Annotated in this window: 32 protein-coding genes, 1 tRNA gene and 1 pseudogene; 28 read left to right on the forward strand and 6 right to left on the reverse strand. The window is 37.2% G+C overall.

The window, feature by feature from the left end; genetic code table 11:
• The 8 genes and pseudogenes from EA412_05865 to EA412_05900 form a co-directional block, all read left to right on the forward strand.
• The coding region (locus EA412_05865; protein TVR79683.1) for a hypothetical protein at positions 1–191 on the forward strand (191 nt) is incomplete at its 5' end.
• A 1,082-nt stretch (positions 192–1,273) separates the two neighbouring features.
• Entirely contained in the window at positions 1,274–1,852 is a 579-nt protein-coding gene (locus EA412_05870; protein ID TVR79684.1) for a DUF3347 domain-containing protein, read from the forward strand.
• Between the two features lie 365 nt (positions 1,853–2,217).
• Positions 2,218–2,640: a GxxExxY protein gene (locus EA412_05875; protein TVR79714.1), complete on the forward strand. Its 423-nt coding sequence runs from the start codon at positions 2,218–2,220 to the stop codon at positions 2,638–2,640.
• A gap of 37 nt (positions 2,641–2,677) precedes the next feature.
• Entirely contained in the window at positions 2,678–6,478 is a 3,801-nt protein-coding gene (locus tag EA412_05880) for a cation transporter (protein ID TVR79685.1), read from the forward strand.
• Positions 6,479–6,555: 77 nt separating this feature from the next.
• Positions 6,556–7,815 (forward strand): TolC family protein, encoded by a 1,260-nt coding sequence (locus EA412_05885; protein TVR79686.1) that lies wholly within the window; start codon positions 6,556–6,558, stop codon positions 7,813–7,815.
• Between the two features lie 123 nt (positions 7,816–7,938).
• Entirely contained in the window at positions 7,939–9,723 is a 1,785-nt protein-coding gene (locus EA412_05890; GenBank protein ID TVR79687.1) for an efflux RND transporter periplasmic adaptor subunit, read from the forward strand.
• A gap of 14 nt (positions 9,724–9,737) precedes the next feature.
• Positions 9,738–11,747: pseudogene (locus EA412_05895) on the forward strand (copper-translocating P-type ATPase).
• A gap of 353 nt (positions 11,748–12,100) precedes the next feature.
• A complete protein-coding gene (locus EA412_05900) occupies positions 12,101–13,411 on the forward strand; it encodes a xylene monooxygenase (protein TVR79688.1) in 1,311 nt (436 codons plus the stop codon).
• Between the two features lie 195 nt (positions 13,412–13,606).
• Here EA412_05900 and EA412_05905 read toward each other — a convergent pair whose 3' ends face one another.
• From EA412_05905 to EA412_05920, 4 genes are all read right to left on the reverse strand, one after another.
• Positions 13,607–14,218: a riboflavin synthase gene (locus EA412_05905; protein TVR79689.1), complete on the reverse strand. Its 612-nt coding sequence runs from the start codon at positions 14,216–14,218 to the stop codon at positions 13,607–13,609.
• A 27-nt stretch (positions 14,219–14,245) separates the two neighbouring features.
• Positions 14,246–16,978 (reverse strand): gliding motility-associated C-terminal domain-containing protein, encoded by a 2,733-nt coding sequence (locus EA412_05910; GenBank protein ID TVR79690.1) that lies wholly within the window; start codon positions 16,976–16,978, stop codon positions 14,246–14,248.
• A 111-nt stretch (positions 16,979–17,089) separates the two neighbouring features.
• Positions 17,090–17,524 (reverse strand): DUF2141 domain-containing protein, encoded by a 435-nt coding sequence (locus tag EA412_05915; GenBank protein TVR79691.1) that lies wholly within the window; start codon positions 17,522–17,524, stop codon positions 17,090–17,092.
• Between the two features lie 6 nt (positions 17,525–17,530).
• The gene (locus EA412_05920) at positions 17,531–20,164 is read right to left on the reverse strand and encodes a valine--tRNA ligase (GenBank protein TVR79692.1); all 2,634 of its coding nucleotides are present in this window, start codon (positions 20,162–20,164) and stop codon (positions 17,531–17,533) included.
• A gap of 593 nt (positions 20,165–20,757) precedes the next feature.
• Here EA412_05920 and EA412_05925 point away from each other — a divergent pair.
• The 18 genes from EA412_05925 to EA412_06010 all read left to right on the forward strand — a co-directional run bounded on the left by EA412_05925 (position 20,758) and on the right by EA412_06010 (position 39,622).
• Positions 20,758–21,678, forward strand: a complete 921-nt coding sequence (locus tag EA412_05925) for a cation transporter (GenBank protein TVR79693.1) — start codon at positions 20,758–20,760, stop codon at positions 21,676–21,678.
• Between the two features lie 194 nt (positions 21,679–21,872).
• Positions 21,873–24,029 (forward strand): hypothetical protein, encoded by a 2,157-nt coding sequence (locus EA412_05930; protein ID TVR79694.1) that lies wholly within the window; start codon positions 21,873–21,875, stop codon positions 24,027–24,029.
• Between the two features lie 71 nt (positions 24,030–24,100).
• Positions 24,101–25,282 carry a pyridoxal phosphate-dependent aminotransferase family protein gene (locus tag EA412_05935; GenBank protein TVR79695.1) on the forward strand — a complete coding sequence of 394 codons (1,182 nt, stop codon included), beginning with the start codon at positions 24,101–24,103 and terminating at the stop codon, positions 25,280–25,282.
• A complete protein-coding gene (locus EA412_05940; GenBank protein ID TVR79696.1) occupies positions 25,263–26,276 on the forward strand; it encodes a glycosyltransferase family 2 protein in 1,014 nt (337 codons plus the stop codon). Before EA412_05935 ends, EA412_05940 begins: the two co-directional genes overlap by 20 nt.
• An 18-nt stretch (positions 26,277–26,294) precedes the next feature.
• Positions 26,295–27,311 (forward strand): zinc-binding dehydrogenase, encoded by a 1,017-nt coding sequence (locus EA412_05945; protein TVR79697.1) that lies wholly within the window; start codon positions 26,295–26,297, stop codon positions 27,309–27,311.
• 13 nt (positions 27,312–27,324) lie between these two features.
• Positions 27,325–28,224 (forward strand): bile acid:sodium symporter family protein, encoded by a 900-nt coding sequence (locus tag EA412_05950; protein ID TVR79698.1) that lies wholly within the window; start codon positions 27,325–27,327, stop codon positions 28,222–28,224.
• 109 nt (positions 28,225–28,333) lie between these two features.
• Positions 28,334–29,380, forward strand: a complete 1,047-nt coding sequence (locus EA412_05955) for a hypothetical protein (protein TVR79699.1) — start codon at positions 28,334–28,336, stop codon at positions 29,378–29,380.
• Positions 29,377–30,669, forward strand: coding sequence for an NAD(P)/FAD-dependent oxidoreductase (locus tag EA412_05960; GenBank protein ID TVR79700.1), 1,293 nt, complete (start codon positions 29,377–29,379; stop codon positions 30,667–30,669). The genes EA412_05955 and EA412_05960 overlap by 4 nt, the downstream gene beginning before the upstream one ends.
• On the forward strand, positions 30,647–31,015 hold the full coding sequence (locus EA412_05965) for an RNA-binding S4 domain-containing protein (protein ID TVR79701.1): 369 nt from the start codon (positions 30,647–30,649) through the stop codon (positions 31,013–31,015). The genes EA412_05960 and EA412_05965 overlap by 23 nt, the downstream gene beginning before the upstream one ends.
• 41 nt (positions 31,016–31,056) lie before the next feature.
• Entirely contained in the window at positions 31,057–32,229 is a 1,173-nt protein-coding gene (gene alr, locus EA412_05970; protein ID TVR79702.1) for an alanine racemase, read from the forward strand.
• Between the two features lie 109 nt (positions 32,230–32,338).
• Positions 32,339–33,883: a glutamate--tRNA ligase gene (locus EA412_05975; protein TVR79703.1), complete on the forward strand. Its 1,545-nt coding sequence runs from the start codon at positions 32,339–32,341 to the stop codon at positions 33,881–33,883.
• Positions 33,884–33,895: 12 nt separating this feature from the next.
• Entirely contained in the window at positions 33,896–34,123 is a 228-nt protein-coding gene (locus EA412_05980; protein ID TVR79704.1) for a hypothetical protein, read from the forward strand.
• A 37-nt stretch (positions 34,124–34,160) separates the two neighbouring features.
• Positions 34,161–34,568, forward strand: coding sequence for a cobalamin B12-binding domain-containing protein (locus EA412_05985; protein TVR79705.1), 408 nt, complete (start codon positions 34,161–34,163; stop codon positions 34,566–34,568).
• Positions 34,568–35,350, forward strand: coding sequence for an enoyl-CoA hydratase (locus tag EA412_05990; GenBank protein ID TVR79706.1), 783 nt, complete (start codon positions 34,568–34,570; stop codon positions 35,348–35,350). The genes EA412_05985 and EA412_05990 overlap by 1 nt, the downstream gene beginning before the upstream one ends.
• Positions 35,351–35,401: 51 nt before the next feature.
• Positions 35,402–36,799 carry a class II fumarate hydratase gene (fumC, locus tag EA412_05995; GenBank protein ID TVR79707.1) on the forward strand — a complete coding sequence of 466 codons (1,398 nt, stop codon included), beginning with the start codon at positions 35,402–35,404 and terminating at the stop codon, positions 36,797–36,799.
• 46 nt (positions 36,800–36,845) lie between these two features.
• Positions 36,846–36,921: transfer RNA gene (locus tag EA412_06000), tRNA-Met, on the forward strand.
• 371 nt (positions 36,922–37,292) lie between these two features.
• Positions 37,293–39,035, forward strand: a complete 1,743-nt coding sequence (locus EA412_06005) for a hypothetical protein (protein TVR79708.1) — start codon at positions 37,293–37,295, stop codon at positions 39,033–39,035.
• A gap of 50 nt (positions 39,036–39,085) precedes the next feature.
• Positions 39,086–39,622, forward strand: coding sequence for a T9SS C-terminal target domain-containing protein (locus EA412_06010; protein TVR79709.1), 537 nt, complete (start codon positions 39,086–39,088; stop codon positions 39,620–39,622).
• 96 nt (positions 39,623–39,718) lie between these two features.
• Here EA412_06010 and EA412_06015 read toward each other — a convergent pair whose 3' ends face one another.
• Entirely contained in the window at positions 39,719–40,120 is a 402-nt protein-coding gene (locus EA412_06015; GenBank protein ID TVR79710.1) for a hypothetical protein, read from the reverse strand.
• Between the two features lie 137 nt (positions 40,121–40,257).
• Here EA412_06015 and EA412_06020 point away from each other — a divergent pair, with 137 nt between their 5' ends.
• Positions 40,258–41,265, forward strand: coding sequence for a hypothetical protein (locus EA412_06020; GenBank protein TVR79711.1), 1,008 nt, complete (start codon positions 40,258–40,260; stop codon positions 41,263–41,265).
• A 9-nt stretch (positions 41,266–41,274) separates the two neighbouring features.
• Positions 41,275–42,441, forward strand: coding sequence for a PQQ-dependent sugar dehydrogenase (locus EA412_06025; protein TVR79712.1), 1,167 nt, complete (start codon positions 41,275–41,277; stop codon positions 42,439–42,441).
• Between the two features lie 256 nt (positions 42,442–42,697).
• Here the strand turns inward: EA412_06025 and EA412_06030 are convergent.
• Positions 42,698–43,033 (reverse strand): hypothetical protein (locus EA412_06030; protein TVR79713.1); only part of this gene is annotated, 336 nt, incomplete at its 5' end.

A 43,033-nucleotide genomic window follows, 5' to 3' on the forward strand; every position in this document is an offset into this window, starting at 1 on the left:
TTGAATTTTTGGAATTTGGCCTTCTTGGGTTTTGGTCTCTTGAGGCTTTTATCCTGCCTACTGCCTACTTTCCTTCTTGGGTCATGCGGAACTATCTAATTATACCTTTCCAAGCAACCTTTCTAATTTTAGAGATGGAATATAGATTATTATATGATTTAACTTTTAATTATAGAATGAAAAGTTGTTAATTTTTTTCATTTTGACGATAGTCAACTTATGGTAAGAGCAATTATTATTTATAATTTAAAACATTGCATAAAAAAATAATACATTATCTGTTTTTTTGACTAAAAGTCAATATATGAAAGGGTTTGGTAGCTTTTGTAATAAAAGCTCAAGTAAGATATGGATGCAAAATTTAAAAAAATACTCATCATTTTATTTTACCTTTAACTAATATTATTACGTAAGTATTTCATTAATAAGAGCTTATTGCATATTTCTAAAACATAAAAAATTGAATCATGAAGAAAATTATTTATTTTCTATTATCACCCTGTTTGTTTTGCTGACCGAATCACTAAATGCTAATGTTTGGCGGGTTAATAACATCCCGGATTTCGATGCAGACTTTTCTGCCGTTACTACAGCAATTGCTGCTGCTTCTCCCGGAGATCCCCTCTAAATAGAGGGTTCGTAAATTAGTTATGGTTCTATTACCATTAATAAAAGTTTAGTGTTGATTGGCCCCGGGTTTTTCTGGGTCAAAACGATTCTACCCAGGCAAATCTAAATTCTGCCAGATTTGATAATATAACAATTAGTGCTACAAATGTTACAGTTAAAGGACTTTATATCACTCAAAATGCTAGCACTCCTTCTTTAACAATTGCTGCCAATAACACAATTGTTAACAGATGTTATATTCAAAACACTCACAACTCAACTTTATCTTCAACAAATGCAAATGCTGTGAGAATAAATTCAGGAATTACAGGATTTGTTCTGAGCAGAAATATCCTTAGAACAAGTGCAACTCACACTTCTACTACATATTTATTATACTTATTGGGGAATAATAATGGTATTGTTATTTATAACATTTTTTTAGCCCATGGAGATTTGCCTTGTTGCATGCTCACGTTCAAATCACTGACGGATTTGGCAGGGCTGCGGCTTTGCCACCACACCCCCCCCAATCCCCGAATTATATAAACTAATATAGAAATTGTATAAACTTTTGCTTACAGCTATAGGTAACTTTGTCGTTGAGCAAGCAGATGTTTGATGTTAAGCAGCCTGCATTTTTTTTAACAAAATCAATTTTAAAATGAAAAATTTAATTTTACCAATCGTACTCCTTTTTGGAGCATCAACACTTTTTTCCTGTGGAGGCTCACATGAACACGACTCGGAAGGAAATCATACGCATGAACATCTTGACGAAAATACAGAAGTGAATCATACAGAAGGTCATGCATCTCATGCAGAAATGGGACAAACCTTAAAACACTATTTCGACCTGAAAGACGGTTTGGTACGGTCAGATGCAGCAGAAGCCAAAGCAGGGGCAAATGCATTAAAGGCGCATCTTGCAGTTACAGAAATTACTGTCAAGGGGCACGAATCGCATATCAGGGGAATTGTCAGTGAAATCGGTGAACATTTAGAGCAAATCTCGCTTACTGAAGATTTGGAGGTACAGAGAAAACATTTTGAAACGGTTTCAGATCAACTCTATGCTTTAATTCAAGTTACGGGAACATCCGGAAAAACTGTTTATCGCCAATACTGCCCGATGGCTTTTGATGACAAAGGTGCTTACTGGCTTTCGGCTGAAGAAGAAATAAGAAATCCCTATTTCGGTGATGCAATGCTGACATGCGGTAGTGTGGAAGAAAAAATGTAAAGGGGGTTAGCAAATATTCTATAAACTCAAAAATGAAAATTATTGAACCACATAGAACACATAGAAAGTCACAATAGAAATTTCTATGTGAAACCTATATGAACTATGTGCCTATGTGGTAAAAAAACACTAATGGAATTAACTAAAAAATACATTGATGACTTGACCTGTAGGGTAATTGGTTTTGCTATTAAAAGCCCTTCAAGGAAGCATAAACAGAACTTTGTATATTTGAAAGCACTTCAATAACTCAAAAATGAAAATTATTGAACCACATAGATACATAGAACACATAGAAAGCCACAATAGAAATTTCTATGTGAAACCTATGTGAACTATGTGCCTATGTGGTAAAAAAAACACTAATGGAATTAACTAAAAAATACATTGATGACTTGACCTATAGAGTGATTGGTTGTGCTATTGAAGTTCATAAACAGTTAGGTCCCGGTCTTTTAGAAAGCGTTTACGAAAAATGTTTTATAAGAGAGTTAGCTTTACAAGGGTTAAGGTATAAACAACAATTATGGGTACCACTGGAGTACAAAGGATTAGAATTGGATACGGAATTAAGATTAGATGTACTTGTAGAAGATGTTTTATGTGTTGAATTAAAATCAATGGACGGTTTATTACCAATACATGATGCTATTTTATTAACTTATATGCGAATGCTACAGAAACCTAAAGGCGTATTGATAAATTTTAATTGTGTTAATATATTTAAGGAAGGACAAAAAACTTTGGTTAATGAAATATATGCTGCATTACCTAATGAAAAAAACTAATCACCCAAAAAATTACAAGCCATTTTAAAAATGCGTTATGCTCGATAAGATTATACGGTACTTTCTTGAAAACCGTTTAGTTGCTTTCCTGTTAACACTGATTTTTGTTGTTTGGGGAATTGCTACGGCACCATTTGCGTGGGACATAGACTGGCTTCCGCGGGACCCGGTACCGGTAGATGCTATACCAAACTACGGTGAAACACAACAGATCGTGTTTACAGAATGGCCGGGACGTTCACCACAGGATATTGAAGATCAAATCACTTATCCGCTTAGCACTTACCTGCTTGGTGTTCCCGGTGTCAAAACCATCCGCAGCACGACGATGTTTGGGTTCTCCAGTATTTTCATTATTCTGGAAGACGACATAGATTTTTACTGGAGCAGGGCAAGGATACTCGAAAAACTCAATGCCTTGCCTGACGGGCTTTTACCACAAGGTGTACAGCCCGCATTAGGCCCGGATGCTACGGCTTTGGGCCAGATTTTCTGGTACACCATTGAAGGCCGCGACCCGGATGGCAATCCAACCGGTGGATGGGACTTGCATGAATTAAGAACAATACAGGATTTTCATGTAAAATTTGCTTTGGCGACAGCAGAAGGCGTAGCTGAAGTTGCATCTATCGGCGGGCATGTAAAAGAGTACCAGATAGATATCAATCCGGCTGCCATGCGCGGGTATGACATCAGTTTGCGTGAAATCGCCAATAGTGTCCGCAACAGCAATCTGGATGTAGGTGCCCGTACCATTGAACTAAACAGGATAGAGTATTTTGTCAGGGGATTGGGCTATATCAAAAGCCTTGAAGATATTGAAGAATCTGTAGTTGCCGTGAGGGATAATGTGCCGGTGCATGTGCGTGATATTGCAAAGGTAACAATCGGGCCGGCTCAAAGGCGTGGGGCATTAGGCAAGGGCGGAGCGGAAGTTGTTGGCGGTGTAGTTACTGTCAGGCATGGTGAAAATCCGATGCAGGTAATAGAAAATGTAAAAGCCGAACTCCCCGGAATAGAACAGGGCCTGCCTTCGCGTACACTCGAGGACGGAACAGTGTCACAACTAAAAATTATCCCTTTCTACGACCGGACCGAATTAATTCAGGAAACCATAGGTACGCTGGAACATGCCATTTCCCTGCAAATCCTGATTACGATTATTGTGATTATCATCATGCTGCTCAACCTGAAAGCATCTTTGTTTATTTCAGGCTTATTGCCAATGGCAGTGCTGATGTGTTTTATTATGATGAAATATGCCGGTGTGGATGCCAATATCGTGGCACTTTCCGGTATTGCAATTGCCATTGGGACGATAGTGGATATGGGGATTATCATGTCAGAAAACATGGTTTTGCATTTAAAAGAAGCCCGTAAAAAGGAACCCAAACTGGAAGTAATTCACAGGGCATGTGTGGAGGTGGCTCCGGCAATTTTGACTGCCGTTATGACTACCATCGTCAGCTTTCTCCCGGTATTTACCCTTCAGGCAGCAGAAGGAAAACTCTTTTCCCCATTGGCATATACAAAAACCTTTGCATTGATAGCTGCCATATTTTTTACTATCGTTGTCATTCCCGCGGCTGCTTATGTGCTTTTTTCCGTAAAAATCAATTTCAAATGGATACGCGTTGCTGCCAATGTTTTACTGCTTATCGCAGGCATACTGGTAGCTGTTTTGTACTTCCCGCTGGCAGGTATTGTACTGCTGTTATTTGGCGTAAATAACCTGCTTGATGAGTTTACTGATGTTTTCAGTTCTGATGTGCATTCATACATCACAATTGCCATTTCTGTAATTTTTATCACTTTAATATTGGCAGAAAGCTGGCTGCCACTTGGCCCTGCACGTTCTTTGCTGATGAATACCATTTTTGTATTCCTGATTATTGGCTTTGTGTTGGGATTCTTTTTAATTTTTATTCGTTTTTACCGGGCGATATTAAAATGGTGCCTGGCAAACAAAGGATTATTCCTGCTTTTACCGGCTTTTTCCATCTTGCTTGGTGTTACAATTTGGTTGGGATTTGGAAATGTTTTTGGCTTTGTAGCAAATAGTTTTGATAAAACCGGAATGAACATTCGTACAACAAAAGTATGGCATAATTTGTATTCGACTTTTCCCGGTATTGATAAAGAATTCATGCCCCGGCTGGATGAAGGTTCTTTTTTACTCATGCCCATTCTGATGCCGCATGCCGGAATAGAGGAGAGTCTGGAAACGCTTAAATATCTGGACAAGGCAGTGCAGTCTATTCCGGAGGTTGAACTTGTTGTCGGAAAAATCGGACGTGCGGAATCGGCATTAGACCCGGCACCGGTTACCATGTTTGAAAATGTGATTAATTATAAAAGTGAATACAAACTGGATGACAGGGGCAGGCGGGTGCGTTTTGCTACGGACAATGAGGGCGAATTTATTCGTGATGAAAACGGGAATCTCGTTCCGGACAGCAGGGGCAGCTACTACCGGCAATGGCGGGATCATATCCGGTCTCCACGCGATATTTGGGATGAAATAGCTGCTGTTGCACGTTATCCCGGCCTCACTACTGCTTCCATGTTGCAGCCTATAGAAACCAGACTGGTGATGCTGCAAACCGGTACACGAGCTTCAACGGCTATGTTGGTTCAGGGGCCAGACCTGCAAACCATAGAAGATTTTTCCCTGGAAATGGAAAATATTTTGCAGGACGTTCCGGGGGTAAATCCGCCAACTGTTTTTGCCGACCGTATTGTTGGCAAACCCTATCTTGAAATTGACATTAACCGCCGTGCAATTGCCCGGCATGGTTTGACGATACGCGATGTACAGGATTATGTAGAAGTCGCTATCGGGGGCATGACGCTCACAACAACTGTTGAAGGCAGGGAGCGGTATCCGGTGCGTGTACGCTATGCCCGTGAATTCAGGGACAATCCGCATGATATAGAACGGATTTTAGTTTCCACTCCTTCAGGTGCTCAAATCCCATTGGGGCAACTGGCTGATATTAATTATGTGCAAGGGCCGCAGGCAATCAGGTCAGTGAATACATTTCCTGCCACTTATGTAATTTTTGACATACTGGAAGGTAGTTCAGCCGTAGCTGTTGTTGAAAACGCACAAAACCATCTGGACGGGTTGCTTCAGTCGGGTGAACTTGAACTGCCGGAAGGAGTGAGTTACCGCTTTATTGGTGAATACGAAAATCAGGTAAGGGCAGAAAAAAGGCTTAGCATTGTCATTCCTTTAGTCTTGCTTATTATTTTAATGTTGTTATATTTTCAGTTCCGTTCGCTGATTACATCTTTTATGATTTTTTCTGCCATTGCCGTAGCATTTTCCGGTGGTTTTATCATGATTTGGTTTTACGGTCAGGATTGGTTTATGAACTTCTCCCTTTTTGGTGCCCACATGCGGGATTTATTCCAGATACACCCGATTAATTTAAGTATTGCTGTCTGGGTAGGCTTTTTGGCACTTTTTGGCATTGCAACTGATGACGGGGTAGTGATGGCGACGTATTTGAAACAATCTTTTGCACGCAACCAACCTGAAAACATTCAACAGATCAGGGAATCCGTAGTTGAAGCGGGCAGCCGCCGGGTGAGGCCATGCCTGATGACAACCGCCACTACTTTACTGGCATTGTTGCCCATTTTGACTTCTACCGGAAAAGGCTCCGATATTATGATACCGATGGCAATTCCGGCTTTTGGAGGCATGACGATTGTCATCATGACTTTATTTGTCATACCGGTTTTGTATGCACTTTGGCAGGAAACGCTTTTAAAAAGTAAAAAAACAGAAGATGAAACACCCATGTCAAAAGCTTTTGACACAAAGGAATAAACATTTTTGGGTGTTCCACCTGCCTGTTCGGCAGACAGGTCGAATACCATTAAAGAAAAAAATTAAAATATGATGAGATGAATAAACAAGTCAATACAATCTGTACCGCTTTGCTTTTGGCCGCGATTTTGATCGTTTGCATTTTGCCGGTAAAGAAGGCTGTTGCACAGGATAATATGCTTGAAACTTATCAGGATGAAGCAGCATCAAATAATGCGAATTTGCAGGCGTATTATTACCAATATCTGGCCGGTGTGGAAAAAATAGTGCAAACCCGGCTTTTGCCCATGACAGAGCTATCTGCGATTTATTTTCCGCAGCCACTTGTCTTACAAATGGATCAACAGCTTGCAGGAGTTCGGGCGATGCAGTCATTTCCCTGGTTTGGGACAAGAAAAGTCATGCAGGAAAGTGCTGCATACAATGCTCAATTTGCTTTGGAACAATATCAGCAAATCAGAAACCAACTGTTTTTTGATGTTGCCGGGACTTTCTATGAGTTAATGCAATTAGAAGAAGAAATCCGCCTGATGCGGTCTAATATTGAATTGCTTGAAAGCATTGAGCAAATTGTAATCACTCGTTATGAAACAGGCCGGGCCAGTATGGCAGATTTGATTTTGATAGAGGTGGAAAAAGAAGATTTGAAAATCCAATTATTGAAACTTGAGGAAAAGAAAAATCCGCTTCATAATCGTTTTGCAGCACTACTTAACCGGGAGTATGAAGGTTTTTTTGCTCTGCCTGACACATTTGAAGCCCGGCAGTTAACCGATCCAATGGCAGAATTGAAAGACAGCATGCTTTTGCAACACCCTGGTATAGAATCTTATATTTACAAAGAGTTAGCTTATGCAGAACAACAGCAACTTGCCCGAAAATCAGGTTTGCCTTCTTTTGGCATTGGCGTAGAATATATGGCGATGCAAAATCTTGAAAATAATAATCATTCGGCCATGTTTATGCCGATGGTGAGTCTCCGCCTGCCTTTTCAAAGAAAGGTGTATCAGGCAAGAGAACAGGAAGCCGTATTTAATCGCAAAGCAGCTTCTTTTCAAAAAGTACAGGCACAAAATCAGTTGATTACTAAATGGGAGGAATGGGTAAGCCGCTATCAGGATGCACAAAGGCGAATACCATTGTATATCAACCAATTGGACAGAATGGAACAAGCTTTGAGTATTATTCTGGAAGATTACAGTGCGGGCAGAAAAACTTTTGATGAAATGCTGAATGTGCAGAGACGCATACTGGAATTTGAAATGGAATTAGTAAACGCAAAAAAAGATAACAATACGGCTGTAGCCGGTTTAACATATTTATACCGGCGGCCATGAGCACCCACCCGTCGGTACGCTTCTAAAGCGTCCGACGGGTTTGGGAGTAGAAAGATGAAAAGATTAAACAATGAAACAATAGAACCATGAAACCATGAAACAATTTATCAAAAATCTAAACAGATGAAAAAACAAATTGCAATCATCATCCTTGTCTTTACCGCAGGCATAGTTGCCGGGTGGTATTTCTTTGGCACAAGCGATGATGAACATACGCATGAAGCTGTCGTGGATAAAGACGAAGTTCATACTTGTCCGATGCATCCGCAGATCAGGCAGGATGGTTTTGGCAGTTGTCCGATTTGCGGAATGGATCTGGTGCCGGTAGATGCAGTTGACGAAAGTGAATCTTTCACGGAAATCAGGATGTCTGAAACAGCCATCAGATTGGCACATATCAGGACAATGAAGGTAAGTTCTCAAATACCGGAAAAAAAGCTGGAACTGAACGGGCGCATAGAAACAGACGAACGCCGGACATCCACACAAACCGCTCATTTACCCGGCAGGATAGAAAGGCTGTATATCACCTACACAGGTGAATTTGTCCGCAGGGGGCAACGGTTGGCTTCCATTTATTCACCGGAATTAGTTGCTGCTCAACGCGAACTTTTTGAAGCATTGAAACATGAAGAAACACGTCCAGTACTTGTCAGGGCAGCCCGCCAAAAACTCAAACAATGGAAGCTAACCGATGAACAGATTAGACAGATAGAAGAAAGAGGCGAAGTACAGTCTGAAATAGATATTTATGCCGATGTCAGTGGCGTTGTGGTCCGGCGGAATGTCACAACCGGCGACTATTTCAGTGCAGGAACGGTATTGTTTGAAATCAGTGATTTGAGTAAGGTATGGGTTGTGTTTGAAGCTTATGAAGAAGACCTTTCCTGGATAAATGTTGGTGATACCGTAACTTTTAGTGCAGGTGAAAGGCCGGGGCAAAAAATGACAGCCCGGGTGGAGTTTGTTGACCCTTATGTTGACGAGCGTACAAGGATAGCAAGAGTCAGGACAAGCTTAGATAACCGCGATGGAAGGTTCAGGCCGGGCATGTTCCTGAATGGTGTAATCCATAGCAAATTTGACCAATTCGGAAAAGTGATAACCGTTCCCAAGACAGCCGTGTTGTGGGGCGGAAAAACATCTGTGGTTTATGTAAAAAAGCCTGGAGTTGAGGAAACGATTTTTCAATTCCGGGAAGTTGTACTCGGGGAGCATTTGGGTGATAGTTACATCATTCTGGATGGGCTGAAGGAAGGTGAAGAAATTGCTGTTCACGGTGCTTTCAGCATAGATGCTGCTGCACAGTTGTCAGGCAAAGCCAGCCTGATGGGCAGGCATTTACTCGAAGTTGAAGAAATAGAATTTATTGTGGATGTTGGTGATTTTAAAGATGAAACACCGGAAGCATTCAAAGCACAGTTAAGCAAGCTTTTTACAGCATATCTTAGCTTGAGTGAAGCTTTAATCGAAACAGATTACGCTGCCGCAAATAATGCACTGCCCGATGTGGAAGCGGCTTTGAATGAAATGGACATGACACTTTTAGCTTCAGATGCTCATGACTTATGGATGGAACATTTAGATGCATTGGAAAAAGCAATGCATGACATGAAAGATGCCGGAGATATAGAGCATTTACGGCATGCCTTTGAACCCTTTTCAGATGTGTTGGCAGCGTCAGTAGAAAGTTTCGGGGTGAAAGACATAGAAGTGTATCATCAGTTTTGCCCGATGGCTTTTGACGACAGAGGTGCCTGGTGGCTAAGCGATACAGCACTAATAGCCAATCCCTATTTCGGGGATGTCATGCTTCGCTGCGGTGAAGTAAAAGAAAGGGAATTTAAAAAAGCCGCTCCCGAAAAGGAAAGTGCAAGAAGACAGCAGGAGCCGGGGCATGTGCATTAAAAAATAATAGGATTATGCAAAACAATCATCATAACGAACATCATGAAAAAGGCCATTCGGACGATAACGGCCACGATAAACATGCGGGGCATCATATTGAGGACTTCAAAAAAAGGTTTTGGATAAGCCTTGTGATTACCATACCGATACTTGTCCTTTCACAGATGATACAGGATTGGTTTGGTTTTGAAGTTTCATTTACGGGCGATAGTTATGTATTGGCTGCTTTAAGTACATTTATCTTTTTCTATGGAGGCTGGCCTTTTCTGAAAGGTCTTTATGAAGAAGTGCGCCAAAATGCTATTGGCATGATGACGCTGATTGGTGTGGCAATCACAGCCGCATGGGCTTACAGCTTTGCCGTTACGCTCGGACTGGAAGGAATGGATTTTTATTGGGAAATGGCTACGCTTATTGTGATTATGTTACTGGGCCACTGGATAGAAATGAAATCTATTATGGGTGCTTCCCGGGCTTTAGAATTGCTGGTAAAATTGATGCCTTCAACAGCACACCTTGTCGTTAACGGGGAAACAAAAGAAGTCAAAATTGACGAGCTGAAAAAAGGAGACGTTGTACATATCAAGCCCGGAGAAAAAATCCCGGTTGACGGTGAGGTCACGGAAGGGCAAAGCCATCTGAATGAAAGCATGCTCACCGGCGAAAGCAAACCTGTCAAAAAGGAAAAAGGACAAAAAGTAATTGCAGGTTCAGTCAATGGCAATGGTACATTGAAAGTAAAGGTCCAAAACATAGGCAAAGACAGTTATTTGAATAAAGTAATCAAATTGGTTGAGGATGCGCAAAAAATTAAATCCAAAACGCAAAACCTTGCTGACCGGGCAGCTAAGGTACTTACTTTTGTGGCATTAGGCGGAGGTGCAATTACATTGATTGTCTGGCTGGCACTTGGTTTTGAATTTGTTTAAGCCCTTGAAAGAATGGTCACTGTAATGGTAATCTCCTGTCCACATGCATTAGGTTTGGCAGTTCCCCTGGTCGCTGCCATTTCTACGACGGTTTCAGCACAAAACGGCCTGCTGATTCGCAACCGTACCGCTTTTGAAAATGCCCGTAAAATCACCACTATTGTTTTTGATAAAACCGGTACGCTCACAAAAGGCTCACATGAAGTGTCGGAAGTAAAATCACTGAAGGACAATTTTGACAAAAATGAGTTACTGCGTCTTGCAGCAGGCGTTGAGCAGGATTCCGAACACCACATTGCAAAAGGGATTTTGAAAAAAGCAAAAGAAGAAAACATCAGTGTACCCTCCTCAACAGATTTCAATTATCTTCCCGGGCAGGGATTAGAAGGTAAAGTAGAGGATCAATCAGTAAAAGTTGTTGGTCCCGGATATTTAAAAGACAATGAAATTAAACTACCGGAACATCAATTGGATGAAGCAATAGAAACCGTTGTGTATGTAATTGTCAATGATGAGGCTGTGGGTTACATCACTCTTGCCGACCAGATTAGAGAAGAAAGCTATCAGGCCATAAAAACGCTTAAAAAGAAAAACATCAAAAATCTTTTACTCACCGGGGATAATGAAAAAGTAGCAAAGCATGTATCGGAAGAACTTGGGATGGACGGATATTTTGCTGAAGTATTACCTGATGAGAAACAGGATAAAATCAAAGCTTTGCAGGACAAAGGAGAGTTTGTGGCTATGACCGGGGACGGAGTGAACGATGCACCTGCACTTGCACAGGCAGACGTTGGTATAGCCGTTGGATCAGGTACAGATGTAGCTGCCGAAACAGCAGATATTATTCTGGTTAATTCCAATCCCGCTGATATTGCAAATCTGATTTTATTCGGCAGGGCAACTTACCGGAAGATGTTGCAAAATCTGGCATGGGCAACTGGATATAATGTATTGGCAATTCCCCTGGCAGCAGGCGTGTTGTACAATTTCGGTATCGTCTTAAGCCCGGCAGTAGGTGCAGTCCTTATGAGCCTCAGTACAATCGTAGTTGCCATCAATGCGCAGTTGTTGAGAAAGGGGATGGGAGGATAGTGGAATATAATACTGATAAGGCTACAATTTTTTCTGTCACAATATTTAAACTCTCCGGCAACTTCTAAAATACCTAAAAAGTGTCTTTTATTTACCCGTCAAAGTATTTTGACTTCGCTATTTTCTTTTTTATTTAATTAAAATTCTTTAATAAATCCTGTTGACAAAAATCTTGAAAGACTTCTCACCTAATTGGATAGTTAAAGTAGCTTTTTATTTATCAAGAAATCAGCTTCAATTTTAGCTTGTTATTTTATTAAAAAACTAAAAACAGCTTTCTCTTTTATATATATTTGTTTAAAGATGGTTAAATTTAGTTATACCATTCGATCGCTTAAACTAAACTTGTATAAATGAAATACACCTATAAAAGTGCAGCTATATGGCTTGTAATATACTTATTTTTAGCACTTTTACCCTTACTTTTAGCTGTAACCGGAAGTATACCTGAATACAGAGATTTTGGGACTGAACTTGGAGTGGCTTTTGGCTTTATTGGTTTGGGTTTGCTGGGACTGCAATTTTTGATTTCCGGACGTTTTAAACAAGTTGCACCTAAGTTTGGTATGGACAATATCCTGCAATACCACCGGGAAATGGGAATCATCGCATTTGTTTTAATACTGGCTCATCCCTTAACGCTCATACTTTCTAATAGTGATTTTTTGTCTTTTTTTAATCCTTATGAAAATTTACCCAGAGCATTGGCATTGATTTTTGTCATCCCTGCAATAATTCTTCTCATGTTAAGTAGTCTTTGGCGTTTAAGTCTGGGACTTAGCTATGAAAATTGGCGTTTATTACACGGTGTGCTATCTCTTTCAATAATTTTCATAGGCTTAACTCATACCATACAAGTGTCACACTATATTGAGCCTTTATGGAAGAAAACCTCATTAGTTGTATTGTTTGCTTTTTATGCATATTTACTACTTCACAGTCGCTTGATCAGACCCTGGCTAAATCTTCGCAAACCCTATAAAGTTAAAGAGGTTGTTGAGGAGCGTGGAGATTGCAGTACATTACATCTTGAACCTGTGGGACATAAGGGTAAGAGCTTTAAATGCGGACAGTTTATGTGGATTACAATCGGCAATACGCCCTTTTCACTTCAACAGCATCCTTTTTCTATAGCTTCAGATTGTCTGGGCAAAACAATTTCTTTAACGGCAAAAGCTATGGGTGATTTCACATCAAAATGGAAAGATATCAAGCCCGGAACCACTGCATATCTTGAAGGCCCTTATGGGTCATTTACCCCTGAAAAGGGAAAAAATTTATTTATGATTAGCGGTGGTATCGGGATAACAGCTATGATGAGTACTCTCAGGACTATGAGAAAAGAAAAAGATATGCGCGAAGTAGTGCTGATTTATGGTAATTCTTCTTTTGAGGAAATAACTTTCAGGGAAGAACTCGAAGATATGAGTAAATTGATGAACCTCCAATTAGTCCTTGTGTTGGAAGAAACTCCCGATGATTGGGGTGGAGAAGAATGTTATATTGATTCTGACAAAATCAGTAAATACTTTCCATCAAATCCTGATACTTTTGCTTTTTATATTTGTGGACCAATGCCAATGCAAGACGCAGCTGAGCTTTCACTAAGAGATTTGGGTGTTGATTGGCGGTTAATTTATTCAGAAAGGTATAAAATCATTTAAAATGAAAAAACTCAAAAAACACAAATATTTATTTTATATCCTGATACGGAGAGTGGCAGACATTATAGGTGTACTGCTGGTAGTAATTTCAATCCTGTTTGCTTTACGCTTTTGGTAAAAGCCCTTTCAGAATATAATATCCGGATTTTATGCAATCTATTGTTTTGCAGTAAATCTCTACGGCTTCAAAACTTATCAGCTAATTTGCGATTTCATCATTTGGGCAATATACTTGCCAACTACATCAAATTCAATATTTACGAAATCCCCTGCTTTTAACCTTTGTAAATTCGTATTTTCCCAGGTATATGGAATAATGGATACGGAAAAAATTAAATTCGTAGTATTTATCTTTGCATCTACTAAGGTTAAGCTCACACCGTTTATGCAAATGGATCCTTTGGGTACAATAACCCCTCTGTTTAAATGACTGGCTGTAAAATGCAAATCCCAGCTTCCATTTTTGTTTTTAATTGATTTACATACAGCAATTTGATCGACATGCCCTTGCACTATGTGACCGTCAAACCTCCCATTTGCCGGCATGGCTCTTTCTAAATTGACGATATATCCTTTTTCCCACTGCTGAAGCGATGTTTTATCCAATGTTTCGTCTATGGCAACAACCGTATGTATGCCTTCTTTTTTATCAATGTCAGTTACCGTTAAACAAACTCCATCGTGAGATACACTTTGATCGACTTTTAACTCTTTTGAAATGGCACTTTTAATTTTGAAAATATAATTGGTACCTTCAGTTGAAACAGATACTATTTCACCAAGCGTTTCTATTATTCCTGTAAACATGAATTAAATTTTTACGAAAAGAAGTTTTTATCTGAATAAATGAATGTAACCCGAAAGTACTTCAAATTGTTTACTGCCCTCAAGACTTTGGCTAAAAACTTCACAGCGGTAGTAGTAAACACCCTCTTCTAAAACTCTGCCACTCCTCAAATCAGTACCGTCCCAGTTTAACATAGGGTCTGTCGTTTCAAAAACTTTCACACCCCAACGATTAAATACCTGAAAATTAACTTTGTCTACAAATCTGTAGGGGAGTATAGGGGTGAAAATATCATTTTGACCGTCATTATTTGGAGTGAAAGTATTCGGAAGTAAGTAACAAGGACAACTTTCAACACAAACTACATTGCTGAAATCACTTTCATTTCCGGCTGAGTCAATGGCTGTAATGGCATAACATCCGGAAATTGAAAGTTCAGGCATATGCTGGTAAGTAGTATCTGTAATATCATCTATAGATGCTATTATACTATATTCACCCTCCGGAAATCTTGAAAAATAAATATTATACTCAACGGCATCTTCATACTCACAATTATTATTTGGATTTGTCCATCGCAAGTTATTAATATTCAATTCTTCTGAAATTGAACAGGCATTTTCTTCAGGACCTATTTCATCACAAAGATTTGTAACATCCAAAAAGGGCCTGCATGGAGGAATTGTATCCATTGGTTCTGCACAAGTTTCCTGAGACAGATTTATAATAGGGGATGGTACATTTGAACCGGAATACTGACCAACACTAACAACATAGTAGCAATACTCCTGATTGTTTTCCAGATTAAAATCAGTATAAGAGCTACCGTCAACTACCGTTGCTATAGAGTCATATTGTTGTAAAACATCATCGTAGCGGTACACAAAGAATGAATCATTTCTCCAGGGTACATCTACTTCCCATTCGAGTTGGAGCTGTTGATCACTTGGATTTATGCTTAAGAAAATGGATGATGCATTTTCAGTGTTTCCTACTAAAACATCATTATTAGACTTAAAAGTTACTTTATAATTATAAGGGCTGTTTTCTGTATTCAAACCGGTATCGGTAAAGGTTGTATCATTAAGTCCTCCGAAAGTTGGAGATGTAAAAGAAGCGATTTCTACGGGATTATTTTCTGTAAATCCAACTGAGCGGTAAAGTTTAAATTCATATGGACCTGGAAATTGTAGCGTATCGAGATTGTCAACAGTTACTAACGGTTTTGCCCAAGAAACGAAGATTTCTCCATTATTTACACCTGTGCTAAGTACGCTGGCATTAAGTATAACAGGGATGTCTCTTCTAAGTTCTCCACAAGATTCGTTGGAAGGCATGCTGGAATACTCATTGTAAGTAAAGCCGGCCGGAGTTGTTTCAGCAAATTCAGCTCTGATTCTGTAGCAATACAAAATTCCGGGCACTACATCTTCATCTGTAAATGAATTGCCACTTACACCACTTGCAATTTGAATGTATCCCTTATCTGCTAAAGAAGTGTCACAAGTGTCGGGTGTAAAAGGGTTCGAACCGTCTCTTCTCCAAATACTAAAGCCTTTAAACTTACTGATATGTGCACAATCATAATTAGCATCCCATTCCAACTCTACAGTATTTTCAACCGGTGTAGCAACCAGATTTTCAGGTGGTGGCGCAACAATTTTTATTTGCCAGGTTTTAAGTGCTGTAAGTGGAATCGGATGGTTGTCAACTGCTCTAAAAACAACCTGATAGGGTTGTCTTCTGGCGTGTTCACAAACTGAATTCCAGCTAAAAAAACCATTTGCAAAAGCCTGGTTATTATTTGCTGTAAAATCAGCCGGGCTGATATCTACCTCAAAAGGAAAGCCACTGGCTTCTAAAGTAATTGTCTGATTTAAATTTTGATCGGTAGCATTTACAATTTGCTCAAGAGTTGTTCCGGCAATAATACAGGTGTCTGAAAATTCAGCAATTTCAGGAACTATATTGTCGGTATCTTCAACAATTATTTGCATATCCCTTAAAATAGTACCCATTGGGATGTTATTTCTATATTCAGAAATAAGAATAGCTATATTATAGATGCCTCTTTGTTTGGGCACGTCCCATACAATTTCTCCGGTTTGAGAATCAATCGTCATATTATTATCAGGGCCCGGATTTACTTCATCCGGATAAAGATATCCGGGAACTTGAGTCCCCTGTTGCTGTAAAGGTGGGACTAACTGAAAATGTAAGCTGTCTCCATCTACGTCAAATGCTAAAGGATTGTGATAAAATACCTGATTTATATTAGCAAAATCTATAGGTGGATATTGAAGAATCGGACTATTATTAAAACCGTATATTGAAGGATCTTTAATTTTAATAGTATCTTCTAAATAAAACTGAACGTTTACTGATGTTGTCATGTTCTCAATTCCTGCAATACGGTTTGGATCTGTCATGGAAATTACATAAAAAGGTACTATTCCACTATAAGTATGTGTGCCGGAATATACATTATATTTAATGCCGGCAACTCCGGTAGGTTCTCCCTGTGGGATTCCTCCTGCACCAACAGGACCGTTTATTCTGGTCAATTGAGAAGAAGTGCCATCTCCCCAGTTTAAAGTCAGTTCATCCCTGTCTACCCCTCCCGTAGGGTCTGTATAAGTAATTATAGAAACATTATATGTTAGAGGTTGTCCGGGAACTGCCGAGTAATATATTTCACCTGCTCTGTTGTGGGTAGCAAAAACTTGTATGCAACTCAAAAGAAATACGAAGATGAAAAAAAAATATTTTTTTAAGGTCATTATAATCTGATTGGTTACACCAAGATAAATATTTTAAATGATTTAACGGTAATTTTTAATCACTATTCAATTAAACTTTCTAAATCAATAATTATTATACAGTTTATGTTTTTATTTTATTTGAATATTGTGAACAGTATTTTGTCTGTTAAATAGAAATGAAGCATCATCAAATGAAGGCGCTCCAAATCTGCCTCTTTGATTATTTGAAAATCCATAGGGCTCACGGGGGATTCCTATAAAATTTGTGTCTAATTTTCCATTGCTGTTCTTGTCTTGATAAATGGCAATTGCATAGCGACCATGAGGAATGTTAAGTTTTACATCCATTTTATTTTGGTCAACTCTTACAGTTTTTCTCAATAAAGCCTTTTCATCATCTGAAGGAAATCCATTGGCATTAGTAAAAACAGCAATCATCAAACTCCCTTTTGTTTCTTCAATACCTTCTACTTTTAAGGTTAATTCCTCATTTTCAGGTGCAGCTTTTAGTTCACAAACCATTATGAGCATAAGTATAAAGAGGATAAAAGGTTTTTTTTGCATAATCTTTTACATATTTGATAAAGACTCGGTGATAGCTTTTAATTTTTCTTCACTATCTGACAATTTTTTCTTTTCAAGTTCAATAACCTTTGCAGGAGCATTTTGAACGAACTGTTCATTTTTCAGTTTCTTTTGAATACTTAGTATGAAACGTTCAGCATGAGCTTTTTCTTTTAAAAGTTTCTCTTTTATTTCATCTAAATTCAAAGTCTGCTCAGTAATTATGTAAAAAGTGTTTTTACCGGAGACAAAAGAAGGGGCTCCCTGCACTTCTTCCTTTCCTTCTGTAAAGTCGTTTATACCACTCAGCTTCATGATAGTTTGCTGAAACTTTTTTATACTGCTAAAGTCATTACAAAGAGCTACGCAAGAAACTTTGTCTGTCTTTTTAAGCTTTAACTGAATTTTGATTTCCCGTATACCGGTAATAATTTTTTTAACTTCTTCTCCGGCCTCGGTTAGCTCACTGTCAAATTTTTCTATAGCCGAATATTTTTGTTTACAGATACTGTCTTCAGCTTGTCTTTCTCTTAGTTGCTGCCATATTTCTTCTGTAATAAAAGGCATAAAAGGATGCAGTATAAGCGTAATTTTTTCATAAATTTCAATTACTTTCTGATGTGTTTTGCTGTCAATTTTTTCTCCGTAAGGAGGTTTGATCATTTCCAGATACCAGGAACAAAAATCATCCCAAACAAAATTATAAAGGCTCATCAAAGCTTCAAAAAGCCGGTATTGCTCAAAAGAGTTTTCAATCTCCTGAGTAACCTTTTGTAATTTTGCCTCTATCCAGGCGGTTTCAATTTCTAAAGTAGACTCTGCTTTTTCGTCAATTTCCCAGTTTTTAATCAGTTTTAAGGCATTCCAAAGTTTATTTGTGAAATTTCTGCCTTGCTCACATCTTTTTTCATCAAAAAGTAAATCATTGCCTGCCGGGGCACTCATCATCATCCCGACACGGGTACCGTCAGCGCCAAATGATTCTATTAAGTCCAGCGGATCGGGAGAGTTACCAAGAGATTTTGACATTTTACGTCTTTTTTTATCTCTCACCATACCGTGGAAATAAACATCTTTGAAAGGAATTTGATTTTTAAATTCAAGACCTGCCATAATCATTCTTGCCACCCAAAAGAACATAATGTCCCAGCCGGTAACTAATACATTGGTGGGATAGTAGTAATTAAACTCTTCTGTGTTTTTACTGTCAAAACCGTCAAAAACTGAAATAGGCCATAACCAAGAAGAAAACCAGGTGTCAACTACGTCCTCATCCTGCTTTAAATCCTCAGCCGTTAAGCTGCTGTTTCCGGATTTCTTTCTGGCTAATTCTAAAGCTGCTTCTTTCGTTTCTGCAACCACATACTCTGAACCATTATAAAAATAAGCCGGTATTCGCTGTCCCCACCACAATTGACGCGAAATACACCAATCTTTGATGTTTTCCATCCAGTGTTTGTAAGTGTTTTTAAATTTTGGAGGAAAAAAGCGAATTTCATCTTCCATTACTTTTTTAAGTGCCGGATCAGCCAGTTTTTTCATATCTAAAAACCATTGCTCAGTCAGGCGGGGTTCAATGACAGCTTGTGTCCTTTCTGAATACCCTATTTTATTCTGAATGTTTTCAACTTTTTCAAGCAGATTGTTCTCTTCCAGTGCAATGACTATTTCCTTACGGGCTTCAAATCTGTTTTTACCGACAAACAAAACGGCTTGTTCATTTAAAACAGCATTTTCATCGAATATATCGATTACCTTAAGGTCATGTTTTTGTCCTAACTCATAATCATTCGGGTCGTGAGCGGGGGTTACTTTTAAAACACCTGTACCAAATTCAATTTCTACATAGGTATCTGTAATAACCGGTACACGGCGATTAACTAAAGGAACAAATACTGTTTTGCCGTGCAAATGTTTGAACCGTTCATCATCCGGATGTACGCAAATGGCAGTGTCACCTAAAAGCGTTTCGGGTCTGGTTGTAGCTATAGTAACTGTTTCATTAGTTTTGTTACCATCTTCATCAGCTACGATGTAATTTATAAAATAAAGCTTTGAATCTTCTTCTTTGTAAATAACTTCCTCATCTGATAAGGCTGTTTTAGCTTCCGGATCCCAGTTCGTCATCCTTTTACCTTTGTAAATCAGGCCTTTGTTGTGCAAATCGATAAACACTTTTACTACAGACTTGGAAAGATTTTCATCCATTGTAAAACGAGTTCTGCTCCAGTCACAGGAAGCTCCCAGTTTTTTTAACTGTTCAAGAATTATATTGCCGTAGTTTTCTTTCCATTCGTAAGCATGTTCCAAAAAAGCTTCTCTACCAACCTTTGATTTTGATAAGCCTTTTTCTCTCAGCTGGTGAACAACTTTTGCCTCAGTAGCGATAGAAGCATGATCTGTACCCGGAACCCAACAAGCATTGTAGCCTAATAAGCGGGCTCTTCTAATCAAAACATCCTGAATGGTATTGTTTAGCATATGCCCCATATGAAGCCTGCCGGTAACGTTTGGTGGTGGGATGACTATTGTATAGGGAGTTCTTTCATCCGGTTTAGATTCAAAAACCTTTAAGCTTTCCCAGTGTTTGTACCATTTTTTTTCTAATGAAACGGTATCTAATTGTTTTTTATCAGACATAGAAGTTTTTTTGCATTGCAAAGATAGTTTTTTGAATTTATCTTTAAGCGATTTAAAGATTAGCTTTCTGAATAAAAATGATATTATTTTAATCGGGGAAAGTATAATTTAATTATGCCGTTTCTTGTTTCACAAAGCTTTTAAATAAAAAAAGCCTGCATTTAAAAAAAATACAGGCTTTGAAGAGGTCTAAGCAAATGAGTGCCGGCTATTGTTATAATTCGTATAAATCCTGATCAAGGTATCCTTTGATTCTTTTCTTTTTGTATTTATTTTTCATGGCTTTACGCCTTTTTATTTTAAATGAGTTGTCATCCTCGAAATCCTCATTTTTTTTATTGTTAAAGTTATTTTGCTTGCTTTTTTTCATCTTTTTTCATTTTAATTTTTAATTAATTATTTGTTTATAGACATTCTAAATTCTTTTCAATCTGCGCATATATATCCGGAAAAGATTTAAATTTACCTTTACATATTGCTTTTACGTCTAAAAAATAATCGTGTTTCAAAATAAAAACACTAATTCTAAAGATTTCCAATATAATGAAAAGATTAAGTATCTTAGGATAGTCTTAGTTGTTGGTTTTTTTTTGATGTTGGTAAAGTTTACCGCCTACTTCTTAACAAACTCAAATGCAATTCTGACAGATGCTTTAGAGACGATCATTAATATCTCTACCAGTATTTTTGCTTTGTACTCCATTTATCTTTCTGCAAAACCCAAAGACAAGGATCATCCCTATGGTCATGGGAAAATTGAATTCTTTTCGTCCGGTTTTGAAGGTTTTTTAATCACATTTACAGGCTTAGCTATGATAGCAAAAGCTATTTATTCATTTTTTCATCCTCATGAATTAGCTAATTTTGAAATTGGTATCTTAATTACTGCCGGAGCCGGAATGGTTAATTTTTTTATGGGTAGAATGTTGGTTAAACACGGGAAAAGACTCAATTCTATCGTGTTGATTGCAGATGGTAAACACTTACTTACAGATACTATTTCTAGTGTAGGCCTTGTTCTGGGTTTAATTATAATTTGGGCAACAGGTCTTTATTGGTTAGATAATGTTTTGACAATAATTCTCGGAATATTGATTATGTATACCGGCTTTCAATTGCTGAGAAACGCCTATGGCGGACTTATGGATGAAGCTGACGAGGAAATGCTAAAAAATATTTCTAATGTCTTAAATGAAAACCGAAAAGAAAAGTGGATAGATATTCATAACCTGAGAATCCTTCGGTTTGGTTCAAAGCTGCATGTTGATTGCCATATCACCATGCCTTATTATGACGATTTAAAAACAATACATCATGAAATTGATGAATTAGAGTCAATAGTTTCCGGAAAAATCTCAGAAGATGTAGAATTGTTTGTTCATGCAGAACCTTGCAGTGAAAATTCATGCCCTCATTGCTTAATTAAAGATTGCCCGGTGCGTAAACACAAATTTGAGAAAAAAATTGAGTGGGGCTCAGAAAATCTAACACAATTAAATAAGCATAAGCTTTAATGTAAGTAATAATTGAAATTGAGCTTATTCAAGTAATATTTCGAGTGTTTTTTTACTGGTTTTAACACATGTATATGCTGAATATTAATGTTTAATTAAGTTGTTGTTAATAAAATGTAAAAAAATAATTAACTTTTTTTCAGACTAATTATATAGAAATCCGTATTTTTATATTCAAACTAAAGTAAGAAATTATGAAAAAAATCTACTTCTTTTCCTCCGTTATTTTAACCTTCATTTTTGCTTGTTCCCAAAGCTTACAAGCCCAAAATGTGGGTGTCGGGACTACGAGTCCTGCTTCTAAACTATCAGTAGAGGGTGGTCTTTCAATAGGCTCTTCCTATGCTGATACTTACGCATCTCCTGTAAACGGTGCAATTATACAGGGAAATGTGGGTATCGGGCTTCACAACCCTACACAACGATTACACGTTAGCGGGAATGCTCGTTTTAATGATTATATAGGTGTGAACGTAAATCCTAATACATCTTACAGAATTTATGCCTATAACTCAGCCAATAATTATGCTCGCCTGGCAAGCAATAATTACGGTGTTTATGCGAAAGGCACAGATGCTGCAATATGGGGTTGGAATGATACGCAGAATGGTTTTGCAATTCGTGCTCAGCAAACTTCTTCCGGATATGGAATATATTCTGATGGTGAGGATAGTCGAAACTATTTCGAAGGAAATATTGGAGCCGGTGTGTTAAATCCTCAAGCTCAACTACATGTGAATGGAACTGTTCGCTTAGAAGGCTTAAATTTATCTACTGCTTCTCAGGCATTAATGATAGATGGTAGTGGTAATTTATCCCGCAGGAATTTGAATATTAATGATTGGGATGCAGCTTACGGCTGGGGAGATCATTCAACACAAGGTTATTTAGATGAGGAAGTTGACCCAAGTTGGAATGGTGCAATAACTCCAACAGGAATTATTCACAGAACAGGTAATGTGGGTATAGGTTTAAACGATCCGGTTGCAAAGCTTCAGCTGCGTGATGGAAGCGGTCAAAATTTAATTTTAGAAAACTTTACTACTTCAACAGGTGCTTTTGTCGGACAATATTTCAAGGTACATACAGTAAATAGTTCAGGAAACAGAAAAGGAGCTATATTTTATGAACGCAGAGGAAGTTTTGGTAGAGGTAGCCTGCATTTTGCAACAAATAATGCCGGAGACAATGCAAATGCTACTTTAAGCGATGCCAGAATGACTATAGATATGAATGGGAATGTGGGTGTGGGAACTACCTCACCCGGAGCTTTATTTGAAGTCAGAACTTTAGGTCCCGGTGTAATAGCAAACTTTAACGCATACAATAATTCCAACCCCAGCGTAGTGATTGAAGCTGAAAGTGGCGCACCGGGCTATGGAGTTGTCAGAATGAGAAATGCAGCAGATAATACAGACAGGGTTGTATTTGCGGCAAACTCAAATTCATTTATCCATCCGGATGCCGGTAATTTTGGAGTAGGTCTTACAAATCCTTCTGAAAGATTACATGTGAATGAAAATGTGAGAATTGACGGTAATGGTATAGCTTTAAATTCGAGTAATAAAGCTAATGCTAACATTATTTTAGGTGAGAATTCATTAGTGGGAAGAATAGGATTTAAAAATGTCGCGGGAACGGGTTTTATAGATGATGTTTATGAACCAATGATTTATGCATTGCATTCAGGGACCGTTAGTGGCAGTGGAAGTTCATCTTTGGTAATGCAGGCCGGCGGAACATCTCATTCAAATAGAAATATTTATATGAGAACATCAAATCAAACAAGACTTTATATCGACGATGGAGGAAATGTAGGAATCGGAACAACAAACCCTCAGGCACTTTTACACCTTAACGGAGATATGGCAGTTCCCTGGAATTTTGTTTTGAATCATCAAAATGATGCTTTTGGTGCTAATTCTTCGAGACCTATATTGAAGAAAGGGTGGACTTCACCAACAAGTGATTTTTTATATTTTGGTGCTACCGGAAATACAGACAATAGTATTCAGGCAGCTATGTTTATGTCTCGTTTTCAAGGTATTTCTTTTGGAAAAGGGCATAATAACGGAGATCAGTTAAGTCAGACTCACCTTACAATTAAAGAAGATGGTGATGTGACTATGCATGATAATTGGTTGGAAGATGGTTATTTGAAGCATAATGACTGCTTTTGGTCTGAAAATCTTGGTCATAGTGCTCCTTCAAGTTATGAATTGCCCGGAGACAGTGGAAGGCAAACGGAGTTTATTTGCCCTGATGGATACTATATGACCGGCACAAGAGCAAGAGTAAATAGCAATAAAGATCGTATGATGTCTATTCAAATAAGATGTTGCAGATTCTAACGGCTTGAAAATTTAATTTTAAAGGGAAGGTAGGTTACTGCCTTCCCTTTTTTATTTTTGCTTAAAAAAAAGTGAAAGAACCTAAACATTTATCTCAAAAGCTGGAGGGTAGAAAGTCTTTAAATCTTTTGAGAAAACTTTCTGTAAATGATGCTTCTATTGACTTTTGTTCCAACGACTATCTGGGTTTAGCGAAATCTGTTTTTTTTCAAAAACTTTGTCAGAAGAATTATGAAAAATTAATTCAAACCGATTCAATAAAGCACATAAATGGTTCTTCAGGCTCACGGCTAATCAGCGGAAATAATACTTTAATTGAAGATTTAGAAAAGCAGATAGCAGACTTTCACAACAATGAAGAGGCCTTAGTTTTCAATTCGGGTTATACGGCTAATCTTGCTGTTTTATCATCTGTTCCAAAAAGAAATGATATCATACTGTATGATGAATTAATACACGCCTCATTAAGAGACGGTCTGAAGCTTTCTAAAGCCTTTTCGGCCGGCTTTAAACATAACAGCATAGAGGAGGTTGAAAAACTCATAAATGAGCATGCCGGTAAAAAAGAAAACATTTACATTGTTTTGGAAGCAGTCTATTCTATGGATGGAAAAATAACAGATTTGCACTCTTTCGTACAATTGAAAAATAAGTTTAGTAATGTTTTTATAATACTCGATGAAGCACATTCTGTTGGTGTAATCGGTGAAAAAGGGGAGGGGCTTTCTGCTTCATTGAATTTACAAAATGAAGTTTTTATTTGCATCTACACTTATGGAAAAGCTTTTGGTTTATACGGTGCATCTGTTGTTTGTTCGCGTTTAACAAAAGCCTATTTAATAAATTTTGCCAGACCACTCATCTATTCAACTGCTTTACCAATTTATAGCATTATATCCTTGAAAACTGCTTATGACAAAATGTCACAACTTAATAATAGAAGATTAAAAATCAGTCACTTGCAAGAGTTATTTGTTAAGATGTTACAAGTTTATAAAAGCCACTTATTAAATGATGGTGAACACCCGATTCAGGGGATAAAGTTGTCAGGGAGTTCAAAAGTTTTTGAGTTGGCAGCTTATTTAAGGTCCCAAAATTTAAATGTAAAAGCAATCGTTTTTCCAACTGTCCCCCGAAATATGGAGTTGATTAGAATCACTTTTCATTATTATAATTCCAAAAAAGAAGTTTTGCATCTTGCGGAAAGTTTGGAAAAATATTTAAAAAAATACCATGCCGAATCCAGCTCCTGAGATTTCTGTTTTAATGCCCGTGAAAGATGAATCTTTGTACTTAGAGGATTGCCTCATTAGTATTATAAATCAAAGTTTTGAAAACTGGGAATGCATAGTTATTGATGACAGCTCAATGGATAATACTCCTGATATTTTAGAAAGCTTCAGCAAAACAGACAAACGAATCAAGTGGTACCGGAATGAAGGCAAGGGAATTATTCCTGCATTGCAAATGGCTTATAAAAAGAGTACCGGTAAGTTTTTAACCAGAATGGATGGAGATGATTTAATGCCAAAGGAAAAGTTAAAGCTTTTATATCAAAAGTTGATACACTCTGATGCACAGATATCAACCGGTTTGGTTAAGTATTTTCCGGAAAACGAAATTAATGAAGGTTATCAGAAGTATCAAAATTGGTTAAATGATATTCAGGTAAGAGATTTGCATTATGAAGAAATCTACAGAGAATGTGTAGTTGCATCGCCAAACTGGCTGATAAGCAGGGAGGATTTTGATGCAGCGGGAGCCTTTTTTAGCGATATTTACCCGGAAGATTATGAATTAGTGTTTCGCTGGTACAAAAAGCAATTTAAAATAGAGGCTGTTCAAGAGATTACTCACCTTTGGAGAGATCATCCCAAAAGAGTTTCCAGAACACATCAACATTATAAAGACCAGCATTTTTTCGATCTAAAATTCCGGTATTTTCTTGAATTAGATTATCGGGAAGATAAGGAATTAATCCTTTGGGGTGCGGGTTTAAAAGGCAAATTAGGGGCTAAAATTCTGAAGAGAAATAATATAAAATTCAGATGGTGCTGTAATAATGAAAATAAAGTGGGGCATATTGTAAATGGGGTAAAAATGGAATACTTTGACATAGTTGAAAATCCGATTAAACCCATTCAGATTATTGTTGCTGTTTCACAAAGAAATCAGGGAGATTCGATTAGTGAGTATTTTAGCCGATTAGGTTTCCAAAAGATGAAAGATTATTATTTTTTCTGTTAAAAGCATAACTTTAAACCTATGAACAGAAGTGTATACTCATTAAAAAAGGCGGGTTCATTTAAAAATCTGCATCTCACAACTGAAAATTTAGCTGACCCGCAAAAGGATGAGGTACAAATTTCTGTTAAAGCTATAGGGTTAAATTTTGCTGACATATTTGCTATTCAGGGCTTATACAGCGCAACGCCCAAAGGTATTTTTATCCCGGGACTGGAATTTTCCGGTATGATTCATAAAGTAGGTAAGGATGTTACCGACTATAAAATAGGCGATAGAGTAATGGGCGTAACCCGATTCGGCGCTTACGCAGATTTTTTAAATATAGATGCAGATTATGTATTTCGCTTACCGGAGGATTGGTCATTCAGCGAGGGTGCAGCTTTTCCGGTACAGGCTATAACTGCTTACTATGCTTTGTTTAATCTTGGCGATCTTCGGGCTTCTGATACTGTATTAATTCATAGTGCAGCCGGAGGGGTTGGGCTTTTGGCAAACAGATTAGCTAAAAAGGCAGGTGCTTATACTATTGGCACTGTGAGTTCTGTTGAAAAAATCGAGCTGCTAAAAAAAGAAAACTATGATGCTTACATAGTTAGGGATAAAAACTTTGAAAATAATCTTCAGCAAGCAATTAAAGGTCGCGAGTTAAATCTTATTTTGGAGTGTATAGGTGGAGAAATTTTTAAGACCGGATATAAATTACTGACTCCAATGGGTAGAATAGTGGTTTATGGAGCGGCAACTTTTGCACAAAACTTAAACAGTCCCAACCCATTGAAATTATTGTGGAAATATCTGAACAGACCGGTTTTGGATCCTTTAAAAATGATGAGTGAAAACAAATCTGTAATGGCATTCAATTTGATTTGGCTATATGATAAAAAAGCATTTTTAAAAAGTGTTTTTCGGGAGGTTGTAAATCAAAATCTACAACAACCGCTTGTCGGTCATGAATTTGAATTTAAAAATATGATGCAGGCACTCGAACTGTTCAGAAGTGGAAAAACATCAGGAAAAGTAATTGTAAAAGTATAAACTAAATAGAAAATTGTTCTTAAGCATACAAGATATTCAACTCAACTACAATGAAAGCGCAGGCTGGTTATTAAATATAATACTGGCTTTTGTAATGCTAGGGGTGGCTTTGGGGTTAAAAATATCTGATTTTAAGCAGGTAATGTTATTTCCTAAAGCTTTTCTGACAGGTGTTTTTGCACAATTTATTTTACTGCCATTCCTTACCTTATGTTTGGTGCTTCTTTGGAACCCTCATCCTGCCATAGCTTTAGGGATGTTTTTAGTAGCTGCATGTCCCGGGGGAAATGTTTCTAATTTTATAAGCAGATTGGCCGGTGCCAATACAGCACTTTCAATATCTCTGACGGCTACAGCAACCGCTTTAAGTGCTTTTATGACACCAATCAATTTTGTATTTTGGGGAAGTCTTTACGAGCCTTCGTCATTATTGATGCGCTCAATTGAAATGGATGTTTGGCAACTTTTTGTATCTATATTTTTGGTGCTGGCACTTCCTCTGACAATGGGTTTAATTATTACCAGATTATTCCCCTTATTTGCTCAAAAAGCAGGAAAAGCAATTCGCTTAATATCTTTTTTTGTTTTTGTTCTATTTATAGTAATAGCTTTTTCTGCTAATTACAGAAATTTTATAGATTTTATTGACTATGTTTTTGGGTTGGTTTTAATTCATAATTTTTTAGCACTTTTTGGAGGATTTTTATTAGCAACGCTCAATGGTTTAAGTATGAAAGACAAAAAATCAATCACAATAGAAACCGGAATTCAAAATAGTGGACTTGGTTTATTAATCATTTTTTCATTTTTCGGGGGCATGGGTGGAATGGCAATTGTAGCTGCCTGGTGGGGCATTTGGCATATTATTGCCGGTTTACTGATATCTTTTGTGTTTTCAAGAATTAAATCCTGACTTTAGAATTCATTTCATTTTTTTTATCATTAGATTTAATTTCATTTAGATTTTATTAATGATTTTAAGGATTTAGCTTAAGTTCGTTGAATATTTTTTTAGAAAATCTATAAACAAATTACATTTGAAAGTTCTGAAAAGGCTATGGTATAGGTTTTTTCAAATTTGGGTTGGTATAGGCCTGAGTTTTTATTTTAGAAAAATTCTGATAGAAGGAAAAGAAAATCTTCCACAAAATGAACCGGTACTTATTTTGCCGAATCATCAGAACTCCTTAGTGGACGCTATTTTACCTACTTGTAAGGTAGATGGACAAATGCATTATTTAGTAAGAGCAGATGTTTTTAAAAATAAGTATGCCGATAAATTTCTTCGATCTTTGAATCTGATGCCTGTTTACAGAAAAAGAGACGGTATCTCCGAACTTTCAAAAAATGAAATCATTTTTAATGAATGTGTAAAGCTTTTAGAGAACAAAGAACGAATTATTATTTTCCCTGAGGCAGGTCAGGTGATGGCCAGGAGCTTACGAAGTTTATCGAAGGGGTTTACCCGGATAGCATTCAAAGCCATGGAAAAAAGTGATTTTAAAACAGAAGTATGGTTAGTGCCATTGGGTATTAGCTATGAGAGTTATTTTTGTTTTCATTCAGTGGTCAGAATTCGTTTTGGAAAAGCCGTAGCTCTCTCTGAATATGTTGATTTATATAAAGAAAATCCGCAAAGAGCCGCTATAAAGCTTACGAATGAGATTTATCAAAAAATAAAACCCCTTATGGTACATTTTGATAGCTATGAAGAAGAAAAAAAACGCTTTCATCCAAATTTACCGGGTGAATTAGCAACACTGCCCGAGTATTTTCAAAACCCAAATAATCCACAGGAAAGAGATTTTGAATTAATAAAAAAAAGAGGAGAGGGCTTACTGGTAAAAATTACTCATTTCCCGGTTTTACTACTGCAGAATTATATATTGGTTACATTTATGCCTAACAAAAATTTTAAGCCTGCCGTCACCATAGTATCGGGATTAATTTTGTTTACAATCTATTATATTCTAATCTTATTGATTTCATTTTTAGTATTTTCTAATATTTTATCAGGAGTTCTCATTGTAGCTTTATTTTTGGGAATCATAAAATTCAATCCTAAATGATAGACGATGACAACCATAAAAATAAACTTGCAATAGCTGACGAAGTCTATGACTTGATAGTCGTTGGAGGAGGAGCTGCCGGTTTTTTCACTGCTATACGGACTAAAGAACACAATCCTTCGATGAAAGTATTGATATTGGAAAAGTCTGATAAGATTCTATCAAAAGTTCGGATTTCCGGTGGAGGAAGATGCAATGTAACGCACAACTGTTTTAATAATACTGAATTGCTCAAAGCCTATCCACGGGGTAACCGCTTTCTGAAAAAGGTTTTTCCAGAGTTTGGTGTAAAAGAAACGGTAAATTGGTTTGAGAAAAATGGAGTCCCCCTAAAAATCGAGAAAGACGGTCGTATGTTTCCGGTTTCGGATAATTCTGCAGATATTATTAACTGTTTTTTAAAAAAATGTAATCAGCATTCAATTGAGATTGTGCTAAAAAGCCCCGTATCCGGTATTAAAAAGCAAGATGAGCTATTTTATATTCAAACGAAAAATAAGACTTATACTGCACGAAAGTTAATGGTTGCTGTGGGTGGTTATACCAAAATTGAACAGTATAAGTGGATACAAGAGCTCGGACATAAAATAATAAACCCTGTACCATCTCTTTTTACTTTTAACATACCCGAAAAAAAATTACATAATCTGGCAGGTGTGTCTCTTGAAAATTCAGAGGTTTTTCTTGAAAATAGTAAATTTACTTCAAGCGGCCCTCTCCTAATCACTCATTGGGGCTTGAGTGGACCGGCTATTTTAAAATTGTCTTCATTAGCTGCTGAATATTTGAATGAAAAAAAGTATAACTTTAATATACGAGTAAACTGGAATAAGGACTTTACAGAAAAATTTCTCAGTGAAAAAATGGAAAATTTTCAGAAAACACATAAAAACAAAAAGATTCGTAACACTTCAATAGAGCCTATTCCAAACAGGCTTTGGCTTTATTTGCTTGAAAAAGTTCTGCAAGGAAAAGATAAAAGCTGGGGTGAGTTGGCAAAAAAAGAAAAGAATAAATTAATTGAGATTTTGTTTCGCAGCCCTTATAATGTTGAAGGTAAAACAACTTTTAAAGAAGAGTTTGTCACCTGTGGAGGAATAGATTTACAAGAGATAAATTCTAAAAATATGGAAAGTACTCTCCATAAAGATTTGTATTTTTCCGGTGAAATTCTGAATATAGACGCAGTAACCGGAGGGTATAATTTTCAGGCGGCATGGTCATGTGCGGCTATAGCTGCAAAACATATTGCACAACTGAATAACAATGGAAAAAGTACGACTAGATAAATGGTTATGGGCAGTTCGGATTTTTAAATCCAGATCAATAGCTTCTGAAGCCTGCAATGGTGGAAAAGTAAAGGTTGACGGAAATTCTGTCAAACCGGCTTTTACTTTAAAGGGAAGTGAAAAATTAATGATTCGAAAAAATAAAGCGAATATGGAGCTGAAAGTTTTGAATCTTATTGAAAAGAGGGTCTCTGCTGATAAAGCAGCAAATTGCTATGAACTGATAAAGCTCACTCAGGATGAGGAAAATGCGGGAATCTATCAAAAATATCCAAACAGAGAAAAAGGAGAGGGGCGTCCAACCAAAAAAGACCGTAGAAACCTGGGAAAGTATTTAGATAAATAATTTTAGGAAAAGTAGAGTTAGTACAAGTTAAAAAATAGTTAATGAAGCATACATCTTATTTAGAAATTGATAAATCGGCATTTAAAAAGAATTTAAATTTCTTCAAAAAACTCTTAGGTCCCGGCGTACTGTTTTCTTCCGTAGTAAAATCAAATGCTTACGGTCATGGCATTAAAGAGTATGTAACTATGGCAAAATCTTGTGGAGTAAAACACTTTTCAGTTTTTTCAGCACATGAAGCCCAGGAGGTTATAGAAACCGGTGTTTGCGATGAGGATGCTGACATTATGATTATGGGTTATCTTGAAGATGTAGAAATTAAATGGGCTATTGAGCAGGATATCGAAATTTATATTTTTCATCTTGAACGATTGAAATACGCCATTAAAATGGCCGAAAAGCTTAATAAAAAAGCCAGAATCCACATTGAGGTTGAAACAGGCTTAAACAGAACCGGTATTGATTATGATGAACTGGACGACTTGATTCCTTTAGTACAGGAAAATGCTGATAAATTGATTTTAAAAGGTCTGTGTACTCATTTTGGAGGAGCTGAAAGTATTGGCAACTACTTTCGTATAATGCAGCAAATTGAGACGTATAAGAAAATTAAAGAAAAGCTTTCTTCTCATGAACTTAGTTTTGAGTATTATCATCAGGTGAGTTCTGCGGGTGTTTTTAGTTATCCGGAAGCTATCGGAAATATGGTCCGAATTGGAATTGCTCAATACGGCCTTTGGCCGAGCAGAGAAGTTTATATGTCTTACATTACTAAAAATAAACTAAAAAGTGACCCTTTAAAAAGGCTAATCAGCTGGAAAAGTAAAGTTATGGAGATTAAAAATGTGAAAGCCGGAGATTTTGTCGGTTATGGCATGAGTTATATGGCTCCAAAAAATATTAAAGTTGCTTTGGTTCCGGTAGGTTACGCCTACGGATATAGCCGCTCATTAAGTAATTTGGGCCGGGTTCTTTTACATGGAAGAAGAATTGGAGTCATTGGTACGATTAACATGAATATGATGGCAATAAATATCACAGATGTGCCTAATGTAAATTTAGGAGATGAAGTGGTGCTGGTAGGTAGACAAGGAAGACAAGAGATATCAATCGGGTCATTCGGAGAAATGAGTAATCAGCTCAATTATGAACTTTTGAGTCGTCTTCCAACCAAAATTCCCCGGTATATTATTGAAAAACAAAAGCCGATTTAAGGTTTTAGTTTAAAAAATGAATAAATTTTAGTTTATCGGTGATAGCTTTTTCTATGGTTTAAAACAGCTTTAAAGGCAATTTTCCTTATTTTTGTAGCAAATAATATATATGTCAGATAAAAATAAAATAAGAGTTCGTTTTGCTCCAAGCCCTACAGGACCTTTACACATTGGTGGAGTGAGAACAGCATTATATAACTACTTATTTGCGAAGCATAATGGAGGGACTTTCATTCTTAGAATTGAAGATACAGATCAGACGCGCTATATAGAAGGTGCAGAGAAATATATCATAGAATCACTGGAATGGTGCGGTATAAAATGTGATGAAGGACCTCATGTTGGCGGGAATTATGGACCTTACAGACAATCTGAACGAAAAGATACTTACCGGGTTCATGCTGAAAATTTAGTGGCAAAAGGACATGCCTATTATGCATTTGATACCCCGGAAGAATTGGAAGCCATGAGAGAAAGGCTCAAGGGGCAGGGTGTTCCTTCGCCTCAATACAATCATCTTTCAAGAGAATATATGCGAAACAGTTTAACCCTGTCAGCAGATGAAACCCAAAAATTGATAGCAGATGGCACGCCCTATGTTATCCGAATCAAAATGCCCCGAAACGAAGAAGTTAAGTTTGAGGATGTAATCCGCTCATGGATAGTTTTTCAGACCAATCAGCTTGATGACAAAGTTTTGTACAAATCTGATGGAATGCCCACTTATCATTTGGCCAATGTGGTGGATGATTATAATATGGAGATATCTCATGTAATAAGAGGAGAAGAATGGTTACCATCCGCTCCGCTTCATGTAATGTTGTATAAATATTTGGGATGGGAAGACAAAATGCCTCGTTTCGCTCATGTACCTTTAATTCTAAGACCTGACGGAAAAGGAAAATTAAGTAAAAGAGATGGTGACAAGCTGGGTGTTCCGGTATTTCCACTCGATTGGGAAGATCCTACATCTAAGGAAAAAGCAATGGGTTTTCGTGAGCAGGGCTATTTAAAAGAGTCTTTTTTAAATATTTTATTGTTTTTGGGATGGAATCCCGGTACAGAAAAGGAAATTTATCAGTTAGATGAAATGATTCAGGATTTTAGTCTGGAAAGAGTGGGTAAGGCCGGAGCAAAATTTGACGTAGACAAAGCTAAGTGGTTTAATCAGCAACACTTAAAAATAAAATCAAATGAAGACTTACTTGAATTGGTAAAACCCTATTTGAATGATACTATCAAACAAAAACCGGAGCAGTTTTTACTGAAGTTTATTGAGTTGATGAAAGAAAGAGCAACTTCACCACAGGATTTTTATGAATCCGGGAAGTATTTCTTTGGCTTACCTGAGAGTTATGATGAAAAAATGATTGCTAAAAAATGGAATGATAAAACCGAAGTCTTTTTTAAAGAGTTGCTTGATCAATTGAGTAGTTCAGCCATGTTTGATGCAACACAGTTTGAAAACCAGTTAAAAGTACTTATGGACAAGCAACAAATGAAAATGGGGGAGGTTTTGCCGGTTTTGCGAATAATGCTTTCGGGCACTATGCAGGGACCACCGGTTTTTGAATTAGCTGAACTACTGGGAAAAGAAGTTGTTGAAGAAAGAATAAAACATGCTATAGTATCATTTCCGGCGTTGATTAATTAAAAATACACAGTTATGCCTAAGAAAAAGTCAAAAGAAGGGAAACCTCAAGTAAATAAAGATCTGGAAGGATTTGAAATTCACATTAATGAATTTGGACAGATTATCTCTAATTATCCGGTTCATAAATTAAATACATTTCTCAATAAGAATGTAGATGATAAAAAATTGAGAGACAGAGAAGATTTGGAAGAATTAAAAGAAGGCAAAAAGTCAAAAGAAAGCAAGAAGAAAAAAAAATAACTTCTTCCGGCAAAATCACGAAATCTAAACCTAATTTATGAAAAGACCTGTAAGAGTATTAGTTGCAAAAATTGGACTTGACGGTCATGACCGGGGAGCGAAAATTATTGCTTCTGCATTGAAAGATGCCGGTATGGAAGTAATTTATACAGGATTAAGGCAAACCCCAGAGATGGTTGTTCAGGCAGCAATGCAGGAAGATGTTGATGCTATTGGCGTGAGTATTTTATCAGGAGCCCACATGACTGTCTTTCCAAAGCTTATCCAAATTATGAAAGATAAAGGAGTTGATGATATTTTATTGACCGGAGGTGGAATAATACCTGAAAATGATATTATAAAATTAAAAGAAATGGGCGTGGATGAACTTTTCCAACCCGGAACCCCAACGGTTAATATTGCCAATTATATTTATGAAAAAGTTAATCAAAAACGAAAAAAATGATGACAGATATTACACAATTACTTATTGAAAAAGACAATGGAATAGCGGTAGTTACCATAAATAAAGAGCAAAAAATGAATGCTTTAAACCGCAAATTAGTTGAAGAACTTAATCATGTTTTTACGGAGTTAAAGCAAGACAAAGAAGTGGTGGGTGTTATACTTACCGGGAAAGGCCAAAAAGCTTTTGCTGCCGGTGCAGATATAAGTGAGTTCACCGGATTGGATGAGTCTCAGGCTTATAATATGAGTAAAGAAGGACATGATACTTTTAATTTAATAGAAAATTTTCCCAAGCCGGTAATTGCTGCTGTAAATGGCTTTGCATTAGGTGGAGGTTGTGAATTAGCAATGGCCTGTCACTTTAGATATGCTTCTGAAAATGCAAAGTTTGGACAGCCGGAAGTAAATCTGGGTATAGTGCCCGGTTATGGTGGTACTCAGCGCTTGATTGCTTTAGTTGGAAGGGGAAGAGCAGCTGAGCTAATGATGACCGGTAATATGATTGATGCGCAGGAAGCCTATCGAATTGGATTGGTCAATAAAGTTACAGATATAGAAAACCTGTTGGAAGCTTCAAAGAAAACGATAAATACGATAGCTGCAAAAGCTCCTTTAGCAGTTACCGGTGTGATAGAGTGTGTTAATGCATTTAGTGACAGAACCCTGGATGGAATGGAAAGAGAAAGAAATGTTTTTGCCGGTTGTGCATCAACAGAAGATTTTAAAGAGGGAGCTACCGCCTTTATGGAAAAAAGAAAAGCAAATTTTAAAGGAGCATAGACACAGCATTTAAATATTATTAAATTAAAAAAACCAGAAATTAAATTTAGAATGGATTACAGAATTGAAAAAGATACCTTAGGTGAACTTAAAGTTGCAGCAGATAAATATTGGGGAGCTCAAACGCAGCGCTCAATTCAAAATTTTCCGATTGGAAATGATAATATGCCGATTGAGATTATCAGAGGTTTTGCTGTTTTGAAGAAAGCTGCAGCTATAACTAACCATCAAGCAGGTATTTTAGATGAGGAAAAGAAAAACCTGATTGTAGAAGTTTGCGATGAAATTTTAAGTGGAAAGCTTGACGATCAGTTTCCGTTAGTTGTATGGCAGACCGGTTCCGGAACTCAGAGCAATATGAACGTAAATGAAGTGATTGCAAACAGAGCACATGTTTTAGCCGGTGGAAAGCTAACGGATTCGGTTAAAAAAATTCATCCGAATGATGATGTAAATAAATCTCAGTCTTCTAACGATACTTTCCCAACAGCTATGCATATTGCGGCTTATACATTAATCGTCAGAAACACCTTGCCAAATATAGCTTTGCTTAGAAATGTTTTGCAGGAAAAGGCAGAGAAAAACATGCATATAGTAAAAATTGGCCGGACACACTTTATGGATGCAACTCCATTGACATTAGGACAGGAGTTTAGCGGATATGTGTCGCAATTGGATCATGCAATAAAAACCATCAGTAATTCATTAGACCACCTGGCAGAACTGGCATTAGGTGGAACTGCAGTAGGGACAGGAATTAACACACCGGAAAACTATGCAGAAAATGTAGCAGAAGTGATTGCAGACTTAACGGGACTTCCTTTTCGCACAGCAGAAAATAAATTTGAAGCTTTAGCAGCTCATGATGCTATAGTTGAATGTTCCGGAGCCTTAAAAACAGCAGCTGTTAGTTTAATGAAAATTGGAAATGATATCAGAATGTTATGCTCCGGTCCACGCTGTGGAATTGGTGAAATAAATATTCCTGCCAATGAACCCGGCTCATCTATAATGCCCGGAAAGGTAAACCCGACTCAGGCAGAGGCATTGACAATGGTTTGCGCTCAGGTGCTGGGAAATGATGTAGCTATAAATGTTGGTGGTACAAATGGACATTTTGAATTGAATGTGTTTAAGCCCATGATGATTTTTAATTTGCTGAATTCAGCCAGACTTTTGGGAGATGCCTCAAAAGCTTTTAATGACAACTGTGCAGCCGGTATTGAACCCAATCTTGAGCGTATTGACACTAACTTAAAGAACTCTTTGATGTTAGTTACTGCCCTAAATCCGGTTATTGGCTATGAAAATGCAGCTAAAATTGCCAAAAAAGCTCATGCTGAAAATAAAACCTTGAAAGAAGCAGCTATGGAATTGGAGTTAATTGATGCAGCTAAATTTGATAAAGTAGTAGACCCTGCAAAAATGATTGGAAAAATTAAAGAATAGTTTTGCATAGTCATTTTTAAAACTTAACTTTGCAGTCACAATATATCGCGGGGTGGAGCAGATGGTAGCTCGTCGGGCTCATAACCCGAAGGTCACAGGTTCGAGTCCTGTCCCCGCTACGAAAAAACCCGGTTTAAATTAAGCCGGGTTTTTTATTTTATACCCCTCTTGTCTTTTGTTTTAATTTTTTATAAGGACTCATACTCTTTGGTCATCTTTTTAATTTTAATAAAACTTTTAACAGAAAAAAAACTGCATTTTCATCACAGACTAATAGATATGTAATATTTTTTTGTATTTGTAGAAATCTTTAGAAATCCTCCAACTAGATGAAAGGCTTGTTAGAATAAGAGTTAAAGAATAATTGTAGAAATGCAGACGCAATTAAGTAGGATTAATCTCTATATGACATTATAATTAAGTATCACAAAGCAGTTATTTTGTGTTTTTTACTCTTCAATCTTTATTATAGATTTGAAAAAAAAAATAAGTTATGAATTTATCTACAAAAGTATTATCAGCATTTTTGACATTTAGCCTGCTGTTTTTATGTGGCAGTCATTTGGAGGCACAGACCCCTCAGGGCATTAATTATCAGGCAGTAGCCCGGGATGCAGATGGAAATCCCATCACAAACTCTAATATTGATGTGCAGTTTTCCTTATTATCCGGAAGTGCTAACGGTACTCTGGTTTGGGAAGAAACGCATTCAGCGAATTCAAACTCTTTGGGTTTATTCAATCTGGTGATTGGAGATGGTACAAATACCGGTGGCTCTGCCGCTTCATTTTCAGATATTGATTGGAGCGGTGACGATCACTTTTTAAAGGTCGAAGTAGACTTTGGAAGTGGTTTTACTGAGATGGGTACAACTCAGTTTATGAGTGTTCCTTATGCATTATCAGCACAAAGTGTTGTTGATATGCCGGTTATGGAACTGGGTGAATTAGATGATGTAAATACCTCAGGTGCATCTAATGGAGACGTATTACAATGGGATGGAAATAATTGGGTACCGGCTGCAGTAAGTGGTGGCGGTGGTGCACCAAGCGGACCGGCCGGCGGAGATTTAAGTGGAAGTTATCCTGATCCGGTTATAGCTGACAACGCAGTAACAGCTGATAAGTTGGATCAAATGGGAGCTTCAAGTGGACAAGTTCTACAGTGGGACGGTTCTTCATGGACTCCGGAAGATGTACCCGGAAGTAAATGGTCAGAAGACGGAAGTGATATTTATTATGATGACGGAAAAGTAGGTATAGGAACTGATGAGCCATATACAACATTGCATGTAGAAAACAATGAGGATATGGCCGGTTCAACTGCAGGAGAAGTTGATGGCGAAAATGCTGCGCTTACATTAGTGAATCCAGTAAATCTCGGTGCCGGAGCAATGACTGGTATTCGGTTTAATGTTAGTAGTGTATCTAATACAGGTGGGGCAATCGCTTTTGAAAGAACAGGTGGTCAATCGCAAGGTCGACTACATTTTGCAACAAAATCATCAAATGCAGTATCAAATGAAATACCAATTCGTATGACAATAAGTCAAGATGGAAATGTTGGTATTGGAACCACAAGTCCAAATACTTTGCTGGAAATAGCTAACCCATCCGGATCAGATACTGTTGGATTGCATATGCTTGGTAGTGATAACTACATAAGATTAAATAGCTGGAGAATTGGGGACCTAGGATCAGGAGGTATTGGCCCCGGTTCATTTGGTGGCGATATGGCAATTACACGAAATAATGTACCTCATTATACTTTTTGGATGTCTTATTTTAGACCAATGCCTGACAATACTGTTGCTTTAGGAGGTCTATCTAATAGATGGACAAGTGTTTTTGCATCAAATGGTACTATTAACACTTCTGACATGCGTGAGAAAACAAATATTCAAAACTCAACTTACGGTCTTAGTGAAGTAATGCAAATGCGTGCTGTAAATTTTGAATGGATAGATCGTCCGCAGGATGGAACTAAAATTGGTTTTATTGCACAAGAACTACTTGATATAGTGCCGGAAGTTGTAGTAACAAAAGAAAAAGTTGAAAATCGTGAAACCGGTGAAGTGACTTATGTAGAAGCAGAAAATTACGGTGTATATTATTCTGATTTACTCCCTGTTTTTTCAAGAGCCATTCAGGAACAACAAGCTATCATTGAGGCACAAAAAGAAGAATTAGATAAAATCAAGCAGGTATTGAAAGAGGCCGGATACTCTATAGATTAACATCGGGTGTTATATTTTTTAAACAGGTAATTGGTTGTTTTTGAAAAAAAATGACAATCACCAAAAAATTGATTAAAATGAAAAAAATAATATTAACAACATGTGTTTTCTTTATGAGTGCTATGCTTCTAAAGGCTCAGTCACTTAGCCCGACAGTAATCAGCTCATTAGGTGGTTTTTCTGAAAGCGGAGATTACAGCTTGAGTTTTACAGCCGGTGAAGCCGTGACAGAAACATTTTCTGCGAACGAGCATATACTTACTCAAGGGTTCCAGCAACCAATGCTTGTCTCTGTGAGTGTTCGGGAGAATGAAATGAATGAAAACTTCTCGGTAAATGCCTATCCTAACCCTACTTCTGATAAAGTCTTTATTGACATTAACAGTGATATGGGTGAAGATTTGTATTTGCAATTGTATGATATACTCGGACAAAAAATTCAGCACCCAATGCATATCAGTATGCAAAGTGGAAATTATGTACATGAATTAGACCTTACAGGATTGAGTTCAGGTATGTATATGGTAGAATTAAAGAATGAGTCGGGATTGCTAAAAGAAGTAATTAGAATTCAAAAAATACGTTAGTCTTTTTTAGTTTACACATAACTAAAACCAAAAGGCCTCAGTTTTTTAAACTGAGGCCTTTTTTCTTCTAAGTTAGTATAGACGAAAATTAATTTTTTAAAAGCTTAACAAACCACTGTATACAGAGTTTTTACTTTGTAAATTGTAGATGTATTCTCCTTCGGGTAAGTATCCTTTTTCTGTAGAAACTTTGTTGCCGGTGATGTTGTAACGAGTATCTACGATTTCTCCCTTTAGGTTGTATACATGAAGTGTATATGTATTGTTAAAGTTATTTTCAAAGTTGAAAGTGTAAGTGTCTTCTGATTTTTCAATTTCAAAAGCCGGTAATTTATCTAAAAGCATCGCCTCGTCAACTGAAGTATTAATGTCTAATTTCTTTAAATAAGCAGCCATTTCATCAGAATCTAAATGGAAACTTTTATCATTTTCTGAAGCAATTGCGATATTTAAAAATAAACTGATAATGATGCTAACTGATAATACTAACTTTTGCATAAAAAATGTTTTAAAATGAATAAAACGGAGAAAATTTGGAGGAGAGAGGCTGTTTCTTAATGGAAACAATGGTAAATTAGTATGTTATTTTTTATTTGTCAAGTTTTTTTTAAAAAAAATATTAATCCACAACAAAAATGAAGAAATGGATTTTTAGAATTTCGGGTCTTTTTGTAAGCGTTATACTGCTGTTTTACATCTATTTTCAGTTTGTTTATGAAATTAAGCTCATGGATTTTGATATGGAGTTTGAATATGCATATACTGATTTTCAGAGCGTAGATAAGTTTGATACACAAGACGGATATATGCTTTACTACCCTAATGACTTTGAACATGATTCTATTTCAGTTATAGTTTTTAATCATGGTTGGGCTGCTCATGATCCGGTAGCTTATGGTGCCTGGTTAAAGCATTTAATATTACAGGGTAATGCAGTTATTTATCCGAGATATCAAAATAGCATATTCACCTTGCCATCTGTTTTTACAGATAATGCAGCTAAGGCAGTTAAAGATGGATTGGAATATCTTGAGACTGAAATTGGTATCGCTCCCCGCAAGGATTTTATGGTTTATACCGGTCATTCATTTGGGGGAGTAATCTCTGTGAATTTGGCTGTAATGCATGAGGAATATGGTTTGCCTAAGCCGGTTTCTGTTTTTGCCGTACAAGCGGGACACGGTTCTTTTGGTATGGGAGAGGAAATAGATTATAGCAGATTTCCCGAGGAAACTAATCTCATTTTTGTTGTTAGTGAAAAGGACAGAATAACGGGGGATGTTTTTGCAAAAGAAATTTATGAGCTGAATGAGGGTTTGGATAAACGTATTTATGGCTATAAAATGTTTTATGATTCTCATAATGATGAAGTCTTAAAAGCCACACATGCTGACCCAATTGCCATGCATCCGGATTTTAGAATGAGAACAGCTTTTTGGATTTTAATTCATGCAACTATTGCCAATGAAATTAATCAGGCAGATATATACGGATTTTGGAGAATGTTTGATATAATTACTGATGCTGCATTTTCTAATGTGGGTTTAGAGGAAATTTTAGATAATCACACACCGGATGGTGAATTTTATATGGGTACATGGACAGATGGAACACCGGTAAAGCCCATGCAAAGAATATTTTAAACAAAATTTATGAAGCATTTATATTTGGTACTTATTGTTTTGTTCGTGGCCACTTCCTGTAAAACCTATTTAAGTAAAATTACGGAAGTTGAAGTTGGCGAAGTCCCACAGCAGGTGGAAGATGTTTTTATTGAAAATCCGGAAGGTATTCAGGTGGAAGTTTGGCAGGAGAATTTAGTAATACCCTGGTCACTTGTATTCTTACCGGATGGAAGTGCATTAGTCAGTCAGAGAACCGGAAGCATTATTTATATTAAAGATGGAGATATGCAAAACCAACCTTATGCTGTCATGCCTGATATTAGGCAAAAACACGGTACTGAAGGAGGTTTAATGGGACTGGCGGTGCACCCGGACTTTGAGAATCAACCCTATGTTTATGCTAAATATACTTTTGACGATGGAGAAGAATTTGACAATAGAGTTGTTCGATTTCGTCATGCCGGCAACAGGGGGATCTTTGATAAAGTTATTTTAAAAGGAATGCCGGCGGCAAATAATCACAACGGAGGTCGCATAAAATTTGGACCGGACGGAATGTTATATATAGCTACCGGTGAAATTTTTGACAGAAGTTTACCTCAGGATATGAATAGTCTGGGTGGCAAATTCCTGAGAGTCAAACCGGATGGGGATATTCCCCCGGATAATCCTTTTCCGGACTCTCCGATTTACACTCTGGGACATAGAAATGCACAGGGAATAGCGTGGCATCCTGAAACCGGTGATTTATTTTCATCAGAGCATGGTCCATCCGGAGAAATGCTTATTACGGGGAATGACATCATTAATATAATTTATCCGGGTAAAAACTATGGCTGGCCGAGAGTTGTCGGGCAGATGAATTACCCTGAGTTTGAAGATCCTATTATAATGTGGTCAAATGCTACGCCGCCCTCAGGCATGGATTTTTGGAATGGTGATTTGTATGTTGCTACATTACGCAGCCGCACACTTATCCGAATAGAATTAGAAAAAGACAGTAATTCTGATGATTACTCAATTCTAAATATCGAACGTTGGTTTTCGGCAAAGAGAAATGAAGGGACTTATGGTCGATTAAGGGATGTAGTTGTTGGTCCGGATAATGCGCTTTACGTTCTTACAAGCAACAGAGATGGACGAGGAAGTCCTCAGGAGGGAGATGATAAAATTCTCAGAATTACTAAAAAGTAAAAAAGCAGCCGATATTTACCTGCTGCTTCTAATTTTTTTTTGTTGAAAATTTTGTAAAGTCTTTTGATATTAGTGCTTAGGTAGCGACGATGTCTAAATGAGGGAACTCTCACAACATTTTCCATTTATATTCCTTTCTAACCCTTTTTTTTAAAAAAAAGGGTTAACAAAAAAATCGCGGCTGAATTCCTCCTTGACCCGCTAAGCTTTCACTTGCTAAAAATTTTAAACTCCTTGCGTCGAACAGTAAAATTTTTCACGCAAGATTCAAGCAGCGGGTACCCCAAGTCCGGAATAAAGGCCGCATCCCCTGCTGCGAATTGGCTTCTTTATGGTCTTTAAGCGTGTAGTTTGCTAAAAATATAAATACAAAAACCTTTCGTGCCGTTAGTCGGGCCTTGAGGGGTTGTCCAATAAAACAAGAAAACCGGAACGCGATCACGACAACTGTCTGAAGCACAGCTATCTGAAAATTTGGAAAATTTTCAGCGAATAGCGTAGCGAGTTTTGTCGTGATAGTGTAGGTTTTCGTAGTTTTATTAGGGCAAGGTCTCACAGCCCTTGATTTTTCTCTTTTATCTTTTTTATCAAG

Source organism: Chitinophagaceae bacterium (assembly GCA_007695095.1).
Taxonomy (GTDB): Bacteria; Bacteroidota; Bacteroidia; order Chitinophagales; family REEL01; genus REEL01.

What these genes read in the sequence shown, in the direction of transcription:
- EA412_05870 (TVR79684.1), top strand. Translation starts at nt 1,274, where the DNA reads ATGAAAAATTTAATTTTACCAATCGTACTCCTTTTTGGAGCATCAACA.
- EA412_05875 (TVR79714.1), top strand. Translation starts at nt 2,218, where the DNA reads ATGGAATTAACTAAAAAATACATTGATGACTTGACCTATAGAGTGATT.
- EA412_05880 (TVR79685.1), top strand. Translation starts at nt 2,678, where the DNA reads ATGCTCGATAAGATTATACGGTACTTTCTTGAAAACCGTTTAGTTGCT.
- EA412_05885 (TVR79686.1), top strand. Translation starts at nt 6,556, where the DNA reads ATGAATAAACAAGTCAATACAATCTGTACCGCTTTGCTTTTGGCCGCG.
- EA412_05890 (TVR79687.1), top strand. Translation starts at nt 7,939, where the DNA reads ATGAAAAAACAAATTGCAATCATCATCCTTGTCTTTACCGCAGGCATA.
- EA412_05900 (TVR79688.1), top strand. Translation starts at nt 12,101, where the DNA reads ATGAAATACACCTATAAAAGTGCAGCTATATGGCTTGTAATATACTTA.
- EA412_05905 (TVR79689.1), bottom strand. Translation starts at nt 14,218, where the DNA reads ATGTTTACAGGAATAATAGAAACGCTTGGTGAAATAGTATCTGTTTCA.
- EA412_05910 (TVR79690.1), bottom strand. Translation starts at nt 16,978, where the DNA reads ATGACCTTAAAAAAATATTTTTTTTTCATCTTCGTATTTCTTTTGAGT.
- EA412_05915 (TVR79691.1), bottom strand. Translation starts at nt 17,524, where the DNA reads ATGCAAAAAAAACCTTTTATCCTCTTTATACTTATGCTCATAATGGTT.
- EA412_05920 (TVR79692.1), bottom strand. Translation starts at nt 20,164, where the DNA reads ATGTCTGATAAAAAACAATTAGATACCGTTTCATTAGAAAAAAAATGG.
- EA412_05925 (TVR79693.1), top strand. Translation starts at nt 20,758, where the DNA reads ATGTTGGTAAAGTTTACCGCCTACTTCTTAACAAACTCAAATGCAATT.
- EA412_05930 (TVR79694.1), top strand. Translation starts at nt 21,873, where the DNA reads ATGAAAAAAATCTACTTCTTTTCCTCCGTTATTTTAACCTTCATTTTT.
- EA412_05940 (TVR79696.1), top strand. Translation starts at nt 25,263, where the DNA reads ATGCCGAATCCAGCTCCTGAGATTTCTGTTTTAATGCCCGTGAAAGAT.
- EA412_05945 (TVR79697.1), top strand. Translation starts at nt 26,295, where the DNA reads ATGAACAGAAGTGTATACTCATTAAAAAAGGCGGGTTCATTTAAAAAT.
- EA412_05960 (TVR79700.1), top strand. Translation starts at nt 29,377, where the DNA reads ATGATAGACGATGACAACCATAAAAATAAACTTGCAATAGCTGACGAA.
- EA412_05965 (TVR79701.1), top strand. Translation starts at nt 30,647, where the DNA reads ATGGAAAAAGTACGACTAGATAAATGGTTATGGGCAGTTCGGATTTTT.
- alr (TVR79702.1), top strand. Translation starts at nt 31,057, where the DNA reads ATGAAGCATACATCTTATTTAGAAATTGATAAATCGGCATTTAAAAAG.
- EA412_05975 (TVR79703.1), top strand. Translation starts at nt 32,339, where the DNA reads ATGTCAGATAAAAATAAAATAAGAGTTCGTTTTGCTCCAAGCCCTACA.
- EA412_05980 (TVR79704.1), top strand. Translation starts at nt 33,896, where the DNA reads ATGCCTAAGAAAAAGTCAAAAGAAGGGAAACCTCAAGTAAATAAAGAT.
- EA412_05985 (TVR79705.1), top strand. Translation starts at nt 34,161, where the DNA reads ATGAAAAGACCTGTAAGAGTATTAGTTGCAAAAATTGGACTTGACGGT.
- EA412_05990 (TVR79706.1), top strand. Translation starts at nt 34,568, where the DNA reads ATGACAGATATTACACAATTACTTATTGAAAAAGACAATGGAATAGCG.
- fumC (TVR79707.1), top strand. Translation starts at nt 35,402, where the DNA reads ATGGATTACAGAATTGAAAAAGATACCTTAGGTGAACTTAAAGTTGCA.
- EA412_06005 (TVR79708.1), top strand. Translation starts at nt 37,293, where the DNA reads ATGAATTTATCTACAAAAGTATTATCAGCATTTTTGACATTTAGCCTG.
- EA412_06010 (TVR79709.1), top strand. Translation starts at nt 39,086, where the DNA reads ATGACAATCACCAAAAAATTGATTAAAATGAAAAAAATAATATTAACA.
- EA412_06015 (TVR79710.1), bottom strand. Translation starts at nt 40,120, where the DNA reads ATGCAAAAGTTAGTATTATCAGTTAGCATCATTATCAGTTTATTTTTA.
- EA412_06020 (TVR79711.1), top strand. Translation starts at nt 40,258, where the DNA reads ATGAAGAAATGGATTTTTAGAATTTCGGGTCTTTTTGTAAGCGTTATA.
- EA412_06025 (TVR79712.1), top strand. Translation starts at nt 41,275, where the DNA reads ATGAAGCATTTATATTTGGTACTTATTGTTTTGTTCGTGGCCACTTCC.